The sequence below is a fragment of the Micromonospora sp. NBRC 107095 genome (assembly GCF_030269705.1).
Lineage (GTDB): Bacteria > Actinomycetota > Actinomycetes > Mycobacteriales > Micromonosporaceae > Micromonospora > Micromonospora parva.
Genome location: NZ_BSTU01000003.1, coordinates 1 through 57,671 on the forward strand (window position 1 = coordinate 1; position 57,671 = coordinate 57,671).

The window sequence follows — 57,671 nt, forward strand, 5'->3', positions numbered from 1 at the left end:
AAACCGCACGGGCACTGAACACCGGGGGGTGTGGCCGTGCGGGGAGGTTCGCGGGGGCCCGGCGACCTGCTGGGGGGTCGGCGTCGGGACAGGGTGTAACGGTTGCCGGTGGCGGGTCATTCCGCCTACCCGGGGCCGGCCGGTGGTGCTCGGCCGTGCGGGGGGTGTAACCGGGGCGGCCTGGCGGGTGTTCCCGGCGGCTGCTCTCCACCGGCCCGGGGCCGCGGTGGTCTGCCAGGTATAACGACCCCGCCCGGCCCCCGATTCCACCCGTGGGGTGGCCCCGACCACCCGACACCCCACCCAAACCGGACAAAATCGCCGACCCGACGCCTGCCTCGACGGCTGGCGGACCGGACACCGCGGACACAGCGGCTTGATCCACTCGGGTTTCAGGAAAACGCGGCATCCGCGCGCCTGGGACACCGCGACTTCCTGAAACCCGAGTGGATCACGCTCACCCGCGCCCCTCCGTCCGGCTGGACCCGTGCGACGAGCCGGGGGCAGAACACGCCGCGCGAAGCCGACGGCCGACCGGCCTGGCTGGCGGACCCGAACACAGCGGACACAGCGGCATGATCCACTCGGGTCCCGGAAAACGCGGCATCCGCGCGCCTAGGACACCCCGACATCATGAAACGCGAGTCGATCACGCCTGCTTCGCACCCGGGACACCCCGGCATCACAGGATCAGGCGTTGGGTTTCGCGTCCGCGCCGTCGACGGCCTTCGGGTCCTTGTCGAGGGCGGCCAGGATCGCCTCGGCGGTGCGCCGGCCCACCCCCGGCACCTCCGTGATCTCTTCGACAGTTGCGGCCGAGAGTCGCTTGAGCGAACCGAAGTGCCGCAACAGCGCTTTGCGCCGGACCTCCCCCAGGCCGGGCACGTGGTCGAGTGCCGACTCGGTCATCCGCTTCGAGCGGCGTTGCCGGTGGAAGGTGATGGCGAACCGGTGGGCCTCGTCACGCACCCGTTGCAGCAGGTAGAGCCCCTCCGAGGTACGCGGAAGGATGACCGGGAACTCGTCGTCCGGCAGCCACACCTCCTCCAGCCGCTTGGCCAGCCCGCAGAGTGCCACGTCGTCGATGCCCAGGTCGGCCAGGGCCTGCGCGGCGGCTGCGACCTGTGGGGCACCGCCGTCGACGACCACCAGCTGCGGCGGGTACGCGAATTTTCGCGGCCGGCCGGTGGTCGGATCGATCAGGACGCCGACCTGCGGTTCGACCGCGTCTCGCGGAGCGGCCGGGTCGTCGGCCGACTCCACGCCCACCTCGCCCGTCTCGGCCCTGGCGTCCAGGTAGCGGGCGAAGCGGCGGCGAAGCACCTCGGACATCGCGGAGAGGTCGTCGGTGGCGCCCCGGACGATGAACCGCCGGTACTCGCTCTTGCGGGGCAACCCGTCCTCGAAGACAACCATGCTGGCGACCACGTCGGTGCCCTGGATCTGCGAGATGTCGAAACACTCGATGCGCAGCGGCGACGTGCTCATGCCCAGCGCCTCGCTGATCTCGTCCAGTGCCTTGCCCCGGGTGGTCAGGTCACCGGAGCGCTTCAGCTTGTGCCGGGCCAGCGCGTCCTTGGCGTTGCGCTCCACCGTCTCCATCAGGGAACGCTTGTCGCCACGCTGCGGCACCCGTAGCGACACCCGACTGCCCCGGTGACTGGAGAGCCAGTCGGCCAGCGCGTCGGCGTCCGCAGGCAGCTCGGGCACGAGCAGCTCGCGGGGCACGTCGGCCTCGCCGTGCTCACCGCCGTACACCTGGGTGCAGAAGTGGTGCACCAGGTCTCCGGTGGTCAGGTCCTCGGTCTTCTCCACGACCCAGCCGCGCTGGCCGCGGACCCGGCCGTCGCGGACGTGGAAGACCTGCACGGCCGCTTCCAGGGGGTCGTCGGCGAACGCGACCACGTCCGCGTCGGTGCCGTCGCCCAGCACCACTGTCTGCTTCTCCATGGCCCGGCGCAGCGCGGCCACGTCGTCGCGCAGCCGGGCGGCCCGCTCGAACTCGAGCTGCTCGCTCGCCTCGGTCATCTCGCGTTCGATCTTGCGGACCATGGTGTCGGTGCGCCCGGCCATGAAGTCGCAGAACCCGTCGACGATGGCCCGGTGTTCGTCGGCGGAGACGGTGCCGACGCACGGGGCCGAGCACTTGCCGATGTAGCCGAGCAGGCAGGGACGACCGACCTGACCGGCCCGCTTGAAGACGCCGGCGGAGCAGGTCCGGGCGGGGAACACCCGCAGCAGCAGGTCGAGGGTTTCCCGGATCGCCCAGGCGTGCGAATACGGGCCGAAGTAACGCACGCCCTTGCGCTTGGCGCCGCGCATCACCTGGAGTCGCGGGTACTCCTCGTCGAGGGTGACGGCGAGATAGGGGTACGACTTGTCGTCGCGGTAGCGGACGTTGAACCGCGGATCGTACTGCTTGATCCAGGTGAACTCCTGCTGGAGCGCCTCGACCTCGGTGCCGACGGTGATCCAGTCCACCGACTCGGCGGTGGTGACCATCTGCCGGGTGCGCTCGTGCAGGTTCCAGACGTCGCCGAAGTAGGAGTTGAGCCGGCTGCGCAGATTGCGCGCCTTGCCGACGTAGATCACCCGACCGGTGCCGTCGCGGAAGCGGTAGACCCCCGGTAGCTCCGGGATGGTGCCGGGTGCGGGGCGGTAGGTAGAGGGGTCAGCCACGCCAGCAAGCCTAGTCCGCGGCACCGACAGCCCACGGCAGGCGCGTGATCCACTCGGCGTCCCGGAAGTCGGGGTGTCGGCACGCCACGGACACCCCGACTTCCCGAAACGTGAGTCGATCAAGCAGCGCCGGCCTAGCGGCCAGACCAGCCCGGGCCGTCAGAGCAGCCCGGCTGTCAGGCCGGCCCGGCCGTCAAGCCAGCGAGATCTGGTCGCCGGTGACCTTGATGTTCTTCGGCGGCAGCGGCTTCGTGGCCGGGCCGGCCTTCACCGAGCCGTCCTCGATCGAGAACTTGCTGTTGTGGCAGGTGCAGTTGATGGTGCCGCCGTCGACGTTCGTCACCGGGCAGTTCTGGTGCGTACAGATCGGGCTGAAGCCCTTGAACTGACCGGCCGTGGGCTGGGTGATGACCACGCCCTCGGCGGCGAGGACCTTGCCGCCGCCGACCGGGATGTCGGCGGTCGTGGCCAACGACTGGGCGTTCTGCCGGTCGCCGCCCCCGGCGTCGCCGGTGCTGGGCACTGCGGGGCCCGCACTGGTGGGTGCGTCACTGCCGCTGCCGCCGTCGTCGCTGCCGCAGGCAGCCAGGACGACGGCCGCGCCGACCGCCCCGACGCCGGTGAGCAGGGTACGGCGTGTCTGGGTACCCGAACCGGTCAGCGCCTGATCGTCACTCATGCCTCGCCTCTCTCTAGCCCGCTGCGCCGGTCGGAAGCCGGCCACACTTCTCCACACGCGCAACTGTGCCGGATGGTTCATGACAGCAACCGGCCGACCCGGCAAATGGGGCGGGGCGGGTCGTCATCCGACCCGCCCCGCCCGACGAACACGTACAGAGAGATCAGCGCGCGCCGGCCGGCACCTTGCGGCTGGCCCGCGTCTTGGTCGCGCCGTTGGCCTTGGCGGCCCGGGTGGTGGCGGCAGCCGCACCCTTGGCCTCGCCGTCGAGCTTGAGCACCTGGCGCAGGAACTGACCGGTGTGGCTCTCCGCCACCTCGGCGACCTCCTCGGGGGTGCCGGTGGCGAGCACGGTGCCGCCCCGGTGGCCGCCCTCGGGACCCATGTCGATCAGCCAGTCGGCGGTCTTGATCACGTCGAGGTTGTGCTCGATGGTGATCACCGTGTTGCCCTTGTCGACCAGCCCTTCCAGCACCATCAGCAGCTTGCGGATGTCCTCGAAGTGCAGACCGGTGGTCGGCTCGTCGAGCACGTAGACCGTCCGCCCGGTGGAGCGCTTCTGCAACTCGGAGGCGAGCTTGACCCGCTGCGCCTCACCACCGGAGAGGGTCGGTGCGGGCTGACCGAGGCGGACGTAGCCCAGGCCGACGTCGACGAGCGTCTTCAGGTGCCGGTGGATGGCCGGGATGGCGGAGAAGAACTCGGCGGCCTCCTCGATCGGCATCTCCAGCACGTCCGAGACGGTCTTGCCCTTGTAGTGCACCTCCAGGGTCTCCCGGTTGTACCGGGCGCCCTTGCAGACCTCGCAGGGGACGTACACGTCGGGGAGGAAGTTCATCTCGATCTTGATCGTGCCGTCACCCGAGCACGCCTCGCAGCGCCCGCCCTTGACGTTGAAGGAGAACCGCCCCGGGCCGTACCCGCGGACCTTCGCCTCGGTCGTCTCGGCGAAGAGCTTGCGGACGTGGTCCCAGACCCCGGTGTAGGTGGCCGGGTTGGAGCGCGGCGTCCGACCGATCGGCGACTGGTCCACGCCGACGACCTTGTCCACGTGCTCCAGACCGGAGACCCGGGTGTGCCGGCCGGGCACCAGCCGGGCGCCGTTGATCTGGTTCGCCAGCACCGCGTAGAGGATGTCGTTGACCAGCGTCGACTTGCCCGAGCCGCTGACCCCGGTGACGGCGATCAGCTGCCCGAGCGGGAACCCGACGGTCAGGTTGCGCAGGTTGTGCTCCCGCGCGCCGTGCACCACCAGCTCACGGGCCGGATCCTGCGGGCGACGGGTCGACGGTGTCGGGATCGACCGCTTCCCGGACAGGTACGCCCCGGTGATCGACTCCTTGTTCTTCAGCAGCGCCGGCACCGAGCCGCTGTGCACGATCTTGCCGCCGTGCTCGCCCGCGCCCGGCCCGATGTCGACGATCCAGTCGGCGGTGCGGATGGTGTCCTCGTCGTGCTCCACCACGATCAGCGTGTTGCCCAGCCCGCGCAACCGGATCAGGGTCTCGATCAGCCGGTGGTTGTCGCGCTGGTGCAGCCCGATCGACGGCTCGTCGAGCACGTAGAGCACGCCCACCAGGCCGGAGCCGATCTGGGTGGCCAGCCGGATGCGCTGTGCCTCACCGCCGGAGAGCGTGCCGGCCGGGCGGTCCAGGGAGAGGTAGTCCAGGCCGACGTCCAGCAGGAACCGCAACCGGGCGTTGATCTCCTTGAGGACCCGCTCGGCGATCATCTTCTGCCGGTCGGTCAGCTCGATGCCGGCGAGCAGGTCGGCGCACTCCCCCACGGACAGGTTGCAGACCTCGGCGATGCTCTTGCCGGCCAACGTGACAGCGAGCACCTCGGGCTTGAGTCGGGCACCGCCGCACGCCGCGCACGGCACGTCGCGCATGTAGCCCTCGTACTTGTCGCGGGACCACTCGGACTCGGTGTCGGAGTGCCGGCGCTCGATCCACTGCACCACGCCCTCGAAGCCGGTGTAGTAGGAGCGCTCACGGCCGTACTTGTTGCGGTAGCGCACGTGCACCTGGTCGTCGGAGCCGTGCAGGATCGTCTTCTGCGCCCGCGCCGGCAACGCCCGCCACGGGGTGTCGATGTCGAAGTGCTGAGCCTCGCCGAGCGCCTCCAGCAGGCGCAGGAAGTACTCCAGGTTGTGCCCGGTGGACCAGGGCTGGATGGCGCCCTCGCGCAGGCTGCGCTCCGGGTCGGGGACCAGCAGCTCCGGGTCGACCTCCTTTTTGGTGCCCAGGCCGGTGCACTCCGGGCAGGCGCCGTACGGCGCGTTGAAGGAGAAGACCCGGGGCTCGAGATCCTCGATGGCCAGTGGGTGGTCATTGGGGCAGGCCAGGTGCTCGGAGTAGCGGCGCTCGCGGTCCGGGTCGTCTTCCGGCAGGTCGACGAAGTCGAGCAGGACCAGACCACTGGACAGCCCCAGCGCGGCCTCGACCGAGTCGGTGAGCCGCTGCTTGGCGCTCGGCTTGACGGTGAGCCGGTCGATCACCACCTCGATGGTGTGCTTCTCCTGCTTCTTGAGCTTCGGCGGCTCGGTCAGCGGGTGCACCACGCCGTCGACCCGGGCCCGGGCGTAGCCCTTGGCCTGCAGCTCGGCGAAGAGGTCGACGTATTCGCCCTTGCGGCCACGGATCACCGGGGCGAGCACCATGAACTTGGTGCCCTCGGCCATGGCGAGGACCCGGTCGACGATCTGCTGCGGGCTCTGCCGGGAGATGCGCTCGCCGCAGACCGGGCAGTGCGGCTCACCGATGCGGGCGTAGAGCAGGCGGAGGTAGTCGTAGACCTCGGTGATGGTGCCGACCGTCGAACGCGGGTTACGCGAGGTGGACTTCTGGTCGATCGAGACGGCCGGGCTCAGGCCCTCGATGAAGTCGACGTCCGGCTTGTCCATCTGGCCGAGGAACTGCCGGGCGTACGAGGAGAGCGACTCGACGTAGCGGCGCTGCCCCTCGGCGAAGATCGTATCGAAGGCCAGGCTCGACTTGCCCGACCCGGACAGCCCGGTGAACACGATGAGTGCGTCCCGGGGCAGGTCGAGACTGACGTCACGCAGGTTGTGCTCGCGCGCGCCACGGATGATCAGTCGGTCGGCCACAGTGCGTGTACTCCCGGGAGAAGATGAAGCGAAGGATGTGTCCCGCTCTGGGTGCTCTTGAGCGGTCGTGCGGGCGCGGAAAACACGCCTCGGCAACTCTAGCCCCGAGGTACGACAGTTTCCCTCGCCCGCACATTCCCCCAGCTCAGCCCGGTCGGCCGCCCGCCGACGGACCCCGGTCAGTAGCCCCCGGGCAACGGCGGGCGACTGGCTCGGCGTCGGGCCGAACGCCACCCGCCGCGCCGCTCCGCCGCCACCCGCGCCTCCCGCCGCCGACTCTCGTGGGCCACCTCACCCTGCAACCGCCGCCAGCTCTCCCACCGACGGGTGGAGAGCTCGCCGGTGTGCAGCGCCTCCCGGACCGCGCAGGCCGGCTCGCCGTCGTGGCCGCAGTCGGCGTACCGGCAGCCCTCGGCCAGCCCGGCGATGTCGGCGAACGCCCGGTCGAGCCCGGCCGCGCCATCCAGCAGACCGACCGCCCGCACGCCGGGCGTGTCGATCACCGCGCCGCCACCGGGGACGGATACGAGAGCCCGCCAGGTGGTGGTGTGCCGGCCCTTGCCGTCCACCCGCCGGATTGCCTGCGTGGGCATCATCACCGCCCCGACGAGGGCGTTGACCAGGCTCGACTTGCCGGCACCGGACGGGCCGAGCAGGCCGAGCGTGCGACCGGGGGCCACCTCGGCGCGCAGCGGGTCCAGCCCGAGGCCACGTTCGGCGCTGACCGGCAGCACCGGCACCCCGGGGGCGACAGCGGCCAGCTGGCGGGCCAGCGCGTCCGGGTCGGCCGCCAGGTCCGCCTTGGTCAGTACGACCAGGGGCCGGGCGCCGGACTCGTGGGCCAGGGAGAGCAGCCGCTCGATCCGGCCCACGTCCGGCTCGGGGTGCACCGGCTCCACCACGGCGGCGGCGTCGAGGTTGGCGGCCAGCACCTGACCGCTGGCGTCCTTGCCGGCGGTACGCCGGATCAGCGCGCCCCGCCGGGGCAGTACGGCCTCCACGGTGACCCGGCGGTCCGGCCAGTGGGTGAGCAGCACCCAGTCCCCGGCGCAGGGCAGCGCGGACGGGTCCCGCGCGGCGACGGTCAGCACCGCCCCGCCGAGGCTGGCCCGGACCGGGCCGACGGTGGTGAGCACCGTGCAGACCCCCCGGTCCACCCGGGCCACCCGACCCGGCTGGTGCTCGCCGCGGCGAGCGGCGTACGCCGCTCGCTCGGCGTCCCAGCCGAGGGCGGTCAGATCGATCGTCATAGCATCCTCATCGGTGTCGAAGCTGGTGATGGCGGAACACGCGTGCCACGTCCGGCATGATCAACCACCTCCGTCCGATGTCCCGGTGCCGCGTCTGCCGCTGACGGTAGGTCGTGCGCCGACGCGCCGAAAGCGATTTCCCCGGCGACGCCGCGACGGCGGACCGCTAGGGTCGACGGGTGACCACGGATCCGCTGCTGCTGATGGGCGAGGTGGACGCGGCCACCAGCCGACTACTCCGTACCGCCGCGTCTTTCGACGCCGCGGACCTGGCTGCCGCGTCGCTGCTGCCGGGCTGGACGCGCGGCCACGTGCTGGCGCACGTGGCGCGCAACGCCGACGGCTTCGTGAACCTGCTCACCGCGGCCCGCACCGGGAAGGCCCTGCCGATGTACGCCTCGTTGGAGGCCCGCACGGCGGACATCGAAGCCGGTTCGGGCCGACCGCCGGCCGCGCACCTGGACGACCTGCGCCGCACCGCGGACCTGTTCGCCGAGGCGGTCGCGGCGATGCCGGCCGAGGCGTGGGCCGCGACGGTGCAGGCACGCAAGGGACCGTGGCCGGCCGCGCTGCTGGTCTGGGGTCGGCTACGCGAGATCGAGGTGCACCACCTCGACCTGGCCGCCGACTACCGGGCCACGGACTGGTCGGAGGCGTTCGCCCACCGACTGCTGCGCGAGGCGGCCAGCCATCACGGCACCGGTCCGACGCCCCCGTCGATGGTGCTCCGTCTCGACGGCAGCGAGCATGAGGTGGTGATCGGGAAGCGGGTCGGCGCCCCGGTCGTCGCCGGTCCCGCCCCCGACCTCGCCGCCTGGCTGATCGGCCGTGCCGACGGCACCCCGCTCTCCGTCACCCCCGACGGTCCCCTGCCTACTCCACCGGAATGGATATAGAAACGTCATGACATACAACGGAGACGTCACGAACGGCGGCGCACCCGCGGTTCGGGAGTTGGCCGGGCTGACCATCAACAAGCTGTCGGTGGGCCCGATGGACAACAACGCCTACCTGCTGCGCTGCACGGGCACCGGTGACCAGGTGCTGATCGACGCCGCCAACGAGGCGCCGCGACTGCTCGACCTGATCGGCGACGGTGGGCTCACCGCCGTGGTGACGACCCACCAGCACATGGATCACTGGGTGGCCCTGGAGGAGGTCGTCGCCAAGACCGGCGCCCGGGTGCTGGTGCACGCCGACGACGCGGCGGGCCTGCCGATCGAGGCGGAGCGGCTGGCCGACGGCGACACCGTGGCGGTCGGCGACTGCACGCTGGAGGTCATCCACATCAAGGGGCACACCCCGGGTTCGATCGCGCTGCTCTACCGCGACCCGGCCGGCACCCCGCACCTGTTCACCGGCGACAGTCTCTTCCCTGGTGGCGTCGGCAACACCGACAAGGACCCGGAGCGGTTCGCGGCGCTGATCGGCGACGTCGAGCGGAAGCTGTTCGACAAGCTGCCGGACGACACCTGGTTCTACCCGGGCCACGGCAAGGACAGCACGTTGGGCGCCGAACGCCCCGCCCTCCCCCAGTGGAAAGCCAGAGGCTGGTAACCCCGCCACCAAAAAGGATCACCAACCGTCGACCGAGAACCAACAAGATCAACAACCCACCGTCGTAGGCGGCACCCCCCGCGTGACCCGGAACCACGACGGGGGCGGGGGCCCGCCGCAACCCGACCCCGAGCCCCCAGAGCGCGAACAAAGCTCAGCCAACGACGGAGAACAACCGCCGCCGCGCCCCCAGCAACGCGACGGAGGCCAGCACCAACCCGACCCCCATGGTGACCAGCAGCGGGCTGGGGTTGCCCGGCAGCAGCCCGACCACCGACCGCGCCGCGGTGCCCAGGGCCAGGTAGAGACCGGCCCAGGCGGCCGCGCCGAGCGTCGCGCAGCCGAGAAATCGGCGGTACGACATCCGCAGCCCGCCGGCGGCCAGTGGCAGCAGCGCGTTGAAGACGGGCAGGAACGGCGCGACGACCATCATCCGACCGCCGCCGCGGCGCAGGATGCCTTCCGCCGCGGCCCAGCGGGGCTCGCCGATCCAGCCGCCGACGCGGCTGCGGCGCAGCCGGTCGGAGTAGCGACGGCCGATCAGGAAGCTCACCGACCAGCCGGCCAAACAGCCGACCAGCACCGCGGCGAAGGTGGCCAGCCCGGTGGTCGGGCGGCCGACCCCGACGGCGGCGAGGATCGCGACGTCGCCGGGGATGAGGACACCCAGCAGGGGTACGGCGTCGAAGAGCATGACGAGCCCGAGTGCGCCCATCAGCAGCAGAACCGGTAGTTCTCCGATCTGGGCCACCCATTGCGTCATGCGTCGACGCTATGGCCGCCGCGCCACTTCGGACATCGGGTCGTAGCCCCCAGCGACCCCTGGTATCCGACTCGGGGTCGTCCCTGAGTCGGGGGTTTCCGCCTCAGGTCGGACGCAGCACCTGCACGCGACGCAGCGATGAGTCGACAGAGGGTTCGGTGGTGGGCACCGGGTAGTCGGCCAGCACGGCCAGGCGGTCCGCCGGTAGGTGTCCGCGGCCCGGGTCGCCGACCAGCACGTCGGCGCCGGCGGCTGCGGTCCGTTGCAGGAAGGGCAGCATCCGGTCGGCCATCGCGCGGTCGTAGAAGACGTCCCCGGCGACCACCAGGTCGGCCTTCGGCTCGGTGCTGTCGAGCAGGTCGTTCCCGGTGGCGTCGACGGCGACGTGGTTGGCCCGCGCGTTGAGGGTGACGGCGGCGACGGCGTACGGGTCGATGTCGTTGGCGATGACCTCCGCGGCGCCGGCCAGCGCGGCGGCGATGGCCACCAGCCCGGACCCGGCGGCGAGGTCGAGCACCCGGCGACCGGCGACCAACTCGGGGTGGTCCAGCAGGTGGCGGGCCAGTGCCTGCCCGCCGGCCCAGGCGGACGCCCAGTACGGCGCTGGCAGCGCGTGCCCGGCGGAGGCCTCCATCCGGGCCCACCAGACGATCGCGTCCTCGGCCAGGTGCAGCCGCACCTCGGGGACGAACGGGGTGGGCATCAACCGGAGTCTGTCCAGACCGGAACCGGGCGTGCCGACCTCGCGTTCCAGTTCGGTCAGCGCGTCGGCTTCGGCACCCCTCATCGGCGCAAGCATGCCCCAGTGGCGGTTGGTCGGGGCGATTTTCGCGGTCCGCCGCGCAGAGTTCACCCGAGTTCGCTCGAAGACCTACGGCACTTCGGCCAGCGGATCGGGGTTTTGCCCGTTACTGTCGAACAGGTACGGGCGATCATCGGCCAGAGGCCGAGGGTCAGCCGCTTTGAACAGGGAGAGATGCATGGCAACCGGCACGGTTAAGTGGTTCAACTCGGAAAAGGGCTTCGGCTTCATCGAGCAGGACGGTGGAGGGCCGGACGTGTTCGTCCACTACTCCGCCATCGCGACGAGCGGCTACCGGGAGCTCAACGAGGGCCAGAAGGTCGAGTTCGAGGTGACCCAGGGGCAGAAGGGTCCGCAGGCGGACAACGTCCGCCCGATGTAGCTCCGTGCCGGTGACGGCGGCCGGTCTCCGGCCGCCGTCGCAGCGCACTCAAGACGACGCCGGGGCGGCGGGCAGGTCCCGCCGCCTCCGGATCGGCCCCACCAACACAATCAACGGGGTGAGCGCCAACCAGGCGGTCATTCCGACAATTGCCGTCTGGACGCCGTAACGTGCGCCGATCGCACCGGCCAGCACGGCCGCCAGCGGGATCGTGCCGTAGTTGAGCAGGTGCATGCTCACCGTCACCCGGCCCAGCAGGTGGTGCGGCGTGTAGGTCTGCCGGAAGGCGCCCTTGACCACGTTGCCGATGGCCACCCCGAGGCCGATCAGCAGGCCGCCGAGCGCCGGCCAGGCCAGCCCGATGCCGGGCGCGGCGAGGGGGATGAGCAACGCGGGTGGGCCGGTGAGCGCCGCCGCGACCAGCAGCGCCCGCGCGGTGCCGCAGCGGCGGGCCACCGTGGTGGCGACCAGCGCGCCGATGATCCCACCGGCGCTCATCACCCCGACGAGCCCGCCCACCAGGCCGGGCTCGAGTCGCAGTTCGCGGACCAGGAAGACCACCAGGACAGCCTGGTAGCCGGTCAGCCCGATGTTGCTGGCCGCGCCGAAGACGGTGAGCACCCGCAGGTACGGGTCGCGGATGACGAAGCGCAGCCCTTCGGTGATGTCGCGGCGCAGCGAGCGGGATCGCTCCGCGCGGCGTACCCGGGGTTCGCGGGTGCGGATGCGCAGCAGGAACACCGCGGACAGCAGGAACGTGAGCGCGTCCAACACCAGCGCGGCGACGGCACCGATGAGTTGGGCGATCAGGCCGGCGAGGCCGGGGCCGACGACGTAACTCACGGTCTGGGTCGCCTGGAGCTTGGCGTTGCCCTCCGGCAGTTGCCCGGGTCGAAGCAGCACCGGCAGGTAGACCTGGTCGGCGGTTTCGAAGAAGACCCGCGCGGCGCCCGCGCCGAGGGCGACCACCAGCAGTTGCCCGACGGTGAGCCGGTCCAGCAGGGCGGCCAGCGGCACGCTGAGGAAGGCCGCCGCGCAGAGCAGGTCGCAGACCACCATGACCGGTCGGCGGGGCAGTCGGTCGACCCACGCGCCGGCCGGCAGGCCGATCAGCAGCCAGGGCAGCCAGGCGGCGGCGGTGAGCACCGCCACCTGGAAGGTGCCGGCGTCGAGGACGGCGACCGCGACCAAGGGCAACGCGACAGTGGTGACGTTGCTGCCGACGCTGCTGACCGCCTGCCCGGCCCAGAGCAGCCGGAAGTCGCGGTGCCGCAGCAGTCCGCCGGTCGGCCGCAGGTCGGTCGGGTCGCGGGTGGTGGTGGTCACGGTTGGGCCGGTACGCCGTGGACGAACACGAAGACCGGCCTGCGGTCGGCGTCGTCGTCGGGTAGGTCCCGGTCGGCCCAGCGGGCGAGGACGCCGACCATCTCGCGGCTCAGCTCGGCCAGTTCCTCGGGCGTGAGGCGCAGCCAGTGGTCGGTGGAGAACGGCGCGTCGTTCCAGCTGGCCTGGGTGCTCTCGTCGACGGCGTGCCAGGCCCGGGCCAGGGCGACGTGCCGGTCCAGGTTGAGGGAGGTGGCGGCGTCGGCGACCGCTCGGGAGGCCGGGTCGGTGTCGAAGTCGGTGTTGGACCAGCGCAGCCCTCGGGTGACCAGGCGCCACCACCGTTCGCGCCGGTCTCGGGCCAACTCGGGCGCCTCGGTGACCAGGTCCGCGGCGGCGAGGACCTTCAGGTGGTGGCTGACGTTGGCGGGGGCCTGGTCGGTGCGCTCGGCGAGCAGGCCGACGGTGGAGGGTCCGTGGACCTTGAGCACGTCCATCAGCCGGCGGCGCAGCGGGTGGGACATGGCGGCCAGCACCCGGGAGTCGGTGACCTGGCGTACGTCGGAGCGTTCCATGACGCCATCGTCACATCCGCAACAGCTGTTGCGCAATGACTATTGCTCAACATTCGTTGCGGAACACTGCCGGGAGGGGCGGCCCGGCGTCCCGGGCCACCCCTCGCTCAGGCGACCAGCCGGCGGGCCAGCTCGTCGGCGACCTGCTTGGCCATGTTCGGCGGGATGGCCGCGGCGATCTTCTCCGGCGTCAGCGAGGCCAGCACGCCCGCCACGATCGCCGGCTCGTCGGTGAAGTCCCGGTTGGACAGCGCGGTCAGCGCCGTCTGCAACGCGCTGAGCTGGGCGCCGATCGACCGCAGGGTGGGGTGCGCCGAGGTGAAGTTCGGGACCGTGGCATCCTCACCCATCGCCATCCGGGTGTAGATCTGCCCGACCGGGTTGCGGCCATCCAGCACTGTGAGGTTCTTGTGGACGGTGGCCAGCCAGTTGTGTTCTTCGGGGGTCATGTCGTCCTCCAGGAGTCCGATGGAGCTGAGGTAGCGGCGGAACAGGGGCCGCTGGTCGCGGCCCGCCTTGATGGCGTCGCGGAAGAAGCTGAAGTGGGTGTGCCAGCGGTGCGAGCTGTCGCCGCTGGTGCGCTTGCCGAGGCGGTCCCACCGCTTCACCGTGCTGCCATCGGGGCTGTAGATGATCTCCCGGATGTCCCGGGTGTCGGCGGCGTTCGCGGCGCACTGCGCGACGCACCAGACCGAGAAGCTGGCCAGGGTGTTCGTCCGACCGCCGGAGCGCACGTCGAACTGGCCGACGTCCAGCGCCGCCGCGTCGAGGGTCAACCCGGCCCGGTCACGGGGTGACTCGACCACCGAGTAGTCGTTGACGACCACCCGGTCCGATCCGCAGTGGTAGCCGCCCCGATGGGCCGAGTCGCCGACGATGCCGACCTCACCCGGATCCAGATCGTCTGGCCCGGGGGCGTTGTCGAGGTGAGTGAGGAGCAGGCTTCGGACGGCCAGAAGGTTAGCCGGGGCCCGAGTCATGAGGTCCCCCTTTCGAGAGGCGAGGACCGGGCACGACGTCACACCGCGTACGCGGTGCTGGGCTTCGGGCGAGCCCGGCCTACTGGTGCACGGCGCCGGGCGTTGACTCCACCATAGCCCGCGTTTTCGGCAAACGACCAGCTCACGAGGGGTCTGTTCAGATTGGAGGTTGCGGTGGAGCAGAGTGGACGATCGGCAGCACCACCGCCGAGGGGTGATCCGGGTCGTGCAGAATCTGCCGCCAGCCGGCACGCAGCGTCACCGCCGTGCCGAGCGGTTCCCCGGTCCCGGGGTTGCGGGCCCACCGTGGATGGGCGCCACCGGAGACCTGCACCCGCAGTCGGTGCCCGGCGGCGAACCGGTACGCCGTCGGCCACAGCGGCACCGGAACCCGCAGCGCCCCGGTGGAGTCTGCCGGGAAGCGCTCGGGGGTGACCCGCACCAGACCGTCGCACACGTTCCACGAACGACCCTTGCGGTCCACGTCGCAGAGCCGAACGAAGACGTCCAGGTAGGGCAGGTCACTGCGCACGTGGATCTCGGCGCGGACCGGGCCGATCACCTCGACCGGGCCGGTCAGCGGGGCGCTGGTGTAGGTCAGTACGTCGGGGCGGGCCTCGACGGGCCGGTTGTCCACCGGGCCGGCGCGCTGGGCGACGAGCAGCGGCCCGCCCAACGACGGGGTGGGATCGGCGGGGTCGTAGCGGAACCGGTCCGGTGTCGACGCGACCGGTGGGCGCGCCGCCAGCTCGCCACCGGGTTGCAGGTGCCAGGCGGTCTCGACCGCCGGTGGTGGCCAGTCCGGCAGGTCCCGCCACCCGCCGCCGGCGCCGCTGACGTACAGCCGGACGGGCGCCACCTCGGGCCGCGCCCGTCCATCCGGTCGAGGCGCGTGCGGCAGGTGTTCGTCGAGCCAGGCCAACCCCTCGCGCAGCGCGGCCACGAACAGTCCGGGGCTGCCGTGCGTCCACGGGCCGATCACCAGCCGCGACGGTGTGCCGGCGGCGCGCAGCACGGCGTGGTCGTCGAGCTGGGCGGGCAGGAAGATGTCGTGCCAGCCGGTGACCATCACCACCGGCGCCCGCACCTTGGCGACCTGGTCGGCGAAGACCCGGGTCCGCCAGTACGCGGCCTGCGGGGTGTGGTGGCGCAGCCACTCCTGGAAGAATGCGATTCGCACACCGGTGGCCACCCGGTCGGCGTCGGCCAGGGGGAGGTGCGCCAGCGCGGCGGCCAGCCGGGGCTGCCCGCGTTTGAGCTCCCACTGCCGGGCCAGCCACGGCACGGTCTGCGCGTGCAGCAGCTCCGCCCAGGTGAGCACGGTGTCCAGGGCGAAGGACTCCCCCGCGTACGTCGAGTCCCGGGTGGCCGAGGCGGTCACCACCGCGACCATCGCGCGCAGCTCGTCGCCGGCGTCGGCGGCCAGCGCCCACTGCGCGAAGCCCTGGTAGCTGACCCCGAACATGCCGAGTTGACCGGACCACCACTGTTGGCGACGCAGCCAGTCCAGGGTGTCCGCGCCGTCGTCGCGCTCGTGCACCAGCGGGGCGAACGTCCCACCGGACCCGCCGGTGCCCCGGCACGACTGGATCACCGCGTGTCGGCCCCGTGCGGCGAGCAGCCGACCGAGCAGCCGCAGCGGTCCGCCCCGCCCGTAGGGGGTGCGGATCAGCACGGTTGGCGCGCCGTGGTGGCCCGGGTCGTAGTGGTCGGTGCGCAGCACCACGCCGTCGCGGGTGCGCACCGGCAGGTCACGGGTGACCCGCACCGGGCCGGGGCGGGTCGGTGGCAGCCGCAGCGCGGCGCTGGCGAGGCGGGTGACGAGCCGGTCCGGCACGGTCAGCCCGTCGGGCGGCGGGGCGGCTCGGGACGGGCGGCGCGTACCGCGTCGCGGTGCGTCCGCAGCGACTCGCTCATCTCCGCCATGAACCGGTGCACCACCTCCAGCTCGTCCTCGCTGAAGCGGTCCATCACCGTGTCGGTGCGTTCGCCCAGCGGTCGGAAGAACTCCCTGGCCAGGGTCATCCCCTGCTGGGCGTAGTGCAGCAGGACCTTGCGGCGGTCGACGGTGTCGCGGTCCCGGCGGATGTGGCCGGCCCGCTCCAGCCGGTCGATCAGGGCGGTCACCGAGCCGGAGGAGAGGTTGAGCTGTTCGCCGAGGCGGCCGGGTGTGATCGGGTCACCCAGCAGCTCCGCGTCCATCACCGCGAGCAGGGCGTTCAGGTCGGTCGGGTTGAGGCCGTGCAGGTTGGCGAAGGCGTGGCTCACCTGTTGGGCGTCCACCGCGTACCGCCGCAGGTTGTTGGTGATCTCCGCGACCAGCTGTTCGCGGCGCGTCTCGCGCCGCCGGTACATGCCGTGAGTCGCCACCGCGTGCCGCTTCTCCCCGTCGTCGTCTCTCGGGTTGCAGCATAGAACAGCCGCCGATAATCTCGATAGTCGAGATACTTGGCACTCGAAATAATTTGGGGTCAGCTGATGTCCGTCTTCACCAGAGTCGCCCGCGGCCGGTTGGCCGCCTGGCTCACCGTGGCCGCCGCGATCGTCGTCGGCGCGGCCGTCTTCGGGTTACCCCAGCCGGACAACCCGGCGCCGGTCTCCGCCAGCGGCCTCTCCGCGCAGTGGCAGTCGACCCAGGTGGAACGACTGCAGGACCAGCTCCCGTCCAGCGAGGTCCAGCCGGCCATCGCGGTGGTCAGCCGCGACGACGGGGGCGCGCTGACCGAGGCCGACCGGGGCGCCGTCACCGCCCGCGCCGGCGACCTGGGTCGCCTGGCGGTGGGCGGGCAGGTCAGCCCACCGCAGGTCTCCCCGGACGGCACCGTGGCACTGGTCGCCGTGCCGCTCAGCATCGCCGGCGGTCAGGACGACGTCGTCGGACAGGTCGACCAGGTACGCGCCGCACTGGCGGACCTGCCCGACGGGCTGACCGTCGACGTGACCGGTTCACCGGCGTTCACCGCCGACCTGTCCTCGGTGTTCGACGGCGCCGACATCACCCTGCTCGCGGTGACCGCCGCCGTGGTCGCGGTGCTGCTGCTGATCACCTACCGCAGCCCGTTCCTGTGGATCGTGCCGCTGGTCGTGGTCGCCGCGACCGAGCAGCTCACCCTGCGCGCGGTGGACGTCATCGTGCCGGGTGTCGGCATCAACCTCCAGCAGGGCCAGGTCACCGGCATCGCCAGCGTGCTGGTCTTCGGCGCCGCCACCGACTACGCGCTGCTGCTCATCGCCCGCTATCGGGAGGAGTTGCGCCGCGAGGAGGACCGGTTCGCGGCGATGCGCGCCGCGCTGCGCCGCACCGCGGAACCCATCCTCGCCAGCGGTGGCACCGTCGTGCTCGGCGTCCTCACCCTGCTGCTCAGCGAACAGGAGACCAACCGGGCACTGGCGGTGGCCTGCGCCACCGGTGTGGTCTTCGCCATGCTCTCGGCCCTGTTCGTGCTCCCCGCCGTGCTGGTGCTCTTCGGTCGTGGACTGTTCTGGCCGTTCGTCCCCCGCGTCGGCGGTCCGGCGCGCGAGGGTCGGCTCTGGGGTCGGCTCGGCGCGGCCGTGGAGCGCCGCCCGGTGGTGGTCGCCACCCTGGCCACCGTGCTGCTCGGCGCGTTGGCGCTGGGTGGGCTCGGCATCCGTACCGGCCTGTCCGAGACCGAACAGTTCCGGGCCGAACCCGAAGCGGTGACCGGGGCGCAGACCCTGGCGAGGGCCTTCCCCGCCGGCAGCACCCAACCCGTCGCCGTGATCACCACCCCGGCGGCGGTGCGGGCGGTCACCGACGCCGCCAGCGCGGTACCCGGTGTCGCCTCGGCACGCCCCGGCGACGCGGGCGACGCTGTCGCCCAGGTCGACGTGGTCCTCGACGCCGAACCCGGCACCACCGCCTCGGACCGGGCGATCGAGGCGCTGCGCGAGGCCGTCGCCGCCGTTCCCGACTCCGCGCCGCCGGCCACCGTCGGCGGCGAGACCCCGTCCGGGGCAATCGTCGGTGGCTCCGTGGCCGCCACCTACGACTCCGACGAGGCCAACGACCGGGACCTGCGACTCATCCTGCCGATCATCCTGCTGCTGGTCGGCGGTGTGCTCGTACTCCTGCTGCGCGGCCTGCTCGCACCGCTGCTGCTGGTGCTCACCGTGATCGCGTCGTTCTTCGCCAGCCTGGGCGCGGCCTGGCTGCTCTTCGACCACGTGCTGGGCTTCCCCGCCCTGGACAGCGGGGTGCTGCTGCTCGCCTTCGTGTTCCTGGTGGCGCTCGGGGTGGACTACAACATCTTCCTGGTCACCCGGGCCCGGGAGGACGCCCGCAGCGCCGGCACCCGCGCCGGGATGCTCTCCGCCCTGCGGGTCACCGGCGGCGTGATCACCAGCGCCGGGGTGCTGCTCGCCGCGGTCTTCGCCGTGCTCGGCGTGCTGCCGCTGATCACCCTGACCCAGATCGGCATCATCGTCTGCATCGGCGTCCTGCTCGACACCCTGCTGGTCCGCACGGTCCTGGTGCCGGCGCTGGCGTTCCTGCTCGGCGACCGCTTCTGGTGGCCCGGCCGGATCAGGAAGGACCAGGCGCAGGGCACCGCGCCGTCGCCGGAGCCGGTCGCCGCACACGACTGACCGGAGCGTCGGGGCCGTGCCGGGTCCGGCACGGCCCCGACGTCGTCAGTACGCCAGGCAGACGCACTCGTTCATCAACGCCCGCACGTTGCGCACGTACGACGGGTTGGGGATGGCCAACGGCTTGCCCTCCTGCGCCACCGCACCGTGCCCGAAGTTGTACGCGGCGATGACCGCGTTGAGCAGGCAGGAATTCAGCTCACTCGTGCACAGCGCCGGGTCGAGTTCGTAGACGGACTCGAAGTACATGTCGCCGATGTACTTCGTCGCCCAGGCCAGATAGGTGGCGCCGAGGTAGGCGTTGTCCCGGTAGGCGTCGATCTCGTAGCTCTTCTCGAACCGCTGGTTCATCCAGCTCGCGGTGTCCGGCATCACCTGCATCAGCCCGACCCCACCGTCGCAGGCGTAGATGTTGGACTGCCAGCCGCTCTCCTGCCACGCGGTGGCCTTGAGCAGGGTGAGCGGGATCTTGATGTCCGGCGCCGAGACCGGCCAGTACTGACGGTTGGCCGCGTCGGTCAGCGCCGCCTTCACCTCGGACCGCGACGCCTTCGTGCCCTTGTAGGTCGGCTTGCAGGACGTCGGTGCCGGCTTCGGTGGCGCCGGCGGGACCTCGGTCTCGATGGGCGGCTTCGCCACCGGACGCGGCTTCGGCGCCGTACGGGTCGGCTTCTTCGACGGCTTCGGCGTCGGGGTCGCGCTACGACTCGGCGCGGCGCCCATCGACTCCACCGCGCTCACCGACGGGCTCGCCTCCGCGCTGACCTCGTCGGACGGGGAGTCCGTCGGCTCGTCGCTGACGGCGACCGGCGCGGCAAGGGACTCGGGGCTCTGCCCGTTGCCGGCACAGCCCACCAACGCGCTCAGCAACAGCCCGGCGAGCGCCGCGCCGACCAGCCGATGTGTCTGTCGAACCATCCCGTTGCCTCCCCCGGTGTGACCGTCGCCGCACCCTAACAAGGCTCGACCGGGCGGCGGTGCCCCTGCGACGGCGACCGGGGCTGGTCCACCGGTGGCGTTCGCTCCCCCACCGCCCGGTCCCGGGTCGCCCAGGCGACCACGAACACCACGGTCCAGAGCACCCCGAGCAGCACCGCCGCCGCAGCCCCGCTCGCCGTGTCCAGGCCGAGGTAGAGCCGCGCGCCGCCGATCCCCAGCACCCCCGCCGCGGCGGCCGTCCAGGCGGCCACGGCAACCGGCCAGCGGGCGCTACGCGACACCAACCAGGCCAAGGTGCAGAAGCTCGCCGCGACCACGGCGCTCTGGGTCGACAACGGGGCCACCTCCCCGCCGCCCGGGGCGCCCCCGTCCGGGCCGGTCAGCTCGGCCACCACGGCCAGCACCACCAGCGGCACGAACGCGCCGACAGTGCCGACCACGCTGAGCAGATCCGCCCGCCAGGGCCGGTTGCGCCACGCCAGCACCGCCGCCACCAGCGCCACCAACAGGATCAGCACCGACCCGCGCACCACCGACACCACGACCAGCGTGGCCTCGGCGGCGTCCGGGGTACGTCGGGCGGCGAACCACCCGGCGATGGCGCCATCCAGTGCGGCAAGCCCACTGTTGCGGACCGCCACCGCGAGCACACCGGCGATGGCGAGCCCGGCGGCGAAGAGCAGCAGCAGCCCGGCAGCCAGATTGAGCAGCAACGTCCAGGCCGGGCCGATCCGCATCGCCACCAGGAAGAACAGCACCCCGTAGCGGGCGGTGAGCCACCGCACCGGGGGCAACCCGCCCGCCCGGGACAGCAGCGCACGCACCGGATCGGGGTTACGCCCCAGCCACCGGCCGACGAGCACCACCCCCAGCAGGCCGGCCAGCAGCAGGAACGCCACCCCGGTGGCCCGGCCGAGCAGCCGGGAGACCGTGTCGTACGACTCACCGGCGAGATGACCGAGCAGCACCGAGCCACCCACCCAGGTCACCACCCCGGCCAGGTTCCACAGGACGAACCGCCGGTACGGCATGCCGGCCGCACCGGCCAGCCGGGGCACCAGGGTGCGGGCGAAAGCTACCCACCGGGCGGCGAACACCCCCCGACCGCCGAGGCGGGCGAGCATGGCGTCGGCGCGGGCCCACCGCTGCGGCCCGACCCGGTGACCGAGCCCGGCCCGCAGCCGGGGGCCGTACCGCCGCCCGGCGCGAAAGGCCAGCCCATCGCCAAGAACCGCCGCCACGATCATCACGAGCAACGCCGGCCCGAGCCGCAAGGTACCGTTGTAGGTGAGGAAGCCGACGAGCAGCAGGGTAGCCTCACCCGGCACGAGCAGGCCGAAGATCACCGCGGTCTCGCCCGCCACGATCAGCGCGGCGACCAGGTAGATCCACAGGGTGGGCAGACCCTGCACCCAGGTCAGCAGGTCGTGCACTCAGGCCCCCGGGACACGGGAGTCAGCATGCCAGCCGGGGGAACCACCGGCACAGCGGTTTCACCATAGATCAGGGGCACCTGGGGGTGACCCCGACGCAGCCTGCGCGAGCGCAGGCGGAAGGATAGAGGGTATGCAGCTTCGCACCGACCTCCGCAACGTCGCCATCATCGCTCACGTCGACCACGGCAAGACCACCCTGGTCGATGCCATGTTGCGGCAGGCCGGCGCGTACGGCGCACGCGGCGAGAACACCGAGCGGGTGATGGACTCCGGGGACCTGGAGCGGGAAAAGGGCATCACGATCCTGGCCAAGAACACCGGCGTGCGGTACCTGCCGGCGGACGGCTCCGACCCGGTCACCATCAACATCATCGACACCCCCGGCCACGCCGACTTCGGCGGCGAGGTGGAACGCGGCCTGACCATGGTCGACGGTGTGGTGCTGCTCGTCGACGCCAGCGAGGGCCCGCTGCCGCAGACCCGCTTCGTGCTGCGCAAGGCCCTGCGGGCCCGGATGCCGATCATCCTCGTGATCAACAAGGTGGACCGTCCGGACGCCCGGATCAAGGAGGTCGTGGACGACACCTACGAACTCTTCCTCGACCTGGACGCCGACGAGGAGCAGATCGACTTCCCGATCGTCTACGCGTGCGCCCGCGACGGCATCGCCTCGCTGACCCAGCCGGCCGACGGCTCGGTGCCCGACGACAGCGACTCCCTGGAGCCGCTGTTCCGCACCCTGCTGGACACCATCCCGGCTCCCGCGTACGAGGACGACGCCCCGCTGCAGGCGCACGTCACCAACCTCGACGCGTCGCCGTTCCTGGGCCGGCTGGCGCTGTGCCGGGTCCGCCAGGGCACCATCAGCAAGGGTCAGACGGTGGCCTGGTGCCGCACCGACGGCAGCACCCAGCGGGTCCGCATCTCCGAGATGCTGATGACCGAGGGCCTGGAGCGTAAGCCGGCCGAGACCGCCGGCCCGGGCGACATCATCGCCGTCGCCGGCATCCCGGAGATCATGATCGGTGAGACCCTCGCCGACGTGGAGAACCCGGTGGCGCTGCCGCTGATCACCGTCGACGAGCCGGCCATCTCGATGACCATCGGCACCAACACCTCGCCGCTGGTCGGCAGGGTCAAGGGCTCCAAGGTCACCGCCCGGATGGTCAAGGACCGCCTCGACAAGGAACTGATCGGCAACGTGTCGCTGCGGGTCCTGCCCACCGAGCGGCCGGACGCCTGGGAGGTGCAGGGCCGCGGCGAGCTGGCGCTGGCCATCCTGGTCGAGCAGATGCGCCGGGAGAGCTACGAGCTGACCGTCGGCAAGCCGCAGGTGGTCACCCGGGAGATCGACGGCAAGACCTGCGAGCCGGTCGAGCGGCTGACCATCGACGCCCCCGAGGAATACCTCGGCGCGATCACCCAGCTCCTCGCCACCCGCAAGGGCCGGATGGAGCAGTTGGTCAACCACGGCACCGGCTGGATCCGGATGGAGTGGCTGGTGCCGGCGCGCGGCCTGATCGGCTTCCGCACCGAGTTCCTCACCGACACCCGGGGCACCGGCATCCTGCACCACGTCTTCGAGTCGTACGAGCCGTGGTTCGGCGAGCTGCGCACCCGCAACAACGGTTCGCTGGTCGCCGACCGGTCCGGCGTGGTCACCGCCTTCGCGATGATCAACCTGCAGGAGCGCGGCCAACTGTTCGTCGAGCCCACCACCGAGGTGTACGAGGGCATGATCGTCGGGGAGAACTCCCGCTCCGACGACATGGACGTCAACATCACCAAGGAGAAGAAGCTCACCAACATGCGGGCGTCGACCTCCGACGAGACGGAGAAGCTGATCCCGCCGCGCAAGCTCTCCCTGGAGCAGGCCCTGGAGTTCTGCCGCGAGGACGAGTGCGTCGAGGTCACCCCGACTGCGGTGCGCATCCGCAAGGTGGTGCTCGACCAGCAGCAGCGGGGCCGCGCCGCCGCCCGCCGCAAGCACGCCAGCTGACCCACCCGCACCCGACACCGGGCGCGTCGGCCGCTTACGGCCGGCGCGCCCGTTCGTTTTCCCCCCGACGGGTACGCGAGCCCGCCCACCCGTATCCGCTACGGTCACCGGCATGACCTGGGATGATCTCGACGCCCACCTGGACCGGGTGCCCGGCACCGTCTCCGCGTACGTGGGGCGCCTCGACGCCCCGCCGACGTGGACCCGCCACGCGAACGCCGCCCACTACGCCGCGAGCACCATGAAGGTGGCGGTGCTCGCCGCACTGCACCGGGCCGCCGAAGCCGGCACCCTGGACCTGGACGCCCCGGTCCCGGTCGTCAACGACTTCGAGTCCGCGCAACCCGGCGCACCCCGCTTCGCCTGCGCCCAGCCCTACGACAACGACGACGCGGTCTGGGACCGCCTCGGCGGCAGCGCGTCGCTGCGATGGCTGGCCGACCGGATGATCGTGCGCTCCAGCAACCTCGCCACCAACCTCGTCCTCGCACACGTCGGGCTGCCCGCGGTCGCCGAGGTCTGGGCGCTGACCGGCGCCCGCACCAGCGTCACCGGACGCGGCATCGAGGACTTCGCCGCCCGCGACGCCGGCATCACCAACTCGGTCACCGCCGCCGACCTGGCCACCCTGCTCGGCGCGCTGGCCACCGGGGCCACCACCCCCGGCCACCTCGCCTCACCGGCCGCGTGCGCCACCATGCTGGACGTCCTCCTCGCCCAGGAACACCGCGAGGACCTCGCCGCCGGCCTGCCCGAGGGCACCCGCATCGCGCACAAGAACGGTTGGGTACGCGGCGTCCGCCACGGCGCCGGCGTGGTCCTGCCCGACGACGCACCGCCGTACCTGATCGCCGTCTGCACCACCACCGACCTGGCCGACGGCGACGACCGGGTGGAGGACGACGCCTGCCTGCTGCTCGCGCACATCTCGGCGCAGGTCTGGGCCGCCCGCCACCACCTCTGACCCGGCACTCACCGCGCCCGCACCGACACCCGGCGACTGCGGCTAGGCTGCTCGCACCCCCACCCCGGAGCCGCCGATGCCCCGCAGCCGCACCCTGCTGATCGCCTTCCTCGTCGCGACCGCGGCGAACCTGCTGGCCAACGCCACCGGCGGCGGCACGGCCCTCCTGCTCACCAAGCCGCTGCTGATGCCGCTGCTGGCCGCGTACCTGTGGCGGGCCAGCGCCGAACGCGGAGCCCGACCGGACCGGCTGCTGCTCGCCGCGTTGGCCTTCGCCACCGGCGGCGACATCGCCCTCATGATCGACGGCACCGGCTGGTTCCTCGCCGGCATGGCCTGCTTCCTCGGCACGCACCTCTGCTACCTCGCGGCCTTCACCCGCCACGGCGCGGCGACCGCGCTGCGCCGGCCGCCGCTGGTCGCCGTCCCAGTGGTGTACGCGCTGCTGACCGTCGTCGCCCTGGCCTGGATGTGGGCGGGCCTGACCGACGCAGGGCTGGCCGTGCCGGTGGCCGCCTACGCGATCGCGCTGGCCGCCATGGCCGCCACCGCCACCACCCGGGGCTGGCGGGTCGGTCTCGGCGCCGCCCTGTTCCTCGGCTCCGACCTGCTGATCGCCGCCGGGGTGGCCGAGGTGGCCCAACCACCCGGCGCGCCGGTGCTGATCATGGCGAGCTACGCCGCCGGCCAGGCGCTGATCGTCACCGGCAGCGTCGCCCGCGTCCGCACACCGCCTACTCCAGCAGGTGCGCCCGCAGCGCGGTGAGGTCGGAACCGGTGAGCCCCAGCCCGTTTCGCAGGTACGCGTCGAACGAGCCGTGCACCCGACGCACCTCGGCGTAACCGGCGTCGAGGTACTCGGCGCGGACCTCCAGCACGGGCAGCACCGCGTCCACGTCCAGCTCGGGGTTCCGCCGCCGCATCGCCTCGACGATCACCGCCCGCAGGCTGTCGGTCAGCTCGTTGTTGCGCAGGTAGTCGGCACGGATCGCCGCCTCGTCCACCCCGAGCGCCGTCAACAGGATGACGGTGAGCCAACCGGTGCGGTCCTTGCCGGCCGAGCAGTGGTAGAGCAGCGGCAGGTTCTCCGGTCGTGCCGCCAGGCGTACCGCCTCGGCGAAACCGACCCGCGCCGACTCGCCCGTGACGAACCAGCGGTAGATCGCCGCCATCGCCCCGGCCGTGCCCTGCCGGGCCAGCTCCGCGTACGCGTTCAGGTCGTGGCCGAGCAGCACCGCCGAGACGTACGTGAAGACCGGGTGCTCCGCATCGTGCACCGGCAGCCGCACCATTCGTGGCTCACCGGTGAGCCGGTCCTCCGGGGCGACCGAGATCTCCGTGGTGTGGCGCAGATCCAGCACGCACGCCGGCCCCAGCTTCGCCAGCACCGGTAGGTCCTCGTCGGTGAGCCGACCCAGCGCCGGAGTGCGGATCAACTGGCCGACCCGGACCCGCCGCCCGTCCGCGCCGACGAGGCCGCCCAGGTCACGCGCGTTCGGCGCACCCACCAGCTCCCAGCCCTGCCCGGTCATCCGGTCTCCCCTCCCGCCGTGAACCTGCATATAGAGTGCCCCACATGACGATCTCGGCGGTACGCACCCACCGGGTTTCCGCCCCCTTACACACCCCGTTCGTCACCGCCCTGCGGCGTACCACCACAGTGGACACGCTGGTCGTCGAACTCGTCGACAGCGACGGCCGGTCCGGCTTCGGCGAGGCCCCCCAGGTCTGGCAGGTCACCGGCGCGTCGGTTGCCGGCGCACAGGCGTGCGTCCGCGAGTTGCTCGGCCCACAGCTGATCGGCAGTGACCCGGACGACCTGGTGGCCCGGTGCGCCGAGGTGCAGCGCGCGGTGGTCGGCAACGAGGCGGCGAAGGCCGCTGTCGACGTCGCCCTGCACGACCTCGCCGCGCGGCGGCTGGGCGTACCCCTGGTGCGGTTGCTCGGGGGCACCTCGCTGCGGGTCCCGACGGACGTCACGCTGGCGGCGGGCGACGCGGTGGACCTGGCGGCCGCGGCGCGGCAGCGGCAGGCCGACGGCTTCGGTGTGCTCAAGTTGAAGGTCGGCACCGACGCGGCCGGCGACCTGGACCGGGTGCGAGCGGTACGGGCGGCCGTCGGCCCCGGCGTCCGGATCCGGTTGGACGCCAACCAGGGCTGGACGCCCCGGGAGGCGGTCCGGGTGATCCGCGGGATCGAGGACGCGGGGCTCGACGTGGAACTGGTCGAGCAGCCGGTGGTCCGCTGGGACCTGGATGGGCTGGCCTGGGTCAGTGACCGGGTGTCCGTGCCGATCCTGGCCGACGAGGCGGTGTTCGGGGTCCGTGACCTGGTGGAGGTGATCCGCCGCCGCGCGGCCGACCTGGTCAACGTCAAGCTGGCCAAGTGCGGTGGGTTGCACCCGGCGCGCACCCTGCTCGAGCTGGCCACCGCGCACGATCTCGGCACGGTGGTGGGCTCGATGATGGAGAGCCAGGTCGGCATCGGGGCGGCGGCGAGTCTGGTGGCCGCGTACGGCACCACAGCGGTCGCCGACCTGGACGCCGCCTGGTGGCTGGCCTGGTCACCGGTGCAGGGCGGCCTTCGCTACGACGGCGCGAGCGTGGTGCTGCCGGATGCCCCTGGCCTGGGCATCTCCGGCCTGACTGAAGCAAAAGTGCAGACTCGTGGTTGATGGTGGTCGGTTTCTTTCATAGGGTTTCCCCGGGACAGCCGACGCGATCTGGGAGTTGACGTGCAGCTGCAACCGGGCCGCGAGGCCCTCGTCCGGGTCGCCGTGGCGACGCTGTGGACCTCCCCCGAGGCGGTCCGCCCGGTCGACCGCCCCGCGCTGACCGCCGGCGCCGACATCCTGACCTGGGTCTCCGGACTCGACACCGACCAGCAGGTCGGCGACTGCGTGCTGAGCCAACTCCTGCTCGGCGAGCGGGTCCTCGTCAGCGAGCTGCGCCCGGACGGCTGGGCGCGGGTCGTCGCCGTCGAACAACCAGCGGCCAAGCTGGACCCCCGCGGTTACCCGGGCTGGCTTCCCACCGACCAACTGACCACAGTCGACCCGGCCCACACCAGCACCGACGACCCGCTGGTGGTGGACGCCACCGTCACCGCGCTGCACACCGCCCCGAACGGGCCGGTGGCGCTGCCCGGCGTCGTCGTCGGCACCCGCCTCGCCCCGGCCGGCCCCGTGCGCGACGACTGGCGGCCGGTGCACGTCCCCGGCCGGTCCGCGCCGCTCTGGCTGCCCGACGAGCACCTGGTGCCGGCGTCGGCTGCGGCGCCGACCGCCGAGCAGGCGCTCGCGGTGGCACAGCGGTTGCTGGACGTGGTCTACATCTGGGGCGGTCTGTCCGCACACGGCATCGACTGCTCAGGGCTGGTGCATCTGGCCTGGCGGCGGTTCGGGGTGCTGCTGCCCCGTGACGCCGACGACCAGGCCGCCGCCACCACCCCGGTGCCGCTGGGCGCGGAACGCCCCGGCGACCTCTACTTCTTCGCCCGACCCGGCCGCAAGATCCATCACATCGGCATCGTCACCGCGACGCCCGGCGACGGCGGGCAACGCCGGATGCTGCACGCCTGCTACCGGCGGCGGCGGGTCATCGAGGAACCCCTGCCGGCCGACCGGACCGCGACGCTGGTGGGCGCGCACCGGGTCTAGGGCGGGGTGCCGGTCCAGCCGAGCCGGAGTCCAGGTGCTCGTCGGGCGGCCACAGCGGCGCGGACCGGCCGGAGCGACAACGTCGCCGGGCGGCGGCCGGACCCCGGCGCGCCCGGCCAGCACGTCCGGAACCGGCCGGGCGCGGGTCCGCACCCGGCCGGTGACCGGTCAGCGTCGGGCGTCGGCCAACTCGCGACGCCGGTCCCGGGAGGACTTGATCAGGCTGGCGGCGGTGGCGACACCCAAGGTGCCGATGATGACCAGCAGCGACAACCAGATCGGGATGTGCGGCGCCCAGCCGACGTGCTCACCACCGTTGATGAACGGCAGGTTGTTGTCGGCCAACGCCTCCAGCACCAGCTTGACCCCGATGAAGCCGAGCACCACGGCCAGGCCGTAGCTCAGGTAGATCAGCCGGTCGAGCAGGCCACCGAGCAGGAAGTAGAGCTGACGAAGGCCCATCAGCGCGAAGACGTTGGCGGTGAAGACCAGGTACGGCTCCTGGGTGATGCCGAAGATCGCCGGGATCGAATCCAGTGCGAAGATCAGGTCGGTGGTGCCGATCGCGATCATCACGATCAGCATCGGGGTGAACAGCCGTCGCCCGTCCACGCGGGTGGTGAGCTTCGCGCTGTCGTAGTCCTTCGAGATCGGCAGCGCCTTACGGCTCCACCGGATCAGCACGTTCTCGGAGAACTCGTCCTCGTCCGGCTCACCCTGCCGGGCCAGGTTCACCGCCGTGTAGATCAGGAACGCGCCGAAGATGTAGAAGACCCAGGAGAACTGCGAGATCAGCGCGGCACCCGCGGCGATGAACCCGCCCCGCATCACCAGCGCCAGCACGATGCCGACGAGCAGCACCTTCTGCTGGTACTGCCGGGGCACCCCGAAGCGGGCCATGATGATCACGAAGACGAAGAGGTTGTCCACCGAGAGGCTGTACTCGGTGAGCCAACCGGTGTAGAACTGGCCGGCCGCGCTGGCACCGGAGGTCAGCCAGAGACCCGCGCCGAAGATCAGGGCGAGCCCCACATAGAAGGCGACCCAGAGGCTCGACTCCCGCACACTCGGCTCGTGCGGGCGCCGACCGATGATCAACAGGTCGACGAGCAGGACCGCAGTCAGTGCGACAAGCGTCCCCGCCCACACCAATCCGGACACGTCCAACGTTCATTCCTCCGGCAGACACGCGGCGTCGGGCACACCGTACGCCCCCACGGGGGCCGGTGTGCCGCTGTCGCTCACTCTGGTGACTGTCGGAGGTCTCTTCCGCCGCCGCCCGGGAAGGGCGGCGACCTACGGGGCCGGGTCGGCCACCGGGAACCCGGCGATCGACCGTGCTGACGACTCCGTTGCGGGGGAATACTCCCCTCCTCGGTGACCATTGTTGCCCACCACTGCCCGTGATCACACCCCGGGCAGCCCGTGGCTCCGGACACCCTGGTCGACGCCACACCGTCCATGGCTTCCTAGGAGGCTAGTGCGGGTCGGGTGCGAGGATCCGGTCGGCGAGAGACCAGCCCGCGCCGAGCAGGTCGTCACAGGCCCGCACCACCCGGGCCAACCGCCCGGTGGGCGCCCGGTCAGCTCCACCACCGGCACCCCGCACCCCGCCATCTCGACCCGGAACAGACCCCGCGACACCACCGGCAACGACCACCGTGGGAGGCTGTCCGACATGGTGCTTGAGGTCGCGTTGATCGACGTACTGCCCGGACACGAGGACGCGTTCGCCGCCGCGTACGTCGAGGGGCACCCGGTGCTCGCCGGGGCGACCGGCTGCCGGTCCGTGCGGATGACCCGGGGAATCGAGTCGCCGACCCGCTTCGTGCTGCTCGTCGAATGGGACTCGGTCGAGGCGCACGAGGAGAACTTCCGGGCCACCGAACGGTTCGAGCGGTGGCGCGCGCTGATCGGCCCCCACTTCGCGGGGCCGCCGGTGGTCAAACACTTCCTCGACGTACCGGCCTGAGCCTGCCTGTCGTACCCCGCGGTTATCGTGCCGGGCGCACGCGCCGGCCGCCGGTCCCGACGGGCTCGGGGGCGCCGGGCCCGGTGGCCGCGCGGTGCCGCACCGTCGGCGGTTACTCGCCGACGCGGCGGGCCAGCATGGTGACGGTCTCCTCCGGCGACAGCGCCGCGGCCAGCAGCGCCTCGGTCATCCGCTGGTAGCGGTCGACGTCCAGCGCGGCTGCCAACCGGACGTCGGTGGTCAGCGCCTCGAGCATCACCGTCCGCGGGTCCGCCGGGTCGGGAAAGGCATAGCAGGAATACGGTGTCAGCGGGTGCAGCCCGCCACCCGCGACCCCGCGCGGCAGCAGTCGCACCGTGACATGGGACAGCCCGGTCACCGCGACCAGATGCCGCAGCTGCTCCCGCCAGACCGCCACCGGCAGGTCACCCTGGTCGCAGACGGCCTCGGCGAGCACCGCCGTGTAACGCGGCGGATAGGCCCGCCGCAGCACCTCCTGCCGTAACGCCCGAGCCCGCACCTCGGCGTCCACATCGACCTCCGGCGTGAGCCGGGCGCTGGCCGTGACCAGCACCCGGGCGTACGCGGGCGTCTGCAGCAGCCCCGGCACCACCGACGGCTGGTACTCGACGATGTCGGCGGCACCCGCCTCCAACTCGGCGTAGGTGCGCTGCCGTTCGCTCATCTCGCCCAGCGTCTTCCACCAGCCTCGACTGGTCGCCGCGTCCCGGGCGATGACGATCAGCGCCTCCCGGGCGGGCGTCGGCACCTTGTAGACGTCCAGCAGATCGAGCACGTCGGCAAGGTCCGGGCGACTCTGGCCCAGCTCGATGCGGGACAGCTTCGACGTCGAGGCCCAGCCCAACCGGTCGCAGACCTGCTCCAGGGTCAGCGACTCGCGCCGACGAAGCTGGCGCAATTCTGCGCCGAGACGTGCACGTCGAATGACAGGACTTGTTGGCAGCGGCATCCCGGCCTCCCCACCGAGGGAGACTACGCAGGACGATCACCCAGTGCAATAGTTCGCTCGCACACCGCAATCGGGGCATTCGGTGCCGCCACCCGGCTGGGCCCGCTCACCCGCATCGTTTCCCCAGGTCAGCGACGGTTTACGGTCGAGTGGCAGGAATCCCGGCGGACCGCGGACCGGGTTGGCGGGGTTCAGGGCCGGTACGTGCCAAACGACCAGACGGTGCCGGCCAGGTCGCGCGCCGCGTAGTCACGGGAGCCGTAGTCGGTGTCGAACGGCTCGCGGATGATCTCGGCGCCGGCCGCCCGGGCCCGCGCGCAGTGCGCGTCGACGTCCGGCACTGCCACGTAGACCGACCAGTCGTCGTCAGCCGGGCGGGGCGCGGCGTCGGCCCGGGCACCCAGCATGATCATGCCGGTGTCGAGGATCAGCTCGGCGTGCGCCACAGTGCCGTCGGGTGCCTCGTGCACGGCATGCACCTGGAAACCGAAGGCGGCGCCGAGCCAGTCGATCGCGGCGCGGGGATCGGGGTAACGGAAGATCGGATAGATGGTTCGCATGACCCGATTCTGCGGCCGGCGGTGCCAATCCGGATTGGACGAATGCGACCTCGGCGGGTTGCCGCCGCGAGCGGGGAGTCAGTCGAGCGTCGTCACCGGGCGGCGAGCAGCGCGGCCGGCGTCGCCCCCGCGAACTGGTGGAAGTCCCGGATCAGGTGGGACTGGTCGTAGTAACCGCAGCCCGCCGCCACCGCGGCCCAGTCGACGGCCCGCCCGCTCGCCCCGATCTCGGTCGACACGGCGCGAGCCTGTTGGAAACGCAGCAGCCGGGCGGCCATCTTGGGTGGCAGCCCGACGTCCTGCCGGAACCGGAACGCGAGGTGCCGCCGACTCCAGCCCAGCTCGTCGGCGAGCGCACCGACGCTCCCCCGCCCACCGCTGGCGACGAGCCACCGCCACGCCCAGGCGAGCCGCGGGTCCACCGGCGGGGACGCCAGCAGCCGGGCGGCGAGCACCCGGTCGAGCAGGGCGAACCGCTGCGGCCAGCCCGGGACCTCGGCGAGTCGGTCGCGCAGCAGGTCCAGCCAATGGCCCGGGAGTTGCTCCACGCTGACGGCCCGGTTGGTCAGCTCGCCCAGCGGCAGGCCGAGGAGCCGGCGGGCGGTCAGCGGGGCGAGCAGCAACTCGACACCCTCCCCCACGCCCACCGTGCGGGTGGTGCACCAACTGTCGAAGGTGCCGGCCACGAACGAGTCGACGGCGGTGACGCCGCGCTCGGCGCTGCGTGGGTCGGTCACGTCCAGCGGAGCGCCCCAACCCAGGATCAGCACCACGAAGACGCCAGCCGACTCCCGGCGGACCAGCGGCACGTCAGCGCGTTCCCGGTAGCCCAGGTAGCGGTCGACGAACGGACGCAGCCTCGCCTCGGGCAGCCCGAGGACCATCTCGCCAACCGGCGTCACCGCCGTCAACAGTGCCCGCCCTTCGCGTTGCCCCGGTCGGCCGGGCCCAGGCGCAACGCTGGGCGTGGCCGACCGGGGGACCGTCACCTCACGCCGGCGGCGTCCATGCCGCGCAGCTCCTTCTTCAACTCGGAGACCTCGTCACGGATCCGGGCCGCCAACTCGAACTGCAACTCGCGGGCGGCGGCCAACATCTGGTCGTTGAGCTCCTGGATGAGCTGGGCGAGGTCGGCGCGGGCCATCCCCTCCCGGGAGGTGGTGGTGGCGGCGGAGCGGCTCCGGCTGCGGGTCTCCTTGACCGGCGCCTTGCCTCGGGAGAGCTGACGCACCGCACCCCCGACCCGGGAATTCTCGGTGTCCTCCGCCTCGCGGTAGATGTCGTCCAGGATGTCGTGGATCTTCTTGCGCAGCGGCTCCGGGCTGATGCCGTGCGCCTCGTTGTGCGCGATCTGCTTGGCCCGCCGCCGATCGGTCTCGTCAATCGCCGCCGCCATCGACGGGGTGATCTTGTCGGCGTACATGTGCACCTGACCGGAGACGTTACGGGCGGCTCGACCGATGGTCTGGATCAGCGACCGGCCGCTGCGCAGGAAGCCCTCCTTGTCAGCGTCGAGAATCGCCACCAGCGACACCTCGGGCAGGTCCAGACCCTCGCGGAGCAGGTTGATGCCGACCAGCACGTCGTAGTCGCCCTTGCGTAGCTCGCGCAGCAACTCCACCCGGCGCAGCGTGTCCACCTCCGAGTGCAGGTAGCGCACCCGGATGCCGTTCTCCAGGAGGTAGTCGGACAGGTCCTCGGCCATCTTCTTGGTCAGCGTGGTGACGAGCACCCGCTCGTCCCGGTCGGTCCGCAGCTTGATCTCGTGCATCAGGTCGTCGATCTGGCCCTTGGTCGGCTTGATCACGACCTCCGGGTCGACCAGGCCGGTGGGTCGGATCACCTGCTCGACGAACTCGCCCTGGGCCTGCTCCATCTCCCAGGTGCCGGGGGTCGCGGAGAGGAAGACCATCTGCCCGACCCGCTCCAGGAACTCGTCGAAGCGCAACGGCCGGTTGTCGGCCGCGCTGGGCAGCCGGAAGCCGTGGTCGATGAGCATCCGCTTGCGCGACGCGTCGCCCTCGTACATACCGCCGATCTGCGGGATGGTCACGTGCGACTCGTCGACCACGGTGATGAAGTCGTCGGGGAAGTAGTCGAGCAGGCAGTGCGGCGGGCTGCCGGGCAGCCGCCCGTCCATGTGCATCGAGTAGTTCTCGATGCCGGAGCAGAAGCCCACCTGCCGCATCATCTCGATGTCGTAGGTGGTGCGCATCCGCAGCCGCTGCGCCTCCAGCAGCTTGCCCTGCCGCTCCAGCTCGGCGAGCCGCTCGGCCAGCTCGACCTCGATGTCGCGGATCGCCCGCTCCATCCGCTCCGGGCCCGCCGCGTAGTGCGTGGCCGGGAAGATCACCAGCTGGTCGACCTCGCGGACCACGTCACCGGTCAACGGGTTGAGGTAGTAGAGCTTCTCCACCTCGTCACCGAAGAGCTCGATGCGCACGGCCAGTTCCTCGTACGCCGGGATGATCTCCAGGGTGTCACCGCGCACCCGGAAGGTGCCGCGCTGGAAGGCCATGTCGTTGCGGGTGTACTGGATGTCGACCAGCCGGCGCAGCAACTGGTCGCGGTCGAGGTCCTGGCCGACCTGCACCTTCACCGCCCGGTCGAGGTATTCCTCCGGGGTGCCCAGCCCGTAGATCGCCGAGACGGTCGCCACCACGATCACGTCGCGGCGGGTGAGCAGCGACATCGTCGCCGAGTGCCGCAGCCGCTCCACCTCCTCGTTGATCGAGGAGTCCTTCTCGATGTAGGTGTCCGTCTGCGGGATGTAGGCCTCGGGCTGGTAGTAGTCGTAGTACGACACGAAGTATTCGACCGCGTTGTGCGGCAGCAGCTCGCTGAACTCCTTGGCCAACTGCGCACAGAGCGTCTTGTTCGGGGCGAGCACCAGGGTGGGGCGTTGCAGCCGCTCGATCAGCCACGCCGTGGTGGCGCTCTTGCCGGTGCCCGTCGCGCCGAGCAGCACGGTGTTGCGGTCGCCGCGTCGAACCCGACGCTCAAGATCGTCGATCGCGGTCGGTTGGTCGCCGGCCGGCTGGAACTCACTGACGACCTGGAAGCGGCTGTCGAGCCGGGGAATGTCGAGCGCCATGCCGTCAACGGTACGCCGCAGGTCCGACATGTTCGGCCGTCACGCCAGGTACGTGATCGGCTTCGATATTCCCATTGTGTGGCCCATGTCACCGGGACTACCCTCTTTCTGTAGGCCGCTCGCGGCGGCCGACCGGGCCGGTGGCCAGGCCAACATCACGGCCGGTCGCCCCCGGCACTGCGGTCGCAGCACCCGGCTCGTCCGGCGTGCGCACCCGTGTGGTCGCGCTCGAGGCGCAGACCGGCCGCCGCGAGCGCCCCTGCTCGTCACCTCGGTGCCATCCTGGCCGTTTCACCTCCGTGGACACCTCCCCGACCCCGGCGCCCGACACCGCCCACGCTGCCCCGTCGCGGCCGGGCGACCCGAGCACCGGCAACGCCCCGGGCGGCGGCGACGGCGGCTCAGCCAGCGGCGCGTCCCCGACAGGCCGCGCCACCGGGGGCGCCCGGCGGGCCACCGCCCGCCGCGAGACCACCACCGGCCGCACGGCCGCCACCCGCCGCAAGGCCACCGACGCCCGCCAGAGCTCCACTGGCCGGGCTGCCGCCGCACGGACCCTCGCGGACGGCCACGAGACCACCGGCCCCGACGACCTCAGCGACACCACCGACACCGCCGGCCCGGCCACGCCCGGCCGTCGTCGGCGTACCGTCCTGCTGTTGCTCGGCCTGACGGCGGTGACGTCCGCGACCGCGCTGGTGCTCGGGTTGTTGAGCTGGGCGCCCGACCCGCCCGAGCCAGCCCGGCCGCTGACCGTGCAGGAGGGCGAGCGACTGGCCGCCGTACGGGTCACCAACCTGCGGGACCTGCGCGCCGGCGTACGCGTGACGGCCGGCACCGACGCCGCCCGCGTCGAACTGGTGGGTTGGGTGGACTGGTCCCGGTCGCTGCTCTACCTCGACGTGGGCGGACCGGGTGCCGGCGCCGAACGCGGGCTGCTGCAGAGGAGCGGGCCGGTGCTGGTGATCAGGCCCGATCCGGCGGCGGTGCCCACTCCCGCCGCACCACCACTGATGCCACCGGCGGATCGGTGGCGGCTGCACCGACTGACCCCCGGGGCCCACCTGGCACCAGTGCTCGACCTGCTCCTCGACCTCGCCGCCGATCGCCCGGACCCGACCTGGACGGCACCGTCCAGCGAGGCGCGCTGGATCGCCCGGGACACCGCCCCGGCCGGCCCGCTGGACGTCATACAGGCGCCACTGGCCACCGGCGCGCCGGCCGCCAGCACGGCACCGGGCACCCTCGGGGCCGCGACGCCGGCCCCGGACGGACAGACCCGCTACTGGCTCGACCAGGACGCCCGGCTGCACAAGCTGGTGACCCGGCTGCCCGGCACCGGCCCGGTCACCGTGGTGTTCAACCGGGAGGACCGGCCGACACTACGACCGGTGGACGCACTCGGCGGCCGACCCGGTCTGCCCCGCGCGCTGACCGACGCCGAACAGCGTCGGCTCGACCGGCTGCCCGCCCGGCTCCGCGCCCAGGGCGGTGCCACGCTCACGCTGACCGCGCCGATCGGCACGGACACGAACCTGCGGGGCGCCGGCTGGGTGAGCTGGACCGCGCGGACCGCGTACCTCGCCGTCGCCGACCTTGGCGTACCGGATCGTCGGACCCTGCTGCGACGCGACGCCGCCGGTCTGGCCCGGGCGGACCTGCCGGCGGTCGCCGCCGGCGGCGGCACCGCGGAGGCGCCGGGCCGACCGCCGCTGCCGCCGCCGGCCGGGGCCTGGCGGGTCACCCGACCCAGCGGGGACGACCTGAGCACCCTTGTCGACGCCGCGGTGACCGCCGGGTCGGTCGGGCACCGGGGCGCGGCCGTACGCATACGCGACGATGTCGCCGCCGGACGGACCGTGGACGTCATCGAGGCGGGTCCGGCCGGCGCACGGCTGCGCTACTGGATCGACCGCGGAGACGGGTCGCTGCGCCGACTCGAGTTGCGGACCGACGTCGGCGCGTGGGCACACCTGGACCTCCAACCCGCCGTCGTGCCCCGGCTGGCCGTCAACCCCCGGCCCGCCACCCCCCGACCGGCGACTCCCCGGTCCTCGGCCCCTCGGCCCGGCACCCGCTGACCGGCGCCCTCAGGCCTGCCAGCCGGTCTGCGTGGCCCACTGCTCGGCCCGCAGGTACTCCTCGTCGAACCACGGGTTCCGGATCGTGCCGGAATCGCCGGCCTCCGGCGCCGAGGCGACCAGGTCCCGCTTGAGCAGCAGGTACGCGGCCCGCTGATCCGGGTCGGCGCGCAGGTAGTCACGCATCAGCAACGCGTACCGCCAGCCCGGTGAATCCGCCAGCCGCACGTGCAGACGAACCGGGCGGGCCGGGTCCGCGCTGCCGTGCAGCCGCTTCTCCCAACGCCCCCTGCCGGCCGGGCGCGGGTCGTCCCACCACTGTCCCGGCACGCGCGGGAACCCGGCGCTCGCCAGCCGGTCGGCCAACGGCCCGTCGGCGTCGGCGAGACTCCCGACCGCCACCTGCACGTCGATGACGTTCTCCGCGGCGAGGCCGGGCACCGCCGTCGCGCCGATGTGGTCGATACGCAGGGCGGCCGAGCCGAGCGCGTGCTGGATCCGGGCGGCCAGCCGCTCGTACTGCTCCGACCAGCTCGCGTCGGCTCCGGTCGACGCCGCCGGGTCCGGCGGGACCACCCGCCGCTGGCGCAGGTTGTCCTCGTAGGGCACCAGCCGTTGCCGCCAGAGCGCGTCGACGGCGTCGTGCAGCGCCGTCAGACTGCCGTCATTGGTCAGCACCACGTCGGCCACCGCCCGGCGGCGGGCGTCGTCGGCCTGGGCGGCGATCCGCCGCTCGGCCTCCGCGTGACTCATCCCCCGGTCGCGCGCCAGCCGCTCCAGCCGGGTCGGCACGGCCGTCTGCACCACGACCACCAGGTGGTACGTCGGCGCGAGACCCACCTCGACCAGCAGCGGCACGTCGTTGACGACGATCGCGTCGGGTGCCGCCGCGGCGGTCAGCTCCGCGGTGCGGGCCCGGACCCGGGGGTGGGTGATCGCCTCCAGCCGGCGCCGGGCAGCCTCGTCGGCGAACACCACCGCTCCCAGGGCGGCCCGGTCCAGCGCGCCGTCGGTGTCCAGCACGGCGTCGGAGAAGGCCGCCACGATCTCGGCCAGCCCGTCCGTACCCGGCGCCACCACCTCCCGGGCCACCTGGTCGGCGTCGATGAGCACCGCGCCCCGCTCGACGAGCCGCGCGGCCACCGCGCTCTTGCCCGACCCGATCCCGCCGGTCAACCCCACCCTCAGCACCCGAACAGTCAACCGGATCCACCAGCCCGTCGCCAAACCCGCCCACCACCCGGCGAACCGCCGACCGCTCCGACCGGCGCAGCTCGCGTAGGGCAGGTATGGCGAGGGCCCCGCCCCCAGCGATCCGGAGATCGCGGGGACGGGGCCCGTCGTCGTTCAGCGGGTCACTTACCGCCGGCGAGCTTCTCCCGCAGTGCGGCGAGCGCCTCGTCGGTGGCCAGGGTGCCGGCCGGCTCCTCGGCCTGCCGGCTCGGGGCCGGGCTGGACGAGGAGGTGGTGCCCCCGCCGCCACCGGCAGCGGCCGGGACGACCGGAGTCGGGTTGGCAGCGGCCTCGGCGTCGGCGGCCCGAGAGGTCTGCACCTGCTTGGTGTGGGCCTCCCAGCGCTGACGAGCCTCGGCGTACTGGTTCTCCCAGGTCTCGCGCTGCTTGTCGTACCCCTCGAGCCACTCGCCCGTCTCCGGGTCGAAGCCCTCCGGGTAGATGTAGTTGCCCTCGGTGTCGTACGTCGCGGCCATGCCGTAGAGGGTCGGGTCGAAGTGCTCCTCGCCCTCGACGAAGCCCTCGTTGGCCTGCTTGAGCGACAGCGAGATCCGACGACGCTCCAGGTCGATGTCGATGACCTTGACCATGACCTCGGAGCCGACCTGGACGACCTGCTCCGGGATCTCCACGTGGCGCTCGGCCAGCTCGGAGATGTGGACCAGGCCCTCGATGCCGTCGTCCACGCGGACGAACGCACCGAACGGAACCAGCTTGGTGACCTTACCCGGCACGATCTGCTGGATCGCGTGGGTGCGGGCGAACTGCCGCCACGGGTCCTCCTGGGTCGCCTTCAGCGACAGCGAGACCCGCTCGCGGTCCAGGTCGACGTCCAGGACCTCGACCTCGACCTCCTGGCCCACCTCGACGACCTCGGACGGGTGGTCGATGTGCTTCCAGGAGAGCTCGGAGACGTGCACCAGGCCGTCGACGCCGCCCAGGTCCACGAAGGCGCCGAAGTTGACGATCGAGGACACGACGCCCTTGCGGACCTGGCCCTTCTGCAGCTTGTTGAGGAACTCGGTGCGCACCTCGGACTGCGTCTGCTCCAGCCAGGCCCGGCGGGACAGGACCACGTTGTTGCGGTTCTTGTCCAGCTCGATGATCTTGGCCTCGAGCTCCCGCCCGACGTACGGCTGCAGGTCGCGCACCCGACGCATCTCGACCAGGGACGCGGGCAGGAAGCCGCGCAGCCCGATGTCGAGGATGAGGCCGCCCTTGACCACCTCGATGACCGAACCGCGGACGACGCCGTCCTCGTCCTTGATCTTCTCGATCGTGCCCCAGGCCCGCTCGTACTGTGCCCGCTTCTTGGAGAGGATCAGACGACCCTCCTTGTCCTCCTTCTGGAGGACCAGGGCCTCGATGTGGTCGCCAACCGTCACAACCTCGGCCGGGTCCACGTCGTGCTTGATCGACAACTCCCGAGAGGGGATGACACCCTCGGTCTTGTAGCCGATGTCGAGCAGGACCTCGTCCCGATCGACCTTGACGACGGTGCCTTCGACAATGTCGCCGTCGTTGAAGTACTTGATGGTCTCGTCGATCGCGGCGAGGAAAGCCTCCTCGGAACCGAGATCGTCGTGGGTGACCCGGGTGGCGCTCGAGGGGGCCTCGATGCTGCTCGTCATGTGGGCGGTTGCTCCGGTCGGTGGGTTGTCACAGCAGGCTGGTGTGTCGCAGTGACCCGTTCGCGCCAGCGGATCCGTCGCCGGGCACACCGAACGATCGCCTAGTGAGATCATGATGTGGCTCCGTCGACCGCGCACCTGCTCCCTGCCGAGGCAACGCGATCCGCGAGCGCATCGTCTAGCCTACCGTGCGCATTACCACAGCGTGCAAGCCCTCCCAGGTTCTCTCCACACGATGACCTGCGAAAGCCGAACAATCGCCCGGAAAACACCCCTGCTGTCTCGTGCGTCACAGCAGCCCCGTACGCCTCGTCGCCGCCGTGCCTGATCGACTCGGGTTGCCGGGTCCGCACGCCCCACCGCCGCCGAGGACGAGCCGGTCACCGAGATCTCCGACGCGCCGTCGTACCCAATCGAGCGGGTGGGGCCTAGCGTGGGCGCGTGGATGACGACAGCCGGGTTACCCGGCGCCGGGTGGGTGACGCCGAAACGCGGCGCGCCAACCGCGGCTGGTGGGACACCGACGCGGACGACTACCAGGCCGAACACGGCGCGTTCCTCGGCGACGTGGACTTCGTCTGGTGCCCCGAGGGCCTGCGCGAGGCCGACGCGCGGCTGCTCGGCGACGTGTCGGGGCGACGGGTGCTGGAGGTGGGCGCCGGCGCCGCGGCCGGCGCCCGCTGGCTCGCCACCCAGGGTGCCCGGCCGGTCGCCTTCGACCTGTCCGCCGGCATGTTGCGGCACGCCGCCGCGGCCGCCGACCGCACCGGGGTACGCGTACCGCTGGTGCAGGCCGACGCGCTCGCCCTGCCGTTCGCCGACCGGTCGTTCGACGTCGCCTGCACCGCGTTCGGCGCGATCCCGTTCGTGGACGACTCGGCGGCACTGCTCGCCGAGGTGCACCGGGTGCTGCGCCCGGGCGGCCGGTGGGTGTTCTCGGTGACCCATCCGATGCGTTGGATCTTCCTCGACGACCCCGGCGAGGGCGGGCTGACGGCGGTGCACTCGTACTTCGACCGCTCCCCCTACGTGGAGCAGGACGAGAACGGGGTGGCCACCTACGTCGAGCAGCACCGCACCCTCGGCGACCGGATCCGGGAACTGGTCGGCGCCGGGTTCCGGCTGCTCGACCTGGTGGAGCCGGAGTGGCCCGAGGGGCACGAGGGGACCTGGGGGCAGTGGAGCCCGCTGCGCGGACGGCTCTTCCCCGGCACCGCCATCTTCGTCACCGAGAAGCCGGCCGGGTGAACGCGTCGCACCCGCGGTCCGACCTGCGATCCATCGATCGCCGGTAGGCTCAGCCCCATGAGCGCCGAGCCCATCCCGACATCACCTGGCCCCTGGTGTCCGGATCCGATGCGGCAGCAGCGTGCCGACTACACGCTGGAGGACCTGCTCGCCCTGCCGGACGACGCCCCCCGCGTCGAACTCGTCGACGGAGTTGTCCAGGTGACACCCTCCCCCACCCTGGGCCATCAAGACATCTCGTTCCTGCTGCGTATGTGGCTCCACACGCACGCCCCGGCCCACCTGCGGGTCTCACAGGCCGTCGGAGTCGCACTCAGCCGCAACACCAGCCGGCAGCCGGACGTGCTGCTCTGTCGCGCCGAGGTGCCGTCCAACCGGTCCACGTTACGGCCGGCGGACGTCGTACTCGCCGTGGAGATCGTCTCGCCCGGCACGCGACGGATCGACCGGTTCGCGAAGCCCGGGGAGTACGCCGCCGCCAACATTCCCTTCTACTGGCGCATCGAGCAGGACCCGGTGCACGTCTACGCGTACCGGATCGGCGACCACGTGGGGCCGGGCGGTGAGCGGCAGTACGAGCTGGTCGCCGATGGCGCCGACGTGATCGAGCTGACCGAGCCGTTCGACATCAAGCTGCCGATCGCCGAGATCACGCCGTAGCCGTTTCGCCCCCCGGGCGTCGGGTAGCCGAGGGGCATGGCCGAACAGAGATTCCACAAGGGCGACCATGTCTCCTGGTCGGCCCACGGCAGCCGCGCGTACGGCGTGGTGCAGGAGAGCATCACCGAACGGACCCGGATCCGGGGGCGGGCCGTGAACGCGGCGCCCGACGATCCGCAGTACCGGGTCCGCAGTGACGGCACGGGCCGCGACGTGGCCCACCGCCCCGAGGCGCTGCGCCATGAGCAGGGCTGACGACAAGGGCCGGGACACCTACCGGGAGTTCACCGAGGCGGTGAACATGAAGCCCGGTGAGCTGTCGTCCTGGCTGGAGACCGACGAGTCGAAGCAGGTTGGCTGGCACAAGGGCGGTCGTTCCGGAGGCGGCGAGTCCGTCGGGCACGAGTCCGGCCGGAAGATCGTCAACCTGTTGCGTCGTAAGCGCAGCGATCTGTCCGAGGGCGACTACAAGCACATGCGCAAGGTGGTCGGCTACGTACGCCGGCACATGGCGCAACGCCCCTCCGGCAACACACGCGACACCAAGTGGCGCTGGTCCCTCATGAACTGGGGCCACGACCCGATGAAGTGAACGATCCGGCCCGCCCGCACGGGCTCCGGCTGCAAGATCTCCGCAACTTCGGTGAAGGTGCTTCCTCAGAACGCCAAGACCCAGCACTTTCCCGGAAGTTGCGCGGATCAAGCACGTGCCCGGCGGGACGGGACCGGGCTCAGCGAGATCGAGTGCGGCGACACATACGGCCACCGACGCGACTGGGGTGACCAGGTCAGGGGTTCCGGGGCAGACCGACCCGCGCAGGGATCAAGCCTGACCGCCCGGAGCGGGGCCGGCTGCCCCGAAACCCCCACCGCAACCCTGCGACCCAGCGGAACCGACCCGCAACGGAGCCGAGCCACGAGACTCAGTGATCGGCGCTGTTCCAGTCCCGGCCCAGGCCGACGGACACCTCGAGCGGTACCGACAGCGGGTACGCCTCGCCCATCTCCCGCCGGACCAGTGCCTCCAACGCCTCCCGTTCACCCGGCGCGACCTCGAAGACCAACTCGTCGTGCACCTGCAGGAGCATCCGTGAACGCAGCCCGGCCTCGCGGATCGCGGTGTCGACGTGCAGCATCGCCACCTTGATGATGTCGGCGGCGGAGCCCTGGATGGGGGCGTTGAGCGCCATCCGCTCAGCGATGTCACGCCGCTGCCGGTTGTCGCTGACCAGGTCGGGCAGGTAGCGGCGCCGGCCCAGGATGGTGGAGGTGTAGCCGTCCTGGCGGGCCCGGGCGACCACCTGCTGGAGGTAGTCGCGCACCCCGCCGAAGCCGGCGAAGTAGTTCTCCATCAACCCGCGCGCCTCTTCGGTGCTGATGTTGAGCTGTTGGGACAGGCCGAAGGCGCTGAGACCGTACGCCAGGCCGTAGTTCATGGCCTTGATCTTGCGGCGCTGATCGGGTGTGACCTCGTCGAGCGGCACCCCGAAGACCGACGAGGCGGTGGCGGCGTGGAAGTCGGCGCCGGAGTTGAACGCGTCGATCAGCGCGTCGTCCGAGCTGAGGTGCGCCATGATGCGCATCTCGATCTGGCTGTAGTCGGCGGTGAGCAGACTCTCGTAGCCCTCCCCCACCACGAAGGCCCGGCGGATGCGGCGGCCCTCCTCGGTGCGGATCGGGATGTTCTGCAGGTTGGGCTCGGTGGAGGAGAGCCGACCGGTGGCCGCCACTGTCTGGTTGAAGGTGGTGTGGATCCGGCCGTCGTCGGAGACCGACTTGAGCAGACCGTCGACTGTCGACTTGAGCTTGGCCACGTCCCGGTGGCGCAGCAGGTGGGCCAGCACCGGGTGCGGCTGCTGCGCGTAGAGCCACTGCAGAGCGTCGGCGTCGGTGGTGTAACCCGTCTTGATCTTCTTGGTCTTGGGCAGGCCCAGCTCGGTGAAGAGGATCTCCTGCAACTGCTTGGGCGAGCCGAGGTTGAACTCCCGGCCCACCGCCTCGTACGCGCCCTGCGCGGCGGCCTTCACCTCGGCGGCGAAGTGGGCCTCCAGCTCGGAGAGGTAGTCGGTGTCGGCGGCGATGCCGGTGCTCTCCATGGTGGCCAGCACCCGCATCAACGGCAGCTCCACGCCCGCCATGAGCCGGGCGGACTGCTCACCGTCGCGGGACAGCTCGGCGTCGATCGCGTCGGCCAGGTCGAGGGTCGCCCGGGCCTGGAGCATCAGGTTCTGCTCGACCACCCCTTCGTCGCCGAGCCCGTCGAGGGTGAGCTGGCCGGACTCCGGGACGTCCACCCGCAGCTCCCGGTGCAGATAGCGCAGCGCCAGGTCGGTCAGGTCGTAGGACCGCTGGTCGGGCCGGGCCAGGTACGCGGCGATCTGGGTGTCCCGGACGATGCCGGTGAGCTGCCAGCCGTGGGCGGCGCAGGCCAGCACGGCCGGCTTGCTGTCGTGCAGGACCTTGGGGCGCTGCGCGTCGGCCAACCAGCCGGCCAGGGCGGCCTCGTCGGTCGGGTCGAGCTGCGCCGGGTCGACCCAGGCCGCCGCGCCGCCGGCGGTGGCCAACGCGAGACCGGTGATCGAGGCGGTGTGCCGGCGGTTGGGGCCTGTGTCGAGTTTGACCGCCAACCCGACCGGGGTGCCGGTCGGGACGTGCGTGCTCAGCCACCCGGCCAGCGCGCCGGGCTCGGTGAGCACCTCGCCGGCCAGGTCGAAGCCGGACTCGGCCTCCGGCTCGACCGCCTCCAGGTACTGGTAGAGCCGGTCGCGCAGGATGCGGAACTCCAGGGTGTCGAAGACCTGGTGCACCGCCTCGCGGTCCCAACCCGTCCAGCGGGCGTCCTCCGGGCGCAGCGGCAGCTCCAGGTCGGAGACGAGGCAGTTGATCTCGTAGTTGCGGATCACGTCGGCGAGCCGCTCCCGCAGGCTGTCGCCGGCCTTGCCCTTGATCTCGTCGGCCCGGGCGATCACGCCCTCCACCCCGCCGTAGGTGGTGATCCACTTGGCGGCGGTCTTCGGACCGACGCCCGGGATGCCGGGCAGGTTGTCGCTGGTCTCGCCGACCAGCGCGGCGAGATCCCGGTACTGCTGAGGCGGGACGCCGTACTTCGCCTCGATCGCTGCCGGGTTCATCCGGGCCAGGTCGGAGACGCCCTTGCGCGGGTAGAGGACGGTGATCTGATCGTCGACCAGCTGGAACGCGTCGCGGTCACCGCTGCTGATCAGCACCGACATGCCCTGGTCGCGGGCCTGGCAGGCGAGCGTGGCGATCACGTCGTCGGCCTCGAAGCCCTCCTTCTCGACCACCGGGATCTGCAGCGCGGCCAGCACCTCCTTGACCAGGCTGACCTGGCCCTTGAAGTCGGTCGGCGTCTCGCTGCGGCCGGCCTTGTACTCCGCGTACTTGTCGGTGCGGAAGGAGCGGCGGGAGACGTCGAAGGCCACCACGATGTGGGTGGGCTGCTCGTCGCGCAACACGTTGATCAGCATCGAGGTGAAGCCGTACACCGCGTTGGTCGGCTGACCCGTCGTGGTGGAGAAGTTTTCCACGGGCAGGGCGAAGAAGGCCCGGTATGCCATGGAATGTCCGTCGACGAGAAGCAGGCGCGGTGTCGTAGCTGTCACGGCAGCGACTCTAGTCCGTCGCACCGACATCCCCGACCTTCGGCACGGGTGCCGGAACGACTGCCGACCCGAACGCCGGCGGCCGGCCACCCCCGCGAGGGGATGACCGGCCGCCGACTCGGGTGGCTCAGGCCACGCCGAGGTACGCCTCCTTGACCGACGGGTCGTGGAGCAGGTCCTGACCGGACCCCTCCTTCACGATCCGACCGGTCTCCAGCACGTAACCGCGGTGTGCCCGCGACAGCGCCTGCTGGGCGTTCTGCTCCACCAGCAGGATCGTGGTGCCCTGCTGGTTGATCTCCGTGATGATGTCGAAGATCTGCCGGATCACCAGCGGGGCCAGCCCCATCGACGGCTCGTCGAGCAGCAGCAGCTTCGGTCGGCTCATCAGCGCCCGGCCGACGGCGAGCATCTGCTGCTCACCGCCGGAGAGGGTGCCACCGGCCTGCTTGCGGCGCTCGGCCAACCGCGGGAAGAGGGTCAGCACCCGGTCCAGGTCGGCGGCGATGCCGGCGGAGTCCCGCCGGGTGTACGCCCCCATGTCCAGGTTCTCCATGACCGTCATACCCGGGAAGATCTGCCGTCCCTCCGGCGACTGGCACAGCCCCCGGACCACCCGCAGGTCGGCCCGGAGCTTGCTGATGTCCTCGCCGTTGAACGTGATCTTCCCGGCGGCCAGCGACCGGGTCCCGGAGATGGCCCGCATGGTGGTGGTCTTGCCGGCGCCGTTCGCGCCGATCAGGGCCACCACCTCACCCTCGTTCACGGTGAGGCTGATCCCGTGCAGCGCCTCGATCCGGCCGTACGCGACGGCGACGTTCTCCAGCTCAAGCAGCGTCATCGGCGGGCTCCCCCAGGTACGCGGCGATCACCTTCGGATCGCGGCTGACCTCCGCGGGCGCACCCTCGGCGATCTTGCGGCCGAACTCCAGCACCACGATCCGGTCGGTGACACCCATGACCAGCCGCATGTCGTGCTCGATGAGCAGGACGGTCAGGCCCATGTCACGGATCTTGCGGATCAGGGTGAGGAGCTCCTCCTTCTCCGCCGGGTTGAAGCCGGCGGCCGGCTCGTCCAGGCAGATCAGCTTCGGCTCGGTGGCCAACGCGCGGGCGATCTCCAACCGACGCTGGTAGCCGTACGGCAGGTTGCGCGCCTCGTCGTTGGCCCGGTCGGCGATGCCGACGAAGCGCAGCAACTCCAGCGCCTTGGTCTCGGCCGCCCGCTCCTCCAGAATGTGCCGGGACAGGCCGAAGACCTTGGCCGCCGACAGCCGCAGCTGCTGCCAGGCCCGGACGATCCCGGACGCGGCAGTGACCTGCGGCAGTTCCTCCGGCTTGGGCCGCACCCGGTAGAGCCGGAACAGCGCCCCGGGCACGCTCGTCTTGTGCCGCGAGTCGGTCCCGACCATCACGTTCTCGAGCGCCGTCATCTCCGGGAAGAGCCGGATGTTCTGGAACGTCCGGGAGATGCCCAGCTGGCTGATCTGGTGCGGCTTGCGGCCGGTCACCTTCTGGCCACGGAACCGAACCGCGCCGGAGGTCGGCTTGTAGACCCCGGTCATCACGTTGAAGCTGGTGGTCTTGCCAGCCCCGTTCGGCCCGATGAGGCCGAGGATCTCGCCCTCGTAGATCTGGAAATTGATCTTGTCGAGGGCGACCACTCCGCCGAAGCGGAGCGTGACGTCGTCGACTTCGAGCAGCACCGACCGAGGTCCGGGCTGAGCCGGGATCTTCGGCGCGGACGTGCTGGTGGTCTGGTCAGACATGAGCGGGCGCCTCCTCTGCCTCTGCCGCGCGGTCCTTCAACTCGCGGGCACGCCGCCGGCTCGGGATCAGACCCTGTGGACGCAGGATCATCACCAGCACCATGGCCAGACCGAACACCAGCCACCGGTAGTCGGCGAAGTCCCGGAACCGTTCCGGCAGGTACGCCAGCAGCACCGCGCCGAGCGAGACGCCGATCATGTTGCCGGAGCCACCGACCACCACCATCGCCACGAACAGGATGGACAGGTTCGCGTTGAACTGGGTCGGGTCGATGAACGCGTTGCGGCTGCCGAACAGGAAGCCGGACAGGCCACCGAGGGCCGCGCCGATGGCGAACGCCCAGAGCTTGAACTTGAACGGGTAGACGCCCATCACCGCGGCGGCGTCCTCGTCCTCCCGCACCGCCAACCACGCCCGGCCGACCCGGCTGTGCTCCAGCCGACGGACCAGGAACACCATGATCAGCACGAACGTGATCGCCAACCAGTACCACGGCTTCGCGTCGATCAGACCGAAGACCTTGTTGTCCGGCGACGGCGCACCCTCGGGACCAGGGATGGCCGAGATGCCGACCGGGCCGTTGGTCAGACCGGTGGCGTTACGGGCCACGATGCGGATGATCTCGCCGAAGCCCAGCGTCACGATGGCCAGGTAGTCACCGCGCAGCCGCAGCGTCGGCCAGCCCAGCAGCACCCCGGAGATCATCGTCAGCACGATCGCGATGAACAGGCAGATCGCCCAGGTCACCGCCCAGGTCGGCGGCAGGTCGAACTCCTGCTGGATCCACTTCACCACCGGCGAGTTCACCGAACCGAACAGCGCCACGCTGTACGCCCCGATGGCGAAGAAGCCGATGTAGCCCAGGTCGAGCAGGCCGGCGAGGCCGACCACCACGTTCAGGCCGATCGCGACCAGCACGTAGATGGCGCAGACGAAGAGCACGCCCGCCCAGTTGTTGCCGCCCTGGATCGAGTCGGTGCGCAACCAGGTCAGGCCCGGGATGCCGAGCAGGGGCAGGTAGTAGAGGATCGCCACGAAGGCGGCGAGACCGAGGGCCTGCTGCCACTTCGCCAGCGCCCGCCAGCGGTCGCCGATGGAGGTCAGCATGCCGACCCGGCGGCGGTCTGCGGAGCGAATCTTGTCGATCATGCGCGGGCCCTCCCGAGCGACTCACCCAACAGGCCGGTGGGCCGGAACATCAGCACCACGATCAGCACCACGAAGGCGATGACGTCCTCCCAGTTGGACGCGAAGAGCGTCGCGCCGTAAACCTCGACGATGCCCAGGAAGAGACCACCCAGCAGCGCGCCGCGCAGGTTGCCGATACCACCGAGCACCGCGGCCGTGAACGCCTTCAGACCGAGCACGAAGCCGATGCTGTTCTGCGTGAAGCCGAACCGCATGCTCCACAGCAGCGCGGCGGCGCCGGCCATGATGCCACCGAGCACGAAGATCAGCATGATCACGCGCTCCTGGTTGACGCCCATCAGCGCGGCGGTCTCCGGGTTCTGGGCCACCGCCCGCACACCCCGGCCGTACCGGGTGCGGTTGATGAACCAGTCGAGCACCGCCATCATCGCCACGGCCGCCACGAAGACGATCAGCTGGATGTTCGTGATCGCGGTGTTGCCGATGGTGAACAGGGTCTCCTGCTGGATGATCGTCGGCATACCGACGATCTGCCGGGGCCGGCCGAACACATCCGGCAGGGCGCCGCCGAGCAACTCGGGCAGCACCTGACCGAACAGCTCCACGAAGACCAGTGACAGGCCGATCGCGGTGATCAGGAAGATCAGCGGGGGCGCGTTCTTGCGCCGCAGCGGCCGGTACGCGACCCGTTCGAGCGCCAGGGCCGTACCGCCGGAGGCGACCGCCGCGACGACCAGACCGAGCACCAGGAACAGGATCGCCTGGCCGATCGGCGGGTTATTTTCCACACCGAGTTGGTTCCACAGGATCAGCACCGCGAAGGTACCGACCATGAACACCTCGGAGTGCGCAAAGTTGATAAGGCGAAGGACGCCGTAGACGAGGGTGTAGCCAAGGGCGATCAGGGCATAGATGGCGCCCTTGGAAAGGCCGTCGACCGTGTGCTGGCCGAGATGGCCGATCAGTTCATCGAAATGCACCGGGGGTCTCCTTGAATCGAGTGCGGCCGGGGTGAAACACCCCGGCCGCACTCCATTGCGTGGGGCGTCAGCTGAGCTTGAGCTCCTGCAGCGCTTCGATGGCCTCGCCCTTGATCTGGTAGGCCCAGATGACGACCTTGGTCGGGTCGACGTCACCCTTCGAGTCGAACTTGATGTACTTCGACACACCCTGCTTGTCGTAGGACTTCACGAACGCCAGGATGTCCGCCCGGGTCTTCTTGCCAGCCTTGAAGGCGTCCAGGTAGATCTGCGCGCCGTCGAAGCCCTCAGCACCGTAGGAGCCCGGCGGGATGCCGTACTCCTTCTGGTAGTCGGCGGAGAAGGTGCCGCCGGCCTTGTCGGCCGGGAGGCACGGGCAGGTGATGATCGCGCCCTCGGCACCGCCGGAGGCACCCTTCGGGAACGCGGTGTCGTAGAGACCGTCCGGGCCGACGAACTTGGCCTGGACACCGGCGGCACGCATCTGCTTCACCAGCGGAGCGGCCTCACGGGTGTAACCGCCGTAGAAGACGAAGTCCGCCTGGGCGGCCTTGATCTTGGAGATGGTGGCGTCGAACTGCGCCTGCCGCTCCTGGATCTTGTCCTTGTTCACGACCAGCGGGCCGAGCTGCTTGCCCAGCTCGTCGGTGATACCGGCACCGTAGGCGCTGGCGTCATCGACCATGAAGACCTTCTGCGCGTTCTGGGTCTTCAGGTAGCTGGCCACGGCGCCGGCCTGCGTGCCGTCGTTGCCGACCACGCGGTAGAAGGACGTGTTGCCCTTCTGGGTCAGGTCGGTGCGGGTCGCCGACGGGCTGACCATCGCCAGGCCGGCGGCCTGGTAGATCGGCATCGTGGCGTCCGACTCACCGGAGAAGTGACCACCGATGACACCGAGGAACGAGTTGTCCCCAGCGATCTGGTTCGCGAACGGGGTCGCCACCGCGGGGTCACCCTGGGTGTCGAACTCCTGCATGGTGACCTTGCAGTCCGGGTTCGCCGCGTTGAACTGCTTCACGGCCAGCTTCGCGCCGTTCAACGACGGGATCACCAGACCCGCGTTGTCGCCGGTGAACGCGCCGAAGATCGCGATCTTGCCACCGCAGTCGCCCGACGCGGTCCCACCGTCGCCGCCACCGGAATCCTGGCAACCAGCCGCGACCACCAGGGTCGCGGCGAGCGCTACGGTGCCCAGCGCCCGTACATAGCTTCGCCTCACGGCTTCCTGACCTCCTCGAGATGCGGACGCGGCTGACCCGAAGCGACGGCGACAGCAGCAGACCCGCAATTCCACCCACCCCGCAGGGACTCCCCCTGCGTTACGGCTCGTGATGGCGGAGCGTACCGACACGACATACCGTCCCGGAAGGCCTGAAGGCGGGGTCTGCGAAACCGTTACGAAGACGTGGGCAATCATGTCGATGTCCGTAACAGGTGAATCCGCCGGACGGTCCTTAAAACCACGCCCGGTCGACGTCCAGCAGCACCCAGCCGGCCCGCGCGCACCCGACGAAAGCCGACTGACCTGCGCAAACCCCCGCGCGGGTCAGCTGCTGGGGCGAAACGTCACCGCACCGCCGGCAGTCACGCGCCCAGGCCGGTCGCCCACCACAGCCCGGCCCGGGTGCCGTCGTCCGCCGCCAACCACCACCGGTCACCCACCGCCATCAGCGTCACGTCCCGGTCAACGCCCGCCGGCACATCGAGGGGCATCGTCGCCTCCCGCCACGAGCCACCCCGGTCGGTCGACACCCACACCGAGTGCCGTGCCCCGTCCGTCACCGCGGCGAACAGACTGCCACCGGACGACACCAGCGAGCCCACCCCCGGCACCCCGGCCCCGCCCCGCCGCCCGAACGCGCCGCCAGCCACCCAGCCCGACGCCTCCTGCCGCCACGCGCCGAACGTCCCCCCGCGCAGCCCGACCGCCACCGGCACGCCGTCGGCCAGCACCACCCGCTGCAACTCCTCGTACTCCGGCCCACCCGGCAGCACCGTGCGCCGCCACGACCGCCCGTCCGGCGACGACCACACCGCGGGGTCACGATCGATCCGGCCAGCCGGCAACAGGCCACCCACCGCCAGCCACCCCGACGGCGTCGCCACCGCGTCGAACGCCCAGGTCACCCCCGCCGCGTCACTGGCCAGCTCCGGTGCGCCCTCGACCAGCGTGAACTCCGCCGCGGCCGGCGACGCCACCCAGGACGCCGCCCCCGCCGACCGGTTACCGACGATCAACCAACCTGGCGGGCCGGCAGTCAGCCGGGACACGTTCACCGCCGTCGGCCCGCCGTACGTCTCGAACGGCGCCTGCACCTCGACCAGCGCGCCGTCGGCCACCTGCCGCCACGTGCTCACCCGCGGGTAACCGTGCGCACCGCCCACCTTCGCGCCGATCAGCGCCACCTGCCCGTCCCGGCAGGCCGCCGAGAGGAACACGTTCTGCCGGCCGTAGAAGGAATCCGGACGCACCGGCACCACGGTCCACGTCGTACCGTCCACGCTGGTCCAGGCCGCCGGGCGGGTGCCACCGTCGGCGTCCACGACACCACCGACCACGAACCACCGGCCCGCGCACGACGCCGCGTCCCGCACCAGCGGACGGCCCTCGCCACCCGGCGGCGCCGGCAGCGTCAGCGGCTGCCAACCCGGCCGCAGCGGCGGCACCGGGGCCGTCGTCGACCCCGCGCCGCTCGGCCCGTCGCACCCGGCGAGCAGCAGCACGAAGAGGCCGAACACCGCGATCACCCGTCGGACGGACACCCGTCGATGCTAACCAGCAGAGTCCGCACATGGTGGCCCGGCGCGGCCCGCCGCCGTCGGGACCGCTCAGACGGTCGGCTGCTGCGACATCTCGCCACCCGCGGTCTCCGCGAGGATCCGCTCGGCGACCTCTTTCATGGTCATCCGGTGGTCCATGGCCGTGCGCTGGATCCACTTGAACGCCTGCGGCTCGGTCATCCCGTACGTGGTCATCAGCGCGCCCTTGGCCCGCTCCACCGACTTACGGATCTCCAGGCGGTCGGTCAGGCTCGCGACCTCCGCCTCCAGGGCCGCGACCTCCGAGTACCGCGACAGCGCGATCTCCACCGCCGGGACCAGGTCGCTCTTCTGGAAGGGCTTCACGAGGTACGCCATCGCGCCCGCCGCCCGCGCCCGCTCCACCAGATCACGCTGGCTGAACGCGGTCAAAATGATCACCGGGGCGATCCGGGCGCCGGCGATGCGCTCGGCGGCGGCCAGCCCGTCCATGATCGGCATCTTGATGTCCAGGATGACGAGATCGGGCTTCAACTCCTCGGCCAGGCGGACGGCTGTCTCACCGTCACCGGCCTCCCCCACCACCTCGTAACCCTCTTCGACCAGCATCTCGGCGAGGTCCAGCCGGATCAGCGCCTCGTCCTCGGCGATCAGTACGCGCCTGCGCTCGGCATCCGTCGGCGTCTCAGCCACCAGCCCTACCCCCACCATCGATCACTGCACGGCTACCACCCATGCTCCCGCATGAGAGTAGTCGGGTACAGTAGGCGCCACCCGCCGGGATGGTGGAACGGCATACACGGAAGTCTCAAACACTTCTGCCCGAAAGGGCTTGCGGGTTCGAATCCCGCTCCCGGCACCCTTGTCATACATCTGTTCGACGATGTGGACGTGCATCCACCGCAGATGCGGGCACAGGCCCGCGCACTCCGCGTTCGCGGACACAGCATTCGTGCCGTAGCTCGCAAGCTCTCGTTGCCGTACGCGACCGTCTGGCACTGGTGCGTCGATCGACCCGAACCGGTACGGCGCGGCACGGAACCGCGCTGCTTCCGATGTCGGCCGGATGTCGACAATCCGACCGACCCCGGGGCCTACGCCTACCTGCTCGGTCTCTACCTGGGCGACGGCCACCTGGTGACGACGGCGCGTGTCCCGGTGCTGCGCATCTACTGCTCCAACACCTGGACCGGGCTGATCGAGGCGTGCGATGTGGCCATGCGAGCCGTGTTGGCCTCGAAGGTGCAACGGATTCAGAAGCAGGGTTGCGTGGGCGTGCAGAGTTACGGCCTCCACTGGCCCTGCCTGTTCCCGCAGCACGGTCCCGGCAGGAAGCACGAGCGGCCGATAGTCCTCGCCGACTGGCAACGGCCGATCATCGAACAGCGCCCCGGCGACTTCCTGAGAGGGCTGTTCCACTCCGACGGCTGCCGCACCGCCAACCGGGTGACGGTGCGCGGCAAGGCGTACGTCTACCCGCGCTACATGTTCGTCAACGAGTCGGCCGACATCATGGGCCTCTGCCAGTGGGGCCTCGACCTGCTCGGCGTCGCCTGGCGGATGAACCGGCGCAACTCGCTGTCAGTGGCCCGGCGCGACGCCGTCGTCACCCTGGACCGCCACATCGGCCCGAAGTCCTGACCGGTCAGGCGATCGTGTCCAGGGCGTGGGCGAGGTCGGCGCGCAGGTCCTCGGGGTCTTCCAGGCCGACCGAGAGGCGCAGCAGGGCGGCAGCGGGTTTGGCGTCGCCCTCGACCGGCCGGTGGGTGAGCGAGGCCGGGTGCTGGATGAGGGTGTCCACGCCGCCGAGCGATACCGCGTGGGTGATGAGCCGGCAGGCACCGGCGACGGTCGCGGCGGCGGGCGCCCCACCGCGTACCTCGAAGGCGAGCAGGCTGCCGGGTCCGGCCATCTGCCGGCCGACCAGCGCCGCCGGGTCGTGCACCGAGGGGTGGTGCACCCGGTGTACGGCGGGGTGGTCGGCGAGCCAGCCGGCGAGCTTCTCGGCGGTGGCCTGTTGGGCGCGGACCCGCAACGGCAGGGTCTGCAGGCCACGGTGCAGCAGGTAGCCGCCGAGGGGGTGCAGGATCGCGCCGGTGACCGCGCGGACCTGGCGGAGGCGCACGGCCCAGGTGTCGTCGCAGGCGACGACGCCGGCCAGGACGTCTCCGTGCCCGCCGATGCTCTTGGTGGCGCTGTGCAGGACGAGGGTGGCACCGTGGCGGGCGGGCTGTTGCAGGACGGGAGTGGCGACGGTGTTGTCCACCAGCAGTGGGATGTCGCCGGCCGCAGCGGCGAGGGCGGCGATGTCGACCAGGTCGAGGGTGGGATTGGCGGGTGTCTCGACGATGATCAGTGCGGTGTCGGGGCGGATGGCGGCGGCGACCTCGTCGGGGTGGGCCCAGGTGACTGTGGTGCCGAGCAGGCCGGTGGCGAGGACGTGGTCGGTGCCCCCGTAGAGGGGTCGGACGGCGACGACGTGCCGGCGGTCGTCGCGGGCGGCGGCGAGCAGGGTGGCGGTGAGGGCGGCCATTCCGCTGGCGAAGGCGACGGCCTGGGCGGTGCCCTCCAGTTCGGCGAGGGCGCTCTCGAAGCGGGCGACGGTGGGGTTCCAGAGCCGTTGGTAGACGGCGCCGCCGTCGGCGGGAAGGGTGCCGCCGGTGGCGAGTTGCTCGTACGCGGCACCGCCGTCGTCGACCGAGGGCAGCGGGTTGGTGGTGGACAGGTCGATGGGCGGTACGTGCACGCCGAGGGTGCGGAGGTCGTCGCGGCCGGCGTGCACGGCCCGGGTGTCCATCGGTGTCATGGCGATAGCGTCGAACATCTGACGACCGGTGAGCAATAGTCCCGCAGATCATTCTGTTCATTGGGTTTGTTTCCGCGCTGAATTCGGGCGAGGATGGCGTCATGCCCCCTGAGCCGAATGATGTGCGGCCGTACCCGGCCCTGGACGAGGTGGATCGCGCGATCCTGACCGAACTGGCGGCGGACGGCCGGTTGCCGAACAACGCGCTCGCCGAGCGGGTCGGGGTCGCGCCGTCGACGTGCCTGACGCGTACCCGGGCGCTGCGCGAGCGCGGTGCGATCCGTGGTTTCCACGCCGAGGTGGATCCGGCGGCGCTCGGCCTGCCGTTGCAGGCGTTGGTGTCGGTGCGGTTGACCGCGCACGAGCGGGCGGCGGTGGACGCGTTCCGGGCCCGGTCGGTGCGGCTGCCGGGGGTGGTGTCGGTTTTCCACGTCGCTGGCGCGGAGGACTACGTGCTGCACGTGCGGGCGGCGTCCGGCGACGCGTTGCGCGACTTCGTCCTGGACCACCTGGCGGTCGACCCGGTGGTGCAGCACACGCAGACCAGTCTGATCTTCGAGCAGGCCCGCGGGATGGGTTGACCGGCGGGTGAGGTGGCCGACGAAAACCCGGATGCCGGAACAAAGCCGGTCGGTGCCGGGTTGGCTGAGCGTGTGATCACCGTACCGTTGTCTGTTCTTGATCTTGCCCCGGTCGCCAAGGGCGCCACCGCTGGCGCAGCCCTGCGGGCCACCACCGAGCTGGCCCGCCGCACCGAGGAGTTGGGCTACCACCGGTTCTGGGTGGCCGAGCACCACAACATGCCGGCGATCGCCAGCTCCGCGCCCGCGGTGCTGCTGGCGCACCTGGCGGCGAACACCTCGACCATCCGGCTGGGCTCGGGTGGGGTGATGCTGCCCAACCACGCGCCACTGGTGGTGGCCGAGCAGTTCGGCACCCTGGAGGCGCTGCACCCCGGTCGGATCGACCTGGGCATCGGCCGGGCGCCCGGCACCGACCAGATGACCGCGTTGGCGTTGCGGCGCACCATGGAGGGCCTGTCGGCGGAGCACTTCCCGCGCGAGTTGGCCGACCTGATGAACTACTTCAGCGGGGAGAAGCCGGGGCAGATCATCGCCACCCCGGGTCGCGGTGAGCAGCCTGCCGTGTGGCTGCTGGGCTCCAGCGGGTTCAGCGCCCAACTCGCCGGCCTGCTCGGCCTGCCGTTCTCCTTCGCGCACCACTTCAGCTCGACGAACACCCTGCCCGCGTTGGCCCTGTACCGGCAGCACTTCCGGCCGTCGCAGTGGCTGGACAAGCCGTACGCGATGGTGGCGGTCAACGCGGTGTGCGCGGACACCGACGAGCGGGCCGAGTGGCTGGCCGGGCCGAGCGCCCTGTCGTTCCTGAAGTTGCGCTCCGGGCGGCCGGAGCCGCTGTCGACGCCCGACGAGGCGGCGGCCTACCCGTACACCGAGATCGAGCGGGAGTTCGTGCTGCAACGCCGCGACGGTCAGGCGATGGGCTCGCCGGAGACGGTACGTCGGCAGCTGACCGAGTTGCAGGAGCGTACCGGCGCGGACGAGCTGATGCTGACCACGCTGGTCTACGACGTGCAGGACCGGGTGCGGTCGTACGAACTGATCGCCGAGCAGGTGGCGGGCGGTCTGCGCCAGGGGGCGTGAAACACGATCTTCACGTCAGCGTCACCCCGCCGACCCGGACGGTGCCTAATGTTGGTTCCGGTGGTGGTACGGCATTCCCGGTCGGGACGGGTTGGGAATGCCGCGGTGTGGCGCACCGGGCCGGAGCTGAGCGGATTCCGCGGCTGCGGCCCGGTGCCTGCCACCCTAGGCGACCCCGGTCGGGACCGCCAGACTCCGATCACCGTAGGTGGATGTCCGGCGTCGGTGGGGTGCCCATTCCGTTGCCGATGAAGAACCCTGGGTGCGGCGGTTGGTTGTAGGCGGTGTTCTGCCACGCGATGGCCACCCGGTACTGCGGGTCGTGCATGAGGGTGTAGATCCGGGTGCTGGTCGGGGTGGGCGTGCTGTAGATGCGCAACGTCCGGCTGTCGGTGGTCCGCCAGATCACCTCCTCACGCCAGTCGCCCAGGATGTCGCCGGAGAGCGCCGGGGTGGCCTTGGTGCCGTTGTTGGACGCCACCCCGCTGCCGTCGAGCAGCCGGGTCTCGCCGCCGGTGCCGTACTTGTCGATCCTCGTGCCGTCGAGCAGTTCCCGCACCGGGTCGGCGTCCCACCAGGCGAGGAAGTTCGCCGAGGACGGCTTGCGGCCGACGTTCTGCCCCCTGGTGTTGGCCAGTCCGGCGACCGCAGACGACCACGACTCCGCACCAGGACTGCCCGCCCAGATGTCCGCGGAGACACCCCGGCCGTTGTCGCCGGACGCCGGCGTGGACCAGAGGACCTGACCGGTACGGGCGTCGGCGAAGTAGGAGCTGGGCTTGCTGCCGTCCTCGTCGACCTTGAACACCTCCAGGCCGGCGCGGCCCGGGTCGAGGTCCCCGACGTGCAGCGCGTCGCCGTGGCCGTTGCCGGTGGAGTGCAGCAGCCGGCCGTTGTCGTCGATGGTGGCGGCCCCGTACACGATCTCCTGGCGGCCGTCCCCGTCGACGTCGGCGACGGAGAGTTGGTGGTTGCCCTGACCGGCGGCGGCGCCGTTGCCGGAGGAGTTCGAGTCGAACGTCCAGCGCTTGGTCAGCGCGCCGTTGCGGAAGTCCCACGCCGCGATCACCGCCCGGGTGTAGTAGCCCCGGGCCATGATCAGCGAGGGGCGCTGCCCGTCCAGGTAGGCGGTGCCGGCGAGGAACCGGTCCACCCGGTTGCCGTACGAGTCACCCCAGGACGACACGGTGCCGCGCGGCGGGTCGTAGGTGACGGTGGAGGCGATCGCACCGGTCTGACCGTTGAACATGGTCAGGTACTCCGGGCCGGACAGCACGTAGCCGCTGGAGTTGCGGTAGTCCGCCGACGACGAGCCGATGAGCTGACCGGTCCCGGAGCGGGTGCCGTCTGCGGTCTTCATGGCCACCTCGGCGCGGCCGTCGCCGTCGTAGTCGTACACCTGGAACTGGGTGTAGTGGGCGCCGGCCCGGATGTTGCGGCCAAGGTCGATGCGCCACAACCGGGCGCCGGTGAGTGTGTACGCGTCGACGTAGACGTTGCCGGTGTAGCCGGACTGGGAGTTGTCCTTGGCGTTCGACGGCTCCCACTTGAGCACGATCTCGTAGCTGCCGTCGCCGTTGAGGTCACCGACGGAGGCGTCGCTGGCGCTGTAGGAGTAGCTTTCCCCGCTCGGGGTGCTGCCCCCGGCCGGCACCTGCAACGGCACGTCGAGGTAGCCCGCGCCGAACTGCAACGCCGGTGCCGACGGGGCCTGCTCGGCGCCGCCCACCACGGCCCGCACCGTGTACGCCGAACCGGCTGCCGCGCCGC

49 protein-coding genes, 1 tRNA gene and 1 pseudogene (1 of these 51 running past the window's edge) are annotated in these 57,671 nt (G+C 71.3%); 19 read left to right on the forward strand and 32 right to left on the reverse strand.

Annotation, left to right across the window (positions count from 1 at the left end; all coding sequences use genetic code 11):
• Positions 1–690: 690 nt before the first annotated feature.
• The 4 genes from uvrC to rsgA form a co-directional block, all read right to left on the reverse strand.
• A complete protein-coding gene (gene uvrC / locus QSK15_RS16800) occupies positions 691–2,679 on the reverse strand; it encodes an excinuclease ABC subunit UvrC (RefSeq protein ID WP_285795153.1) in 1,989 nt (662 codons plus the stop codon).
• A gap of 193 nt (positions 2,680–2,872) precedes the next feature.
• A complete protein-coding gene (locus QSK15_RS16805; RefSeq protein WP_285795154.1) occupies positions 2,873–3,358 on the reverse strand; it encodes a Rieske (2Fe-2S) protein in 486 nt (161 codons plus the stop codon).
• A gap of 163 nt (positions 3,359–3,521) precedes the next feature.
• Entirely contained in the window at positions 3,522–6,467 is a 2,946-nt protein-coding gene (gene uvrA / locus QSK15_RS16810; protein ID WP_285795155.1) for an excinuclease ABC subunit UvrA, read from the reverse strand.
• 179 nt (positions 6,468–6,646) lie between these two features.
• On the reverse strand, positions 6,647–7,717 hold the full coding sequence (gene rsgA / locus QSK15_RS16815) for a ribosome small subunit-dependent GTPase A (RefSeq protein WP_285795156.1): 1,071 nt from the start codon (positions 7,715–7,717) through the stop codon (positions 6,647–6,649).
• Positions 7,718–7,896: 179 nt separating this feature from the next.
• Between rsgA and QSK15_RS16820 the strand changes: the two genes are divergently transcribed.
• Both QSK15_RS16820 and QSK15_RS16825 read left to right on the forward strand, forming a co-directional pair.
• On the forward strand, positions 7,897–8,613 hold the full coding sequence (locus QSK15_RS16820) for a maleylpyruvate isomerase family mycothiol-dependent enzyme (RefSeq protein WP_285795157.1): 717 nt from the start codon (positions 7,897–7,899) through the stop codon (positions 8,611–8,613).
• 7 nt (positions 8,614–8,620) lie between these two features.
• A complete protein-coding gene (locus QSK15_RS16825) occupies positions 8,621–9,274 on the forward strand; it encodes an MBL fold metallo-hydrolase (RefSeq protein ID WP_285795158.1) in 654 nt (217 codons plus the stop codon).
• 154 nt (positions 9,275–9,428) lie between these two features.
• Here the strand turns inward: QSK15_RS16825 and QSK15_RS16830 are convergent, their stop codons facing one another.
• Together QSK15_RS16830 and QSK15_RS16835 are read right to left on the reverse strand one after the other, a co-directional pair.
• Positions 9,429–10,037: a DedA family protein gene (locus tag QSK15_RS16830; protein WP_285795159.1), complete on the reverse strand. Its 609-nt coding sequence runs from the start codon at positions 10,035–10,037 to the stop codon at positions 9,429–9,431.
• Positions 10,038–10,140: 103 nt separating this feature from the next.
• Positions 10,141–10,824 carry a class I SAM-dependent methyltransferase gene (locus tag QSK15_RS16835; RefSeq protein WP_352232183.1) on the reverse strand — a complete coding sequence of 228 codons (684 nt, stop codon included), beginning with the start codon at positions 10,822–10,824 and terminating at the stop codon, positions 10,141–10,143.
• Positions 10,825–11,017: 193 nt separating this feature from the next.
• Between QSK15_RS16835 and QSK15_RS16840 the strand changes: the two genes are divergently transcribed.
• The gene (locus QSK15_RS16840; protein WP_007072071.1) at positions 11,018–11,221 is read left to right on the forward strand and encodes a cold-shock protein; all 204 of its coding nucleotides are present in this window, start codon (positions 11,018–11,020) and stop codon (positions 11,219–11,221) included.
• A 48-nt stretch (positions 11,222–11,269) separates the two neighbouring features.
• Here QSK15_RS16840 and QSK15_RS16845 read toward each other — a convergent pair whose 3' ends face one another.
• The 5 genes from QSK15_RS16845 to QSK15_RS16865 all read right to left on the reverse strand — a co-directional run bounded on the left by QSK15_RS16845 (position 11,270) and on the right by QSK15_RS16865 (position 16,454).
• On the reverse strand, positions 11,270–12,547 hold the full coding sequence (locus QSK15_RS16845; RefSeq protein ID WP_285795160.1) for an MFS transporter: 1,278 nt from the start codon (positions 12,545–12,547) through the stop codon (positions 11,270–11,272).
• On the reverse strand, positions 12,544–13,119 hold the full coding sequence (locus tag QSK15_RS16850; protein WP_285795161.1) for an ArsR/SmtB family transcription factor: 576 nt from the start codon (positions 13,117–13,119) through the stop codon (positions 12,544–12,546). The genes QSK15_RS16845 and QSK15_RS16850 overlap by 4 nt, the downstream gene beginning before the upstream one ends.
• 107 nt (positions 13,120–13,226) lie before the next feature.
• Complete coding sequence (locus QSK15_RS16855; protein WP_279518019.1) at positions 13,227–14,099, reverse strand: hypothetical protein; 873 nt, start codon at positions 14,097–14,099, stop codon at positions 13,227–13,229.
• Between the two features lie 157 nt (positions 14,100–14,256).
• Positions 14,257–15,936, reverse strand: coding sequence for a CocE/NonD family hydrolase (locus tag QSK15_RS16860; protein ID WP_285795162.1), 1,680 nt, complete (start codon positions 15,934–15,936; stop codon positions 14,257–14,259).
• A 2-nt stretch (positions 15,937–15,938) separates the two neighbouring features.
• On the reverse strand, positions 15,939–16,454 hold the full coding sequence (locus QSK15_RS16865; protein WP_285795639.1) for a MarR family winged helix-turn-helix transcriptional regulator: 516 nt from the start codon (positions 16,452–16,454) through the stop codon (positions 15,939–15,941).
• A gap of 123 nt (positions 16,455–16,577) precedes the next feature.
• Between QSK15_RS16865 and QSK15_RS16870 the strand changes: the two genes are divergently transcribed.
• The gene (locus QSK15_RS16870) at positions 16,578–18,704 is read left to right on the forward strand and encodes an MMPL family transporter (RefSeq protein ID WP_285795163.1); all 2,127 of its coding nucleotides are present in this window, start codon (positions 16,578–16,580) and stop codon (positions 18,702–18,704) included.
• Between the two features lie 45 nt (positions 18,705–18,749).
• Here the strand turns inward: QSK15_RS16870 and QSK15_RS16875 are convergent, their stop codons facing one another.
• On the reverse strand, positions 18,750–19,622 hold the full coding sequence (locus QSK15_RS16875) for a lytic transglycosylase domain-containing protein (RefSeq protein ID WP_285795164.1): 873 nt from the start codon (positions 19,620–19,622) through the stop codon (positions 18,750–18,752).
• 35 nt (positions 19,623–19,657) lie between these two features.
• Positions 19,658–21,076: a DedA family protein gene (locus QSK15_RS16880; protein ID WP_285795165.1), complete on the reverse strand. Its 1,419-nt coding sequence runs from the start codon at positions 21,074–21,076 to the stop codon at positions 19,658–19,660.
• 133 nt (positions 21,077–21,209) lie between these two features.
• Between QSK15_RS16880 and typA the strand changes: the two genes are divergently transcribed.
• The 3 genes from typA (at position 21,210) to QSK15_RS16895 (ending at position 24,808) form a co-directional block, all read left to right on the forward strand.
• Positions 21,210–23,078 carry a translational GTPase TypA gene (gene typA / locus QSK15_RS16885; protein WP_279518014.1) on the forward strand — a complete coding sequence of 623 codons (1,869 nt, stop codon included), beginning with the start codon at positions 21,210–21,212 and terminating at the stop codon, positions 23,076–23,078.
• A gap of 112 nt (positions 23,079–23,190) precedes the next feature.
• A complete protein-coding gene (locus tag QSK15_RS16890) occupies positions 23,191–24,042 on the forward strand; it encodes a serine hydrolase (protein ID WP_285795166.1) in 852 nt (283 codons plus the stop codon).
• 76 nt (positions 24,043–24,118) lie between these two features.
• Positions 24,119–24,808 (forward strand): lysoplasmalogenase family protein, encoded by a 690-nt coding sequence (locus tag QSK15_RS16895; protein ID WP_285795167.1) that lies wholly within the window; start codon positions 24,119–24,121, stop codon positions 24,806–24,808.
• Here the strand turns inward: QSK15_RS16895 and QSK15_RS16900 are convergent.
• Positions 24,777–25,574: a tyrosine-protein phosphatase gene (locus tag QSK15_RS16900; protein ID WP_285795168.1), complete on the reverse strand. Its 798-nt coding sequence runs from the start codon at positions 25,572–25,574 to the stop codon at positions 24,777–24,779. The two genes, QSK15_RS16895 and QSK15_RS16900, sit on opposite strands and share 32 nt — an antisense overlap.
• A 44-nt stretch (positions 25,575–25,618) precedes the next feature.
• Here QSK15_RS16900 and QSK15_RS16905 point away from each other — a divergent pair, with 44 nt between their 5' ends.
• Complete coding sequence (locus QSK15_RS16905) at positions 25,619–26,716, forward strand: mandelate racemase/muconate lactonizing enzyme family protein (protein WP_285795169.1); 1,098 nt, start codon at positions 25,619–25,621, stop codon at positions 26,714–26,716.
• Positions 26,717–26,776: 60 nt separating this feature from the next.
• Complete coding sequence (locus QSK15_RS16910) at positions 26,777–27,700, forward strand: C40 family peptidase (protein ID WP_285795170.1); 924 nt, start codon at positions 26,777–26,779, stop codon at positions 27,698–27,700.
• A 168-nt stretch (positions 27,701–27,868) separates the two neighbouring features.
• Here QSK15_RS16910 and QSK15_RS16915 read toward each other — a convergent pair whose 3' ends face one another.
• Both QSK15_RS16915 and QSK15_RS16920 read right to left on the reverse strand, forming a co-directional pair.
• Positions 27,869–28,867 (reverse strand): TerC family protein, encoded by a 999-nt coding sequence (locus QSK15_RS16915; protein ID WP_030338009.1) that lies wholly within the window; start codon positions 28,865–28,867, stop codon positions 27,869–27,871.
• A 310-nt stretch (positions 28,868–29,177) separates the two neighbouring features.
• Complete coding sequence (locus QSK15_RS16920; protein ID WP_285795171.1) at positions 29,178–29,309, reverse strand: hypothetical protein; 132 nt, start codon at positions 29,307–29,309, stop codon at positions 29,178–29,180.
• 69 nt (positions 29,310–29,378) lie between these two features.
• Here QSK15_RS16920 and QSK15_RS16925 point away from each other — a divergent pair, with 69 nt between their 5' ends.
• Positions 29,379–29,672, forward strand: a complete 294-nt coding sequence (locus tag QSK15_RS16925; protein WP_285795172.1) for an antibiotic biosynthesis monooxygenase family protein — start codon at positions 29,379–29,381, stop codon at positions 29,670–29,672.
• A gap of 112 nt (positions 29,673–29,784) precedes the next feature.
• Here QSK15_RS16925 and QSK15_RS16930 read toward each other — a convergent pair whose 3' ends face one another.
• The 4 genes from QSK15_RS16930 to uvrB form a co-directional block, all read right to left on the reverse strand.
• Positions 29,785–30,642 carry a helix-turn-helix domain-containing protein gene (locus tag QSK15_RS16930; protein WP_285795173.1) on the reverse strand — a complete coding sequence of 286 codons (858 nt, stop codon included), beginning with the start codon at positions 30,640–30,642 and terminating at the stop codon, positions 29,785–29,787.
• 191 nt (positions 30,643–30,833) lie between these two features.
• Positions 30,834–31,202: a VOC family protein gene (locus tag QSK15_RS16935; RefSeq protein WP_285795174.1), complete on the reverse strand. Its 369-nt coding sequence runs from the start codon at positions 31,200–31,202 to the stop codon at positions 30,834–30,836.
• 92 nt (positions 31,203–31,294) lie between these two features.
• Positions 31,295–32,104: a helix-turn-helix domain-containing protein gene (locus QSK15_RS16940; RefSeq protein ID WP_285795175.1), complete on the reverse strand. Its 810-nt coding sequence runs from the start codon at positions 32,102–32,104 to the stop codon at positions 31,295–31,297.
• Between the two features lie 83 nt (positions 32,105–32,187).
• Positions 32,188–34,296, reverse strand: coding sequence for an excinuclease ABC subunit UvrB (uvrB, locus tag QSK15_RS16945; protein WP_285795176.1), 2,109 nt, complete (start codon positions 34,294–34,296; stop codon positions 32,188–32,190).
• Positions 34,297–34,595: 299 nt separating this feature from the next.
• Between uvrB and QSK15_RS16950 the strand changes: the two genes are divergently transcribed.
• Entirely contained in the window at positions 34,596–36,377 is a 1,782-nt protein-coding gene (locus QSK15_RS16950; protein WP_285795177.1) for a hypothetical protein, read from the forward strand.
• 9 nt (positions 36,378–36,386) lie between these two features.
• On the opposite strand, the gene coaE is transcribed toward QSK15_RS16950, so the two are convergent.
• Positions 36,387–37,568, reverse strand: coding sequence for a dephospho-CoA kinase (gene coaE, locus QSK15_RS16955; RefSeq protein WP_285795178.1), 1,182 nt, complete (start codon positions 37,566–37,568; stop codon positions 36,387–36,389).
• 164 nt (positions 37,569–37,732) lie between these two features.
• Positions 37,733–39,241 carry a 30S ribosomal protein S1 gene (rpsA, locus tag QSK15_RS16960; protein WP_285795179.1) on the reverse strand — a complete coding sequence of 503 codons (1,509 nt, stop codon included), beginning with the start codon at positions 39,239–39,241 and terminating at the stop codon, positions 37,733–37,735.
• 441 nt (positions 39,242–39,682) lie between these two features.
• Between rpsA and QSK15_RS16965 the strand changes: the two genes are divergently transcribed.
• The 4 genes and pseudogenes from QSK15_RS16965 to QSK15_RS16980 all read left to right on the forward strand — a co-directional run.
• A complete protein-coding gene (locus tag QSK15_RS16965) occupies positions 39,683–40,489 on the forward strand; it encodes a class I SAM-dependent methyltransferase (protein ID WP_285795180.1) in 807 nt (268 codons plus the stop codon).
• Positions 40,490–40,546: 57 nt separating this feature from the next.
• Entirely contained in the window at positions 40,547–41,149 is a 603-nt protein-coding gene (locus QSK15_RS16970; protein WP_285795181.1) for a Uma2 family endonuclease, read from the forward strand.
• A gap of 36 nt (positions 41,150–41,185) precedes the next feature.
• Positions 41,186–41,404 carry a hypervirulence associated TUDOR domain-containing protein gene (locus QSK15_RS16975; protein WP_285795182.1) on the forward strand — a complete coding sequence of 73 codons (219 nt, stop codon included), beginning with the start codon at positions 41,186–41,188 and terminating at the stop codon, positions 41,402–41,404.
• Positions 41,391–41,738, forward strand: a pseudogene (locus QSK15_RS16980) (DUF3140 domain-containing protein); the annotation flags it as partial. The gene QSK15_RS16975 and the pseudogene QSK15_RS16980, both read left to right, overlap by 14 nt.
• A gap of 334 nt (positions 41,739–42,072) precedes the next feature.
• On the opposite strand, the gene polA reads toward QSK15_RS16980, so the two are convergent.
• From polA to QSK15_RS17020, 8 genes are all read right to left on the reverse strand, one after another.
• Positions 42,073–44,772, reverse strand: a complete 2,700-nt coding sequence (polA, locus tag QSK15_RS16985; protein ID WP_285795183.1) for a DNA polymerase I — start codon at positions 44,770–44,772, stop codon at positions 42,073–42,075.
• Positions 44,773–44,899: 127 nt separating this feature from the next.
• Positions 44,900–45,613 (reverse strand): ABC transporter ATP-binding protein, encoded by a 714-nt coding sequence (locus tag QSK15_RS16990; RefSeq protein ID WP_030334337.1) that lies wholly within the window; start codon positions 45,611–45,613, stop codon positions 44,900–44,902.
• Positions 45,600–46,541 carry an ABC transporter ATP-binding protein gene (locus QSK15_RS16995; protein ID WP_285795184.1) on the reverse strand — a complete coding sequence of 314 codons (942 nt, stop codon included), beginning with the start codon at positions 46,539–46,541 and terminating at the stop codon, positions 45,600–45,602. Before QSK15_RS16995 ends, QSK15_RS16990 begins: the two co-directional genes overlap by 14 nt.
• The gene (locus tag QSK15_RS17000; RefSeq protein ID WP_285795185.1) at positions 46,534–47,691 is read right to left on the reverse strand and encodes a branched-chain amino acid ABC transporter permease; all 1,158 of its coding nucleotides are present in this window, start codon (positions 47,689–47,691) and stop codon (positions 46,534–46,536) included. Before QSK15_RS17000 ends, QSK15_RS16995 begins: the two co-directional genes overlap by 8 nt.
• Positions 47,688–48,671: a branched-chain amino acid ABC transporter permease gene (locus QSK15_RS17005; RefSeq protein WP_285795186.1), complete on the reverse strand. Its 984-nt coding sequence runs from the start codon at positions 48,669–48,671 to the stop codon at positions 47,688–47,690. The genes QSK15_RS17000 and QSK15_RS17005 overlap by 4 nt, the downstream gene beginning before the upstream one ends.
• Before the next feature lie 67 nt (positions 48,672–48,738).
• A complete protein-coding gene (locus QSK15_RS17010) occupies positions 48,739–49,890 on the reverse strand; it encodes a branched-chain amino acid ABC transporter substrate-binding protein (protein ID WP_285795187.1) in 1,152 nt (383 codons plus the stop codon).
• Between the two features lie 365 nt (positions 49,891–50,255).
• Complete coding sequence (locus QSK15_RS17015; RefSeq protein WP_285795188.1) at positions 50,256–51,434, reverse strand: hypothetical protein; 1,179 nt, start codon at positions 51,432–51,434, stop codon at positions 50,256–50,258.
• 66 nt (positions 51,435–51,500) lie between these two features.
• Positions 51,501–52,124 (reverse strand): ANTAR domain-containing response regulator, encoded by a 624-nt coding sequence (locus tag QSK15_RS17020; protein ID WP_285795189.1) that lies wholly within the window; start codon positions 52,122–52,124, stop codon positions 51,501–51,503.
• Positions 52,125–52,207: 83 nt separating this feature from the next.
• Here QSK15_RS17020 and QSK15_RS17025 point away from each other — a divergent pair.
• Positions 52,208–52,290 (forward strand) — tRNA-Leu (locus QSK15_RS17025).
• Positions 52,291–52,322: 32 nt separating this feature from the next.
• A complete protein-coding gene (locus tag QSK15_RS17030) occupies positions 52,323–53,072 on the forward strand; it encodes a transcriptional regulator (protein WP_285795190.1) in 750 nt (249 codons plus the stop codon).
• Positions 53,073–53,076: 4 nt separating this feature from the next.
• Here QSK15_RS17030 and QSK15_RS17035 read toward each other — a convergent pair whose 3' ends face one another.
• On the reverse strand, positions 53,077–54,255 hold the full coding sequence (locus QSK15_RS17035) for a trans-sulfuration enzyme family protein (protein ID WP_285795191.1): 1,179 nt from the start codon (positions 54,253–54,255) through the stop codon (positions 53,077–53,079).
• 83 nt (positions 54,256–54,338) lie between these two features.
• Here QSK15_RS17035 and QSK15_RS17040 point away from each other — a divergent pair, with 83 nt between their 5' ends.
• Together QSK15_RS17040 and QSK15_RS17045 are read left to right on the forward strand one after the other, a co-directional pair.
• Positions 54,339–54,818, forward strand: coding sequence for an Lrp/AsnC family transcriptional regulator (locus tag QSK15_RS17040; protein WP_030334356.1), 480 nt, complete (start codon positions 54,339–54,341; stop codon positions 54,816–54,818).
• Between the two features lie 60 nt (positions 54,819–54,878).
• Positions 54,879–55,901 (forward strand): LLM class flavin-dependent oxidoreductase, encoded by a 1,023-nt coding sequence (locus QSK15_RS17045; RefSeq protein WP_285795192.1) that lies wholly within the window; start codon positions 54,879–54,881, stop codon positions 55,899–55,901.
• A 199-nt stretch (positions 55,902–56,100) separates the two neighbouring features.
• Here QSK15_RS17045 and QSK15_RS17050 read toward each other — a convergent pair whose 3' ends face one another.
• On the reverse strand, positions 56,101–57,671 hold the 3' portion of the coding sequence (locus QSK15_RS17050) for a rhamnogalacturonan lyase family protein (RefSeq protein ID WP_285795193.1). Its footprint extends 679 nt past the window's final position; only the last 1,571 of its 2,250 coding nucleotides appear in the window; its start codon lies off the right edge, out of view; the stop codon is at positions 56,101–56,103.

Excerpts from the sequence above, each read along its gene's own strand:
- QSK15_RS16805 (WP_285795154.1), bottom strand. The coding sequence starts at position 3,358 with ATGAGTGACGATCAGGCGCTGACCGGTTCGGGTACCCAGACACGCCGT.
- rsgA (WP_285795156.1), bottom strand. The coding sequence starts at position 7,717 with ATGACGATCGATCTGACCGCCCTCGGCTGGGACGCCGAGCGAGCGGCG.
- QSK15_RS16825 (WP_285795158.1), top strand. The coding sequence starts at position 8,621 with ATGACATACAACGGAGACGTCACGAACGGCGGCGCACCCGCGGTTCGG.
- QSK15_RS16830 (WP_285795159.1), bottom strand. The coding sequence starts at position 10,037 with ATGACGCAATGGGTGGCCCAGATCGGAGAACTACCGGTTCTGCTGCTG.
- QSK15_RS16835 (WP_352232183.1), bottom strand. The coding sequence starts at position 10,824 with ATGAGGGGTGCCGAAGCCGACGCGCTGACCGAACTGGAACGCGAGGTC.
- QSK15_RS16840 (WP_007072071.1), top strand. The coding sequence starts at position 11,018 with ATGGCAACCGGCACGGTTAAGTGGTTCAACTCGGAAAAGGGCTTCGGC.
- QSK15_RS16850 (WP_285795161.1), bottom strand. The coding sequence starts at position 13,119 with ATGGAACGCTCCGACGTACGCCAGGTCACCGACTCCCGGGTGCTGGCC.
- QSK15_RS16855 (WP_279518019.1), bottom strand. The coding sequence starts at position 14,099 with ATGACTCGGGCCCCGGCTAACCTTCTGGCCGTCCGAAGCCTGCTCCTC.
- QSK15_RS16865 (WP_285795639.1), bottom strand. The coding sequence starts at position 16,454 with ATGTACCGGCGGCGCGAGACGCGCCGCGAACAGCTGGTCGCGGAGATC.
- QSK15_RS16870 (WP_285795163.1), top strand. The coding sequence starts at position 16,578 with ATGTCCGTCTTCACCAGAGTCGCCCGCGGCCGGTTGGCCGCCTGGCTC.
- QSK15_RS16875 (WP_285795164.1), bottom strand. The coding sequence starts at position 19,622 with ATGGTTCGACAGACACATCGGCTGGTCGGCGCGGCGCTCGCCGGGCTG.
- typA (WP_279518014.1), top strand. The coding sequence starts at position 21,210 with ATGCAGCTTCGCACCGACCTCCGCAACGTCGCCATCATCGCTCACGTC.
- QSK15_RS16890 (WP_285795166.1), top strand. The coding sequence starts at position 23,191 with ATGACCTGGGATGATCTCGACGCCCACCTGGACCGGGTGCCCGGCACC.
- QSK15_RS16895 (WP_285795167.1), top strand. The coding sequence starts at position 24,119 with ATGCCCCGCAGCCGCACCCTGCTGATCGCCTTCCTCGTCGCGACCGCG.
- QSK15_RS16900 (WP_285795168.1), bottom strand. The coding sequence starts at position 25,574 with ATGACCGGGCAGGGCTGGGAGCTGGTGGGTGCGCCGAACGCGCGTGAC.
- QSK15_RS16905 (WP_285795169.1), top strand. The coding sequence starts at position 25,619 with ATGACGATCTCGGCGGTACGCACCCACCGGGTTTCCGCCCCCTTACAC.
- QSK15_RS16925 (WP_285795172.1), top strand. The coding sequence starts at position 29,379 with ATGGTGCTTGAGGTCGCGTTGATCGACGTACTGCCCGGACACGAGGAC.
- QSK15_RS16930 (WP_285795173.1), bottom strand. The coding sequence starts at position 30,642 with ATGCCGCTGCCAACAAGTCCTGTCATTCGACGTGCACGTCTCGGCGCA.
- QSK15_RS16935 (WP_285795174.1), bottom strand. The coding sequence starts at position 31,202 with ATGCGAACCATCTATCCGATCTTCCGTTACCCCGATCCCCGCGCCGCG.
- uvrB (WP_285795176.1), bottom strand. The coding sequence starts at position 34,296 with ATGGCGCTCGACATTCCCCGGCTCGACAGCCGCTTCCAGGTCGTCAGT.
- rpsA (WP_285795179.1), bottom strand. The coding sequence starts at position 39,241 with ATGACGAGCAGCATCGAGGCCCCCTCGAGCGCCACCCGGGTCACCCAC.
- QSK15_RS16970 (WP_285795181.1), top strand. The coding sequence starts at position 40,547 with ATGAGCGCCGAGCCCATCCCGACATCACCTGGCCCCTGGTGTCCGGAT.
- QSK15_RS16975 (WP_285795182.1), top strand. The coding sequence starts at position 41,186 with ATGGCCGAACAGAGATTCCACAAGGGCGACCATGTCTCCTGGTCGGCC.
- QSK15_RS16990 (WP_030334337.1), bottom strand. The coding sequence starts at position 45,613 with ATGACGCTGCTTGAGCTGGAGAACGTCGCCGTCGCGTACGGCCGGATC.
- QSK15_RS16995 (WP_285795184.1), bottom strand. The coding sequence starts at position 46,541 with ATGTCTGACCAGACCACCAGCACGTCCGCGCCGAAGATCCCGGCTCAG.
- QSK15_RS17000 (WP_285795185.1), bottom strand. The coding sequence starts at position 47,691 with ATGATCGACAAGATTCGCTCCGCAGACCGCCGCCGGGTCGGCATGCTG.
- QSK15_RS17035 (WP_285795191.1), bottom strand. The coding sequence starts at position 54,255 with ATGTTCGACGCTATCGCCATGACACCGATGGACACCCGGGCCGTGCAC.
- QSK15_RS17040 (WP_030334356.1), top strand. The coding sequence starts at position 54,339 with ATGCCCCCTGAGCCGAATGATGTGCGGCCGTACCCGGCCCTGGACGAG.